Below are 56,311 nucleotides of genomic sequence, written 5' to 3'. Positions count from 1 at the left end.
GCCGGATGACCCGTTCGCGCCGCAGGCACTGGTGGAGGCCGTGCAGAAATTCTAAAGGTCGCGTAGCTTGGAAGATTCGACCAGAGCGATTTTACTGAATAGTACCAGACTATTTTCACTATCTATCAGTTATGCTATGCGCTAACCTATCTTTAATTGGATTGCGCCGTGAAACCAAGCCTGCTGAAAATCCCAGCCACAACTGATGATAAAGAATTTGAAAAACTATGTCTGGCGCTTTACCAAAGACGCTGGAAAGATCCTAATACGCGGATGAATGGGAAGTCTGGCGAATCTCAGCATGGCGTCGATATTTTTGGCGTGGACCGAACGACTGGTAATCGTTCCGGCGTGCAGTGTAAAGTCCGAAGCAAGAAGCCGATATCGATGCGCGAGATTTTGATCGAAATCCAGAAAGCAGAAACATTCTTACCGCAGTTACGCCATTTCATAATCGCCACGACCAGCGACCGCAAAGGAAGTCTTCAAACTGAGGTGAATATTTTGTCCGATGCCAGGGAAGAGAAAGGGCAATTCAGTGTACTTCTTTCATCTTGGGATGACATCTTGCTAATGATAGATGAATATCAAGATATTGGGAAACGATTCTATCCTGCTCAACTTGGAAAACCTGCGCCGAGCGCAAAGGCTGCACCCGCTATACCTCAGCAGTTTGGAAAGCGCTTGCGGCAAGTTTTGAGACTGATAAATGTGAATGTCGCGACATCGTTATCGACCACCAAAATCGCTGAGATGATGAATATAGATAAGGTATCTATAGTAGAGAATTTACTGAAAGGAACAGAGGAACCTGACAGACAGTTTCTTATTCAATTCAGCGAGTGCTTTGGCATCAATTCTAGTTGGCTACTTCATGGTGAGCATGAGCCCTATCTATCTTGCAAATTAATTAATTCGCCTGCGCATGTCATGGCCGAAATTGAGGAGGAGAAGCCTGAGCAGATCATCTTTGTCCGTTCCAATTCGGAATACGCGGAGTGCGCAATCGTGTTCAAATACGGTGACTGGCGCTACAAAATACTGAATGGGAGCTGGCATGTCAGTAAGCACATAGGCGGCTCTGGCACAGCTCAATTAGTTGCCTTATATAATCTTATCAAATTACTAAACAAAACCGAATTTAATTGTCGCGGATATAATGTGGATGAACAGCACTTTCAGAACTTGATTGATGGCCAGTGCTTTCCGGGAGCACTACTCAGTGGTCGCAGTCGTAATGGGGATTGGTACTATGCCCTACTTGACCTTCATCATAAAAACACTACGGCCATACACTATGCAGAATGGTATGGACAGTCATTCGTTGATGCCCAGCAAGTCATCCGTAAGTATCTTTCGTCATGACTGAGGTATATGTCGGTGGGTAGCATGCTCGCCCTATAATTCAGCGCACTTCGATTAGCCTCAACCGTTCGACCGCGTGCTGGTTGCCTGGATCGAGTTCAACCGAGCGGCGATAGTGCGTGACGGCAAGCGCAGTGTCGCCCGCTGCCTCGCTGGCCTCAGCCAGGCTGTCGTGGCCATTGGCGCTATCCGGGTACAGCCGCACCGCCAGCTGGAATACGGCGATGGCGTCGCTGGCCTGCTGCCGGCGCAGCAGGCGATAGCCCCAGGCGTTCAGATCGTTTTCATCCGGCGCGGGCAGCGCATGCTGCTGGCGGATCGCCGTCAGCCGCCGCTCCATATTGTCAAAGCCGGCCTTGCCCATGGTTTGCCGCAGCAAATACAAGGCATGCGCTCCACCCAGTTCCTGGCGCAAGGCCGGCAGATAGAAGCCAGCCACCGTGTCGATCAGTTGCTCGGGCTGGCCACCGGCCAGGTTGGTCAGGATGATAATCGCCAGATCGTCGTTCGGATAGACATAAAACGCCGAGCGCCCGCCGCCGATGCCGGCCACGGCGCGGTGGCCGTCACGGCGGATGGCAGGCCAGCCCAGCGCCCACGGCGCCGGCTTGCCATCATTCAAGGAACCCAGTTGCCACAGCCGCGCCACGCTGGCCGGTGCCAGCAAGCGACCTGACTGCAGCGCGATCAGCCACCTGGCCAGTTCGCCCACATTGCTGTTGATGCCGGCGCCGGCGCGCATGAAGACGGGGAAATCCTCGATCACATTGCGGTAGTCCTTGCCAGCGAGGAAATAGGACGTGGTCTTGTTGCGCACCACGTCTTTGGCGTCGCCAAAGCCGCTATGGGGCATGCCGGCCACATCGAACTGTCCGCGCCGGATGAACTCCACGAAGGCCAAGCCGCTCTGGCGCTCGATCAGCTGTGCCAGCAAGACATAATTGGTCTGGTTGTAGCGGTAGCGCTGGCCTGGCTGGAAATCCATGGGCAGCGCTTGCACGGCTTTCCAGGCTGCATCATTGTCATCGGGCCGCGGCCCCACCAGCTTGCCCGTGGCCTGATCCAGCACATCAGGCAAACCGGAAGTATGGTTGAGCAACTGCGCGATCGTCACGGCTTGCCAGGCGGTTGGCAAGCCGGGCAGGTAGCGTGATACAGACGCATCGAGATCAACCTTGCCCTGCTGCACCAGCTGCATCACGGCCACGCCCGTAAATGCCTTGGTGGCCGAGTTGATGGAAAACAGGCTGGCGTCGCTGACCGGCACGCCATATTGCAGCGAGGCCACGCCAAAATTACGCTTCAATACGACTTTCCCGTGGTGTATGACTGCAATTTGCAAGCCGGGAATTTGCCGCTCCTGCATTTCTTCTTGCAGAAAAGTGGTGACGCTTTGCTCCACGGTCACGCGCTGCTGCGCTGGCGCCACCGTAGTGGCCGCTACGGCACAGGGCGACAAGATGGCGAGCGCGGCGACCAGCGCTGACAGCGGTAAACGGTTGAGCATGGCGACCTTCGATGGACGATTGTTAAATTGCTACGGAGCATCACATATCCAGTTATCACGGTCAACAACTATCTATTTCAACTTGGAGCATGAAGCTGGCGCCACCGCGATGCCACCTCACCGAATAAAACATGGCATTACCGACCGGTAACATTAATTCTATTTTGAAATAGTTGCAATCCACCACAGAATTATCCTACAAAGCGACAGGACGTACCCCTATGGCAGCTGAACTTGTGGCAACGCAGAATGGCTACAACGGCGTACCCAGCATTGCCTTTGAAAATGCCGGGCCGGCGGATGTCAGCGAGTTCATTCTTCGATGGACTGCAAATCAAAGCAACCACTCAATAGAGGACACATCATGGCTTCGAACAGCAATAACGACACGAACAAACAATCGGGCAACCAATCGTCGGGCACGCGCGGCGGCACGCCGGAGCAGCACGCCGAGGCTGGACGTCAAAGCCACAAGAACGACGGCGCCAGCGGCTCCGGCTCTGGCTCGCAGCAATCGGGTTCGCGCGGCACGTCGGGCGGCACCCAAGGTGGCACGCACGAGCAGCATGTGGAAGCAGGCCGTCAAAGCCACAAGAATGACGCCGGCAACAGCGGTGGCTCGAGCGGTTCGCAACAATCGGGTGCATCGCGCGGCTCCAGTGAACAGTCGGGTTCGGGTTCGGGGATGCGCGGCGGCACGCCGGAGCAACACGCCGAAGCTGGCCGCCAAAGCCACAAGAACGATGATGCCAAACGCTGATCGTTAATCAGGCAAGGCATCCTCCTATCGGCCAGGCAAGGCAAGCGCCTGCCTGGCCTTGATACGTGGAACTTCCAACGATGAAAACCCTACCCGCTTTGCTGATGAGCATTTGCGCCATGCTTGCCGGCTGCGGCGCGGACAATACCGGCTCGAATGTGAGCGCGCCAGGCGCGCCGGCGAAGGCCTCCACCCGCACCCTCGAAGCAGGCGCCGCCCTGTTGCAGGACAAGCCACCCATCGAGGCACTGAACGCCTACCTCGACGGATTCCACTTTTACAACGGCAATCCGCACGGCCAGATGGAAGCCCACCACTATTGCGCCATCGTCAATGAGGATGTGATTCAATGCGTGATCTACGACGGCAATGTGAAGAATGCGAAATTGATGGGCGTCGAATATATCGTCAGCGGCCGTTTGTACCAGGGCTTGCCGGACGCCGAAAAATCGCTGTGGCACAGCCATGTGCATGAAGTAAAATCGGGCCAGCTGATTGCGCCGGGCATCCCGGCCGTGGCGGAAAAAGCGCTGATGCAAAAACTGGTGGGCACCTACGGCAAGACCTGGCATACCTGGCATACGGACCTGCACAAGGAATTGCCGCTGGGCGTGCCACAACTGATGATGGGTTTCACGCAGGATGGCCAGGCCGACGCCGCCATGGTGGCGGCACGCGATGCGCGCTTCAAGGTCGACTCGGCCGAAAAACGGCGCCAGCGGGCCGATATCGCCGCACCTGCCATCGATGCAGGCGCCGATGCCTGGCAGCACGGCAAAGTGATACAGCTGCAAGACCCGAGTGGCACGAAGCACCACTGACCCGTTGTCGTGAAGCCCATTCTGGGCGATAATTACGCCCATGAACGATACCACCACCTTACCCCCATTGCCCGATCGCCTGTCGATCGACCCCAGCAGCCCTTATCACGTCGCCGCCGTGTTTGAAAACGACGTGGGCATCAAGTTCAACGACAAGGAACGCCTCGATGTCGAAGAATATTGCATCAGCGAACGCTGGATCAAGGTTGCCTCGACCAAGTCGCTGGACCGCCGCGGCCGTCCGCTGCAGATCAAACTGAAAGGCAAGGTCGAAGCGTTCTACCGCTGATCCTTGATCATCCTGTTGCAAAAGGCCGATTTGATCGGCCTTTTTTGCGTCTGGCACCGTTATTCATTCCATGCCACAAGTAATACCGGCTGCGGCGGCCAGTGGCAGCCACAGCATGGCATCAGCCAGCACCTGGCCTGCCGGCATGGCACACTGACGCGCAGCATGCAATGCAGCGGTCTGCAGACCGGCGGTTTTTTCCTGTGCCACTTGCAGCAGGTGAAACTGCCACGGCAGCAAGCTGTGCATGCTGAGCCGGTAATCCAGGCGCGCGATGGCGACATGGCCGGGCCCCGGTTCGGGCTGGGGTGGCATGGCGTCATCGGGCGCGGCCTGCGCCGCGCGCCAGAATGTCTGCAGTGGAAACGACAGGGCCAGCAGGCGCGTGCACGGCGCCAGCCGTATCGGCGTCTCGCCGCCGCTCAGCCAGGCAAGCTCAGGCATGGAAGGTGGCGCCCGCTGTTCCAGCCCCTGCGCCCTGCCCGCTTCACTGCGCGCGCGTTCCAGCCGGGCCAGTTCGACGGGAAAGCGCAACAGTTCGTCAGCGCCCGCCGGCTGGCTGGCCGCCAGGAAATCGGCAAAGCCCCCGCCCAGGTCGTACAAGGTGGGCGAGCGCGAGGGGTGGCGCCAGACATAAGCACGGGCGAAAAAATCGAACAGTTCCGCGCCCATGGTTTTGCGCAGCACGGGAAAGTCGGCCTGCAGGCATTCGAGCAAACGCTGCACGTAGCCGTCGGCGTAGATATGCAGGCGCGCCTGGCGCCCGGCTGTCGGCTTGAGCACCTCTTCCTGGCTCAGGCCATGGTGCTGCTGCGCCAGCTCGATGCCGCGCTGCGCGCCGCCGGGCGCCGTCATGGCCGTCAGGAACCATGCCTGCAGCTGCGCCAGCGGTAGTTGCTCGGGCTTATGCATGGACATCTCCCAGGTGAAAGCTGAGCGGACTGGACACGGCGCCGCGCGCTGGAACCAATGGTGCTTCGTCCGAAAAATCGCCCCCTTCGGCCGCGCGCGCCTTGGCCAGTTCCGCCAGCAACTGCGGATACGACGGGATATTGGCATCCCACTCCAGCAGCGCCGACACGCCGCCCGTCAGCCGCTGCGCCAGCGCATACAGGCGCCAGACGGCCGCCGGCACCGGTGCATCGTGGGTGTCGATCAGTACTTCTCCGCAATCGGTGGGCCCGGCAAGGTGGATTTGCACGATATGCCTGTGCGGCAACTGGCCGATATAGTGCGCCGCATCGTAGCCATGGTTGTGCGCGCTGACGTACACGTTATTTACGTCCAGCAGCAGGCCGCAGCCGGTGTCTTCGGCCAGGCGGCCCAGGAATTCCCATTCCGGCATGCTGGAACTGGCGAACTCGACATAGGTGCTGGGGTTTTCCAGGATCAGGGGACGCCCGAGAAAATCCTGCACCTGGTGTACGCGCGCGGCCACATGGCGAAAACTGGCTTCGTCCAGCGGCAGCGGCAACAGGTCGTGGCTGTTGACGGAGGCCGCGCCGGTCCAGCACAAATGGTCCGAGATCCAGGCGGGCTTGATCTCTTCAGCCAGCTGGCGCAGCTTGGCCAGGTAGCGCATGTCGAGCGGATCGCTGCTGCCGATCGACAGCGACACGCCATGCATGACGATCGGCACCTGCGCCGCCACTCGCTCCAATACATGGCGGCCATAGCCGTGGTTGTCGATAAAGTTCTCGCTGATAATCTCGAACCAGTCCACCTGCGGTCCGTGTTCCAGGATGTGCTGGTAATGCTGCGGGCGCAAACCGACGCCCAGGCCCAGATGCGGCAGGCCCAGGCGGGGATCCGCCAGTATATTGGCGGCCGTCATCAGGTCGACGGTGGCAGGGCCATGCGCAGATCGGTCGGCGCCGGCTTGGCTGCGGGTGTCGCACCGCGCGCCGCCATTACCTTGGCATACGCTTCCCAGGCCTTGTCGTACACGCTTTCGCCAAGCGCAAAGCTGACGCTCTGGCCCAGCGGCTGCGACTTGTGATCGGGCCCTGGGCCGAAGTTATACAAGGTCATGGTGCCCGGCGTGGCGTTGGGGAACAGTTGCGAGGCCGAAATCGGCACGGCGCAGCCGCCGAAGGTGGCGCATTTGTTGTCGCTCGGCGCGCTGTAGACTTCGTCTGCCGGCACCGGTGGCGGCGGCTTGGGAGCGCCGCACAGATTGCCTGCCACCTTGGTCACCTTGGCCGAATGGCCGCAGGAGGAAGAAGAACCGCCGCCGGCAGCGGAGCCGCCGCACTGGCCGCCGCCCGTATCGAGCTGGGCAAAGCCGCAGCCGCCCTGGGCATGGCAGCCGTTGGAGCCACGGCAGGTATGGTAGACGGCCAGCGCCGCGCAGGTCGCTTCGGCCTCGCCTTCCAGGTGCATGCCCTGGCAGGCGTGGTACAGGATGTCCTTGTCGCGCACCGGCACGCCCGTTTCCAGGTTCGGCGCCTGGCCCAGCACGGCCCAGCACAGCGCCATGCGGTCGCCGGCGCCAACCATCGACGGATACGGAAACGCCGTGCCCTGGTGTTGCCAGTAGGTATCGAGCACTGAGGTGATGCCGTAGATGGCGCCGGTGGCGACCGTGCTCAGCATGGAGAGCGTATTGGACTGGTCTTTCAAACGGTTCAGCGCGCCCGCCACGTCGTCGGGGCCGGGAATATTCTGCGGCGCGGTGGCCGGATTGTAGTGCTCGTTGGTCAGCATGGCCGCATCCCAGACATGGCCGTCCGAGTGCCATTGCGCCCAGGTTTTTACCGGCAGCATGTCCTTCACCTGGCCGAAGCGCTCGTAGTGATCAAATTGGGCGCTGTCGTGGCGGGCCGCCGCGTCGCGCGAATCGGCGTCTCCGCCGTCGTTGCTGTAGGAAGGATAATCGACTTTCAGCGCTTCATCGTCCTCGCGGTAGTCGGGTTGCACGGCCATCAGCATGGCCCCCACGTTGCGGCGATAGCGCTTGATGGCGCCGTCGCTGCCCTCGCCCTGGTCGGTAATCGCGGCCATCATGTCGATCGCCTTGTTGAACGAGGTGATATTGCCGCCATCCTGCACATTCGGCCCGAAGCTGGTGTCGAAGCGGGGGAACTCGGCCTTCTCATGGCCCTCGACGGTCGTGTTGAACATGTCCTGCTGCACCGAATTGTTGACGAACAGCTTCTGCCACAAGGTTTCGCCATCGGTGTACTCGATGCTGATATAAGCCGCATAGCATTCGTACATATAGCCGATGGTGCCGAACAGCGGCAGGTCGTGTACATGCTTGCCCGGCGTCCAGTCGGCCAGCGGCACTTGCGGGAAATACTTGGTGTGATCGACCTTGTCGAAGGCGCGCAACTGCTCCCTGGCCTGCTCTTCCGGCTGCTCGATGGCGCGGAAAAGTTCGCACTGGTTATCGTTCAGCTCTTCCAGGTTGACCCGCACGTGGCTGTAGCCCGAAGTGTCTTTCAGGTCGACGATATGCGGTATGGTGGTCAGCTTTGGCCCGTAGCAGGTCCAGCCATGCTGCTGGTTCTGCAGTTCGGCACCGGTGAAGCACGGCGCCGCGCCGATCGCAGTGGCGATATTCGACGCCATCTGCAGGTGCAGCATTTCCTGGATAAACACGCTGAAAATGATATTGAAGGCCTTTTGCTCATTTGACTCGGGCTTGGCGGTGGTGCTCATGCCCGGCCATTGCCGGCCTTCGTAGTAGCGCACGCCCTTGGAATTGATCTGGTGCGTACCGTAAATCGAATACATGGTGGCCATGTACAGCGGGATGGTAAACAGCTCCACGCTGACGGCCGCCTGCGCAATCGCGCGCACGGCCGCCGTATCGGTGGCCAACTGGTCGAGCGGACGGTGCTTGATCGGCGACTGGGTACTGCCTGCTTCGGGCATTTTCATGCTGGTCTCTCCACGGGTAGGTTGCGTATCGTATCGATGCCAAGCCCGCGCCACTGTGGGCAGCGCCGGGAATGGCTGAAAGATGATAAGCCGCGGAAAGATATTTTTACGACAATATTAAATGTTGTGAAAAAGAACGGTTTTTCATCCTTTCAAACGCCCTCCTGTCCGGAAAAAACAGTGTTATTCCTTATATCTATGACAATTGGATAGATTTTGCAAATCGCGCCCGTATATAAGCTGCGCGCCGTGCGGCACTGGCAAGTAACTATCGATTCAATAGTCACTGCGCTGACGGCGTTCAGGCACAAGCTCATCATTCAACAGTATTGTTTTGCTCTTGCTGATGAGGCCACCTTTTTTGTCACTTGAGTTCTTTTTTAGCTGGCTCTGGCCGCTTCGCAAACCTTCCCAAGCGCACAACAAGCCGTATGCAATTGGCGGCCCCCAACGCTGGCATGACCCCAACGCTGGTACAGAAATCAACCACGTGGCATCAATGCCGCTGAATCTCGATCAGCTCGATCTCGAACAGCTTGGGCCACAGCTTGCCGGTGACGAACAGGCGCTTGCCGTGCTTGTCCCAAGCGATGCCGTTCAGGACCGCGTCCGGGTTGGCGGTGCCGCGCTGGTCTGGCGGCAGCAAGCCGGTCAGGTCGATCCAGCCGACCACCTTGCCGCTGGCAAGATCGATGCGGGCGATCACGTCGGCGCCCCACACGTTGGCATACAGCTGGCCGTCGACGATTTCCAGTTCGTTCAGGCGCTCGATCGGCTTGCCTTCGGCCTTGACGTCGAAACGGCGCACTTCCGCCAGCGTTTTCGGATTCAGCACGCGGATGGCGGCGCTGCCGTCGCTCATGTAGACGTACTTCGCGTCGCTGGCCAGGCCCCAGCCTTCGCCCTTGTAGTCGAACTTGCGCTTGAGCTTGAAGGTTTTCTGGTCGAACACATAGCCGGTCTGCGAGGTCCAGGTCAGCGCCATGATTTCATCGCCCACGTCGGTAATGCCTTCGCCGAAGACGTTCTGGTCCAGCATTTCGCGCTGCAGCACCCTGCCCGACTTCAGGTCGACCTTGCGCAAGGAAGACTGGCCGTTCTGGCCCGTGCTTTCATACAGGTGGCCATCCTTGAACAGCAGGCCCTGGGTGAACGCGCGCTGGTCGTGCGGATAGGTATTTTTTACCAGATAGCCATAGACGGGAATGGCGGCCTGGGCATGGCCCATTTCGCTCATCAGCCCGACCGTGCATGCCAGGCCCAGCAGCATGGAAGTGGTGGTGCGCCTGAGTTTGGTCGTGACGGTGGTGTGCATGTTCTGGTGGAGTGGTTGCGGTCGCCTATTGTAATCGCACGGCGGAGTCTGCATCGCCCATATGCGCACGCACCAGGTCCAGCCAGGCGCGCGCGGCAAACGACAGCCGCCCGGCGCGGCGCCAGGCCAGCATCAGATTCCACTCCACCGGCGGGTTGGCCAGCGGCACGATGGTAAAGTCGCTGGCGTCCAGCGTGTCGCAGAACATCTTCGGCAGCAGGCAGATGCCCACGCCCAGGCGCACCAGCGAGGCGATAAAGTCCCATTGGCCGCTGCGGCTGGTAATGCGCGGCACGAAACCGGCGCGCTGGCAGGCGTCAAGCACGATCTCGTTTAAGGCAAACGCATCGCCATAGAACACGAACGGACTGTCGGCCAGTTCGCCCAAGGCCACCGTCTGCCGGTTTTGCCAGGCAGACTCGCGCGGTGCAAGCAGGCACAGCGGCGAGCGCACCAGCGGCAGCGCCTCGAAATCTTGCCAGGTCGCAGCATTGCCGGGGTAGTCGAGCATGGTGCCCAGCTCGATGGTGCCCTTGCGCAAGTCGCGCTCGATGGCCTGGGTGCCGCTTTCCACCATTTTCAGCTCGATGCCCGGGTAGCGCTGGTGGTACTCGGCCAGCCAGGAAGCGATCGCCATATGCGTCTGCGGCGACACGCCCACTCGCAGCTCGCCGCGTTCGAGCTGCTGCAAATCACGCAACTCCACTTTCAGCTCCGCATGCAGGGCCAGCAATTCATGCGCGCGCGACAGCACCACCTTGCCCGCGTCGGTCAGGGTAAAACGCTTGCCCACCCTGTCGAGCAAGGCCAGGTCCAGCGACTGTTCCAGCTGGGCGATCATCTTGCTGACGGTCGGTTGCGTCACGTGCAGCCGGGCGGCGGCACGCGTAAAGCTGTTTTGTTCCACCACTTCGACGAAGTAGCGTAGCGAACGGATATCCATCATGCATTCCAATATCGAATGAACTTCATAAGTTTAAGTCATTTTATCTTTTAACCAGCGCCGCCTACAATGAAAACCTTCTCCGATGAAAGCCAGCCATGCACGCCAGTTGTTCCACCGCCACCCTGCCGATCGCCACCGCACCCGCCTGGCGCCGGCCCGTGCAAACGCTGTGGCAGGTAGCAGTCTTGATTGCCGCCTGGTGGGCTGCCGACCATGCGGCGGCGGTGCTGCACCTGCCCTTCTCGGGTGGCGTGGTGGGCCTGTTCGCGCTGGTGCTGCTGCTGGCGACCGGCCTGGTGAAGCCAGCCGCGATCGAACTGGGCGCCAACTGGCTGCTGTCCAATATGTTGCTGTTCTTTATTCCGCTGGTGGTGTCAGTGGTGCAATTTACCGACCTGATCAAGGCCAAGGGCCTGATTTTGCTGCTCGACATCGGCCTGGGTTTTGCCTGCGTGATGCTGGCCACTGCCTTTACAGTGGAATGGGTATGCCGTTATGAGCGCCAGTTGCGCCTGAAAAAACTGCGGCGCCAGCGCGCGGCCAGGAAACTGGCATGAGCACCTTGCTGCTGTCACTGCTGTTCCTGCTGCTGACCCTGGTGCTGTTCTATGCCAACCAGGCCCTGCACCGGCGCCATCCACACTTTTTGCTGACGCCGGCGATCTGTACCTCGGCCATTCTGATCATTATCGTGCAGGCCACCGCCACGCCCTTCACGACCTATTTTGGCGAAACGCGCTGGCTGCCGTGGCTGCTGGGGCCGGCGACCGTCGCGTTTGCGCTGCCGATCTTCCAGGAACGCCAGTTGATCCGCAAGCACTGGCTGGCCCTGTCGCTGGGCAGCTGTGCCGGCATCGTCGCGTCGCTGGCCGCCACCTTGCTGCTGGATCGCCTGCTGGGCGTGCATGGCGACATGGCGCGCAGCCTGCTGGCGCGCTCGGTGTCCACGCCGTTTGCGCTGGAAGCGTCGCGACAGATGGGCGGTTCGGCCCAGCTGACCGGCATTTTCGTGGTGATGACGGGCCTGTTTGGCCTGATGCTGGGCAAGCCGCTGCTGAAACTGCTGCCGCTGCGCATGCGCATTGCCCGTGGCGCCCCGTATGGCGCTGCCGCGCACGGCTTTGGCCTGTCGGTGGCGCGCAGGGTCGGTACGGAAGAAGGCGCGGTGGCCAGCCTCACCATGATTTTCTCGGGCGTGGTAACGGTGCTGCTGGCGCCCGCCATAGGCCACGTGCTGGGCTGAACGCACACGCAGGGAACGTTTATCGGGGATAATACGCCTTCAACATTTTCCCCGGCGCCGCCACGATGAAATACCCCGCAGTTTTGCCCTTCGCCGAGATCCTGCCGCAGCTGGCCCAGTTCGACGCCATTATCGATGTGCGCAGCCCGTCCGAATTTGCCGAGGATCATTTGCCGGGCGCCATCAACTTGCCGGTGCTGGAGGATGACGAGCGCATCCAGATCGGCACCTTGTACAAGCAGACCAGCGCCTTTGAAGCAAAAAAACTGGGCGCGGCGCTGGTGGCAAAAAATATTGCGCGCCATATCGAAGATGGCATGCTCGGCCATCCGCAATCGTGGCGCCCGCTGGTATATTGCTGGCGCGGCGGCAACCGCAGCGGCGCCATGGCACATATCCTGGCGCGTATCGGCTGGCCCGTGGTACAGCTCGACGGCGGCTACAAGGAATACCGGCGCCATGTGAATACCGAGCTGGCCACCCTGCCGGCCGCGTTTGACTTCATCAATGTGCTGTGCGGCCCCACCGGCAGCGGCAAGAGCCGGCTGCTGCAAGTGCTCGACAAGCAAGGCGCGCAGGTAATCGACCTGGAACAGCTGGCGGCCCATCGCGGCTCGGTGCTGGGCGGCTTGCCGCAAGAAAACCAACCCTCGCAAAAAGCGTTTGAAAGCGGCCTGTGGCAGCAGCTGCGCCATTTCGACGCCAGCCAGCCCGTGTTCATCGAGTCCGAAAGCAAGAAAGTGGGCCGCTTGCGCGTGCCCGACGCGCTGATGGAAAAAATGCGCGCCGCCGATTGCACCGCCGTGCAGCTGTCCACCGGCCACCGCGTGCAATTGCTGATGGAAGACTACGATCATTTTGTTGGCGACCCGGAAAAACTCAATGTCCAGCTGGCATTGTTGACGCAGTTGCACGGCCGCGAGAAAATTGCCCATTGGCAGCAACTGGCCACCTCAGGCCAAATGACCACGCTGGTCGAGGAACTGCTGCTCCAGCATTATGACCCGGCCTACCTGCAGTCGATCAAGCGCAACTTCCTGCGCTATGCCGAGGCGGCGCCTTTGCTGCTGCCCGATATCTCCGATGCTGCTTTTAAGCAAGCTGCTCTCAGCTTGTGTACTATCGTCGGCAACCACCAACATCAGCAGGAACTCACATGACAGATAGCATTGCACCACCGATCCGACTGACCGAATTTGCCCATGGCGGCGGCTGCGGCTGCAAGATCGCGCCGGGCGTGCTGGCCGATATCCTGAAAGGCAGCGGCGGCTTCCCAATCCCGAAAGAATTGCTGGTCGGCATAGAAACGGCCGATGACGCCGCCGTCTACCAGTTGAATGACGAGCAGGCGCTGATCGCCACCACCGATTTTTTCATGCCCATCGTTGACGATCCGTTCGACTTCGGCCGCATCGCCGCCACCAACGCCATTTCCGACGTCTACGCCATGGGCGGCACGCCGATCATGGCGCTGGCGCTGGTCGGCATGCCGATCAACAAGCTGCCGGTCGAGACCATCGGCCTGATTTTAAAAGGCGGTGAAACCGTGTGCGCCCAGGCCGGCATTCCGATCGCCGGCGGCCATACCATCGATTCAGTCGAGCCGATCTATGGCCTGGTGGTGCTGGGCCTGGTGCACCCGTCGCAAGTGAAGCGCAATGCAGGCGCGCGCGCCGGCGACAAGCTGGTGCTGGGCAAGCCGATCGGCGTGGGCGTGCTGTCGGCGGCGCTGAAGAAAAACCTGCTCGACGCCGACGGTTATGCCGCGCTGATCGCCAATACCACCAAATTGAATACGCCAGGCAAGAAACTGGCACTACTCGACGGCGTGCATGCGCTGACCGACGTTACCGGTTTTGGCCTCCTGGGCCACACGCTGGAACTGGCGCGTGGCGCCAAGTTGCAGGCACGTATCGCACTGGCTGACGTGCCACTGCTGCCGCAGGTGCAGCAACTGGCCGAGCTGGGCAATATCACGGGCGCCTCGGGGCGCAACTGGCAGGGCTATGGCGCGCAAGTGCAGCTGGACCCATCCTTGAACGCGGTCGACCAGGCCATCCTGACCGACCCGCAAACGGCCGGCCCGCTGCTGGTGGCGTGCGCGCCGGAAGCGGTCGAGCAGGTGCTGGCGATTTTCCGCGCCGAAGGCTTTGCGGAAGCGGCGGTCATCGGCGAGATGCAGGCAGGCAGCACTGGCGTTTCCGTATTTTAATCATCTTCCATAGAAAGCACTGACATGACATTCTCCAAATTCCCCGCCATCCTGGCCACCGTTGCCGCCACCCTGGCGATCCACAGCGGCATCGCCCAGGCGCAGCAAGTGTTGCGCGTGTCGGCGATTCCCGACGAAGCGCCGACCGAACTGCAGCGCAAGTTCAAGCCGCTGGGCAACTACCTGGAGAAAAAGCTGGGCATGAAAGTGGAATTTACGCCGGTGACCGATTACGCAGCCTCGGTCGAAGGCCTGATCAACCACAAGCTCGACATGGTCTGGTTTGGCGGCTTTACCTTCGTGCAAGCGAACGTGCGCAGCGGCGGCAAGATCGTGCCGCTGGTACAGCGCGAGGAAGACACCAAGTTCCGCTCCGTATTCGTTACCACCAGCAAGGACATCAACAGCCTGGCCGACCTGAAAGGCAAGAATTTCACGTTCGGTTCCGAATCGTCGACCTCGGGCCATCTGATGCCGCGCTACTACCTGCTGGCCGCCAAGATCAATCCTGACGTCGACATGAAGCGCATCGCGTTTTCCGGCGCGCATGACGCCACCGTGGCGGCCGTGGCCGGCGGCAAGGTCGATGCCGGCACGCTGAATATCTCGGTCTGGGAAAAACTGGTCGAAGCGAAAAAAGTCGACCCGGCCAAGGTGCGCGTGTTCTACACCACGCCCGGCTATTTCGACTACAACTGGAGCGTGCGCTCGGACATGAACCCGGTCGTGCGCCAGAAGCTGACCGACGCCTTCCTGGCGCTGGACCCGTCCACGCCTGAAGGCAAGGAAATCCTCGAGCTGCAGCGCGCCACCAGGTTTATCCCGACCAAGGCCGAGAACTACAAGGATATCGAAGCGGCTGCGCGGGATGCGAAGTTGTTGAAATAATCGCTGTCCCCGTCGAATCTTGTCGGATTACGCTACGCTAATCCGACCTACGCATGCTAGACCGTCGCGTAGGTCGGATTAGCCCGAAGGGCGTAATCCGACAAACCCCAACCCAAACCGACACATCGCATGACATTCCAACTTCACAAAGTCAGCGTCCACCACGCTGGCGCCGCCGGCAATGCGCTGGCGCTGCGCGAGCTGAGCCTGGACGTGGCCCAGGGTGAACAGATCGCCCTGATCGGCCCGTCGGGCGCGGGCAAGACCAGCTTGCTGCATACGCTGGCCTGCGCGCTGCGCCCGGCATCCGGGACCCTGAATGTCCTCGGCGCATCACCGTGGCAACTGGCGAGCGGCGCGCGACACGCCTTGCGCGCGCGCCTGTTCCTGGCGCCGCAAACTCCCCCGCTGCCGCCGCGCCAGCGCGTGGTCAATGCCGTGCTGGCCGGCAGGCTGCCGCAATGGACCTTGTGGACGGCGGTGCGTTCGCTGGTGGCACCGCTCGATCCGCGCGCGGCCTGGGAAGCGCTGGGCAAGTTCAATCTGCAAGACAAACTGTATGCAAGGGTCGACCGCCTGTCCGGCGGCGAACGCCAGCGCTGCGGCATGGCGCGCGCGCTGGTGTCGAACGCACAAGTGTTCCTGGTGGACGAGCCCTTGTCGGCGCTTGACCCTACCCTGGCGGTGCAAACAATTGCGGTATTGCAGGAAGAAGCCACGGCGCGCAACGCTACGCTGATCTGCAGTCTGCACCAGGTCGAGATCGCGCGCGCCTGCTTTCCTCGCATTATCGGCCTGCGCGATGGGCAAGTGGTTTTCGATGCGCCCGCCACGGAAGTGACCGACACGATGATCGCCGCCCTGTATCAAAACAAGACCGACCCTTCGCCGCAATTCGATCCTGTCGCGGAAAACCTCGAAGCGGCGAGGCCGCATTGCTGACGGCAAACAAGGCCTCGATGCCGCGCGACCCGGCCTGGCGCGGCCGCCTCATCACTGCGGCGGTGGTGCTGATCGTGCTGTGGCCGATGCTGGTGCAGGCCGAATTCAAGCCCTGGATCTTATGGGATGCGCAAAGCCTGGCCGCGACCTGGCAGTTCCTGTCGAGCTTTGTGCCGCCGGCCCACTCGGCCGAATTTTTACAGCTGGTGCTGGTGTCGAGCTGGGAAACCATCGCCATGGCCACCGCCGGCATGGCGCTGGCGATGCTGGGTGCGATACCGTTGACCCTGTTGGTGACCGAGCGCCTGTCGGTTTCGCGCATCGGCACGGGCAAGGTCTCGCCACCGGCGGCCGCCCTGCGCCACGGCGTGCGCACCCTGCTGGTATTGCTGCGCAGCGTGCCTGAACTGGTCTGGGCGCTGCTGCTGGTGCGCATCGTCGGCCTCGGTCCGACCGCCGGCGTGATCGCGATCGCCCTCACCTACTGCGGCATGCTCGGTAAAGTCTATGCGGAAATCCTCGAGTCATCGGATGCGTCTGCCTGCAACGCCCTGCTCAACAACGGCAGTGGCCGCCTGGCTGCGCTGCTGTACGGCGCCCTGCCCGAGTCGGCCGCCGAACTGGTGTCGTACACGATTTACCGCTGGGAATGCGCAATCCGCGGCTCGGTGGTGATGGGCTTTGTCGGCGCCGGCGGCCTGGGCCAGCGCATGGATGAATCGATGAAGATGATGGCCGGCAGCGAACTGGCCACCATGCTGATGGTGTTCGTGCTGCTGGTGGCCGGCGCCGATGCCGTGTCCGCCATGCTGCGGCGGAGGCTGTCATGAAGCACGATTTCACACTGCCACCCCTGCCGGTTGCGGAACCGGTACGCTGGTCGACCTGGGCCTTGCTGGCCGGCCTGGTGCTGCTGGTCATCGCCAGCTTTGCCAGCCTGCCGTTGAAATGGGGCGAATTCTTCAGCGGCGAAGCGATCCGCACGACCCTTGATTTCCTGCACGGCTTCGCGCCGCCGGAACTGGCGCCCGCGTTCCTGACCAAAGTCGGCATCGCCACCTTTGAAACCCTGGCCATGTCGGCCATCGGCACGGTCATCGCCGCCGTGCTCGGCGCGCTGCTGGCCCTGCCCGCCAGCGGCCGTTTTGGCGTGCTGGCGCGCAATATCACGCGCGGTTTCCTGAACGTCCTGCGCTCGATCCCCGAACTGGTGTGGGCTTCGATCCTGCTGATCGCCGCCGGCCTGGGGCCGTTTGCCGGCACCCTGGCCCTGGCGCTGCATACGGTGGGCGTGCTGGGCCGGCTGTTTGCCGATGCCTTCGAGAACTGCCCGCCGCTGCCGGCCGCCACCTTGCGCATCAACGGCGCGCGCCCGGCCGTGGCTTTTCTGTATGCGACCTTGCCGCAATGCAGTCCGCAGATGATGTCGTACACTCTGTACCGCTGGGAAAACAATATCCGCGCCGCCGCGATTCTTGGCGTGGTCGGCGCCGGTGGCCTGGGGCAGATGCTGAAATACCATCTGTCGCTATTCCAGATGCAACAGGCCGCCACCGTGATTATCGCCATGCTGCTGATGGTAGCCGCCGTCGACGCGCTCAGCTATCTGCTGCGCCGCGCGATGACCAAATAATTTATTGAGGAGCAAGCCATGCTGGGTTGGTGGACCGTGATTACAACTGAAACCCTGGCGCAGCGCACGCTGCCCGGTGGCGGCAACAAGGAAGCGACGCTGGCGGTCTGGGACGCCGGACTGGGCGGCATGGACTGGATACTGGCACTGTGCAAGCAAGGCAAGGCCGAGCAGCACAGCTTCAACGGCTATCCGAACCGTTTCACGGCGCTGGCTGGCGAGATCACGCCGATCCTGGCGCGCGGCATCAAGGAACACCTGGGCCATTTCAATGGTCCCGAGCCGTCGGCCTGGAAAGGCAGTGTTACCGTGCATGAGGACCGGATTGCAGCCTGCCAGCCGGAACAGATGCTGACAATTGAAGTCTGGGATCAGTCGTAAGCGATACGGCCAACATAATCGCAAGCTTTGCGCCAAAATCTCACTGTGGAAATGCTAGTATTGCTACAGGCAATCCATCTCGCGATTGCTCCATTGGAGAAAAACATGATCGTGAAAAAACTGACGGTTGGCGCCGCTGCAGCCCTGTGCATGCTGGGTGCGCACGCCGAAGGCGTCGATGAGTTTGTCGGCACCTGGCAACTGGCGCGCACGACGGTGCCGGACATGTTGGTATTCAAGCAGGAAGGCGCGCAACTGGTTGCCGTGCGCTACATGCGCAATGTGCTGACCAACAAGCTCACCGAGCGCCGCTTTGCGGCCACTTATGCCGAGGGCGCGATCACGGTGCCGGCAGCCGAACCGAAAATCGAGGCGACACTGGTGGCAGGCGTGCCGACGGTCACGGTGCTGGGCGAAACCTTTCAAAAAGTATCATCCGCCACGCAAGCGCCGCAAACTGGCAGCTGAAACACCTCCCCACCATCAACGCTGGATATAACGCTGGCAACTTAAGGAATCATCGCATGGGCTTGGCAATATCCGTCGGCGCACTGACCGAACTGCAGCAAGAAGAAGACACGGAAGGTGTGGAATTTATTTCCACCGCATTTGAAACAGCAAATGCACTGCTGAAACAGGCAGGATTGCCTCAGCATACGGAACCGGCTGACTTGCCGGAATTGCAGTCGCGCACCGTCATCGACTCGTTCCCGTACAGCTTTGTGCACTATCTGCGCCGCGCGTATGCGCATGCGGTGCTCGATGCCCAGTGGCGCGCCACCTCGCTGCCCGACGGCCAGGAACCGGCAGAAGACGCGGTCCTCGATGAGGCGCAGGACATGTTCGACAGCCATCTGATCTGCCATTCGGATTGCGAGGGATTTTATTTCCCGCTGGTATTCGATGAAGTCATTTTTGGCAATGACGAGCATGAATTGCTTGGCGGCATGCTGGGCTCGTCCTACAAGCTGCGCGAGGAACTGGTCACGGTCGCCCCCGCGCTGGGAATTTTCCTGCTTGGTGACGACCTCAGCGACGAGGAGGCCGAACGCATCAATCTGCGCATCAATGAAGACGACGGGCTGCAACGAGAGCTGGTGGCCTGGTTTGCGCTCTATGAAGCGTGCCGGCTCAGCATCGCGCACAAGACGGCGATCGTGTTCAATTGAGCATCGTCATTCGCGCTACCGGACCGGATGACTGGCGCGACCTGAAAGTGGCGCGGCTGGCCGCATTGCTGGACGTGCCAACCGCGTTTGGCGTCAGCCACGCCAGTGCGGCAGCGTTCACGGACGAGGATTGGCAACAACGCGCGGTCAGCACGCCGCAGCGCACTTTCGTGCTGGCCTACGACAACGACGAACCGGTCGGCCTTGCCGCCCATGTGCTCAATGGCAACGGCGAGGCCAGCCTGCAGGCGATGTGGGTAAAGCTGGAGTATCGCGGCATGGAGATTGCCGCCGGGCTGGTCGAGGCTGTCAAGCAGCTTTGCGTGGCCGGCGGACAGTCAAGGCTGGTGCTGGATGTGTCGCCCGACAATGCGCGGGCGGCGGCGTTCTACAAAAAGCAGGGGTTTGTGTTCCTGCCGGAGTGGGAAGCGCTGAACAGTCATCCGCATATTCAGGTGCAGAAGATGGAGTGGCTGGCGACGTCGTTTTAACCCAAGTGCAAATACTGGGGTTAAAAAGAAATCACTTCACCCTCTGCTTCTCCAGCTTCCTGGCCAGCGTGCGCCGGTGCATTCCCAGCCGCCTTGCCGTCTCCGAAATATTGAAATCCGTTTCCGCCAGCATTTCATGGATGCGTTCCCATTCCAGCGTCTTGATATTGGTGGCGCGGCTGGTCAGTTCGATCTCCGAGCTGCCTGCCACATGGCCGAAGGCCGCTTCGATATCGTCGGTGTTCGATGGCTTGGCCAAATACTGGCAGGCGCCAAGCTTGATCGCTTCCACCGCAGTGCCGATGCTGGCGTAGCCGGTCAGCACCACGATCAGCATTTCCGGGTCGTGCTGGTGCAGCATCTGCACGCAGGCCAGGCCCGAGGTATTGCCGTTCAGTTTCAGGTCGACCACGGCGTAGTCGGGGCAATGCTGTTCCAGCAGGGCGCTGGCCTCGTCGAAATTGGTGGCCTGGATCACCTGGTAGCCGCGCCGCTCGAACGAGCGGCACAGGGTGCGCGCAAAGGCGGCGTCGTCTTCGATGATCAGCAGCAGGCGGTCGGTTGGTGTCTCATTTGACATGGCTGTCGCTTTCTTGGTCCAGTTTGATGGCCGCCAGCGGCAAGGCCAGGTGCACGGCCGCCCCGCCCTGCGCGCGGTTGCGCGCGGTGACGGTGCCGCCCAGGGTACGTGCCACGTTGACCACCAGGAACAGGCCCAGGCCACTGCCCGGTTTGCCCTTGGTGGACTGATAAGGCTTGCCGATATGGTTCAGCATTGACGGCTCGAAACCGGGACCGGCATCCAGCACGATCAGATGCAGCGCATCGGCCTCGCGCGTGGCTTCGAAGCGCAGCCAGTCGGGCGACGCTTCCAGGGCATTGTCGAGCACATTGCAGATGGTCTGTTTCAGGGTCGAATCGAACACCACCGGTACATCATGCTCGATGCGGTTATCGTACTCGAAATGGTGGATCGGGCGGCTGCTGCGCCATTCAAGCGCCAGGTCGTCCAGAAACGTGTTGATGGTGGTTTTCACGGACGATTCGCCGCGCGCCTCGCCGGCAGACAACAGAATGCCGCTGACGATGCCCTTGCAGCGCTGCAGCTGCGCCTGCATTTCGGTAATTTCTTCCAGCATTTCGCTGTTCTTGCTCAGCTCGGGCATGCGGCGCCAGTCGCCCAGGATCACCGACAGGGTGGCCAGCGGCGTGCCCAGTTCATGCGCGGCGCCCGAGGCCAGCAGGCCCATGCGGATGATATGTTCCTCTTCGGCGGCGCGCTGGCGCAGATCGGCCACCTTGGCGTCGCCGGCGCGCTGGTTGCGGTTGATGCGGGTGATGAACAGGACCAGCAAGGCGGCGTTCAGCATGAAGCAGATCAGCAAACCCTGCACGTACAGGCTGGCAAAGCCGCGCTCGGGGTCGATCGGCAAGATCAACGGGCCGGGCAGCAACGCCAGGCCGGCCAGGCAGAGGCCGGTAATGGCCACCATGATCCAGGTCGACCAGACTTCCAGCAGCACGGCGCTGAGGATGACTTGCAGCAGATACAGGAAGGCGAACGGGTTGCTGATGCCGCCGCTCAGGTACAACTGGGCGGTCAGCACGGTGACGTCCACCAGCAGGGCCAGGAACAGCGCCGTGTTCGACACCGGCTGGCGTTCATGCCAGCGCAGCAGGCTGGCAAGATTAAAGGCGATCAGGCAGGACAGCACTTCGAGCATGTATGGCACCGGCAGTGCGATGCCCAGCCCCACGCCGACGCCAAAGATGGTGCTGATCTGGCCGATCACGGCCAGCCAGCGCAGCTGGATCAGCAGCTTCATGTTCTGGTGGCCGGCCGGATGTTCCATCTCGGCCGCCACCGCACCGCGCTCGAGCACTTCGCGGTTCGGCACTATTTCAATCTTGCCCGGCATGGTACTGAGGAGAGTTGGCGGCGACAGGACGGCGCCGGCGCTCTTCGCGCACGATCCACCAGCTGATACCGGCCACCATCAGGGCCAGCGCATACCAGGTCAGTGCGTACACCAGGTGGCTGTTGTGGAAGGAAATTACGGTCAGCCCGCCGACCGGTGCGTCCGGTGTGCTTTCCAGCCCCTTGGCCGCATCGACAAAGTATGGCGCAAGCCGGGTCAGCATGTGCGATTCGCCAATCGCCGCCACGTCGCGCGAATACCAGAGCTGCATGGCCGCATTGTTTTCACGCAGGAAGCCGCCACGCGGTTCGCTGATGCGCAGCAGGCCGTCGATGTGGACGATGCCAGGCGGCGTGCTGGCGGCGATGCCCTTGCGGTCCTTCACGAAGCCGCGGTTGACCAGTATGGTCGTACCGTCTGCCTGGCGCAATGGCGTGAGCAGCCAGAAGCCGCTGCCGAGTTCGGTACTCGCTTGCACCAGGGTATTGAAAAGGGGGAGATAGATACCGGAGAGGCGCACATGGCGGTACTCGTCCGTTTGCTGCGTGACACTGGCCCAGCGTTCGGGACCAGGTGCGTCCGTTGCCGGCGCATGTACGCGTTGTTCGACGCGCTCGATCAGGTCAAGCTTCCATTGCAGGCGCATGACTTGCCAGGTGCCCAAGGCACAGAAACCGGCAAAAACGATCCCCGCAAGCAAGGCCAGTGCGGTACGCACGACCGTGCTGCGTGGGCCTGGCGCGGCATCTTGCGACGCCGCGCCAGGAGCGCGCCCGGTGTTGCCTGGGCGCGGTTGACTCATCATGGAACCGATTGCGAGTGCATGGTTTCAGGCATCATGCTAGGCATCATGTTGTGGTTCATGTGGTACATGACCCACAGCGAACCGGCCATGGCGATGACGACGATCATGATGGTGAAAATCATCGCCATCATGTTCCAGCCGCCTTCGGACTTGGCGTTCATGTGCAGGAAGTACACCATGTGCACCACCACTTGCACCGCAGCAAAGCCCAGCAGGACCAGGCCCATGGTGCCGGTGTTGGTGATGGTTTTGTTCATCACCAGCCAGAACGGGATCGCCGTCAGGATCACGGACAGGATGAAGCCGATGGCGTAGCTTTTCAGGCTGCCATGGTCGGCTGCATCATGGTAGTGGCCGTCGTGGCCATGACCGTGGTCATTGTGTGTATCGTGGCCGCTCATGGCAGGACTCCCATCAGGTAGACAAAGGTAAAGACGCCGATCCAGATCACGTCCAGGAAGTGCCAGAACAGCGACAGGCACATCATGCGGCGACCGTTTTCAGGTGTCAGGCCATGCTTTTTCAGCTGGAACATCAAGGTCACGAGCCAGATCACGCCGAACAGTACGTGCAGGCCGTGGGTGCCGACCAGCGCGAAGAACGAGCTCAGGAAGGCGCTGCGCTGCGGGCCGGCGCCTTCATGGATCAGGTGCACGAACTCGTACATTTCCAGCGACAAAAAGGCGACGCCGAACACGCCGGTGATGCCCAGCCAAACCAGGGTCGAACCCAGGTTCTTGCGCTGCATCGCCAGCATGGCAAAGCCATACGTGATCGACGACAGCAGCAGCATGGCCGTGTTGACGGCCACCAGTGGCAGGTCGAACAGCGCGGCGCCGGTCGGGCCGTCCGCGTAGCTGCGGCCCACCACCGCATAGGTGGCGAACAGACAGGCGAAGATCAGGCAATCGCTCATCAGGTAGAGCCAGAAACCCAGCAGGCTGCCGTTTTCCGGATGGTGCTCGCGCACGAAGAAGCTCTTGCGCTCCGTGGCGCCAGGTGCGCCGGTGTTATGGACGATGGTTTCAGACATGGCTGCTCAGCAATTTAGTGTAAGCGTTTTCGGTACGGACAACTTCTTCCGCCGAAATATAGTAATCACGCTTGTAGTTAAAGGTGTGGACGATGATGGTGACCAGCATCGCCAGGAAGCCGATACCGGCGACCAGCCACATTTGCCAGATCAGGCCGAAACCGACCACGGCGGACAAGGCGGAGATCACGAAACCAGCCCAGGTGTTCTTCGGCATGTGGATCTTCGTGAAGCCAGACGTCGGACGCTCGTAGCCATGTTTCTTCATGTCGGTCCAGGCATCGAGTTCATGCACTTGCGGCGTGAACGCGAAGTTGTAGTCTGGCGGTGGCGACGAAGTCGACCATTCCAGCGTACGGCCGCCCCATGGGTCGCCGGTCACGTCGCGCAAGGCGGCGCGGTTGCGGAAGCTGACATAGAACTGCATGATCATCGAGCCGATGCCCAGTGCGATCGAGACAGCGCCGAACCAGGCGATGATGGTCCAGATCTGCAGCGATGGATCGGTGAAGTGATTCATGCGGCGGGTCACGCCCATCAGGCCCAGCACGTACAGCGGCATGAAGGCCAGGTAGAAACCGACCAACCAGAACCAGAACGAGCACTTGCCCCAGAATGTGTCGAGCTTGTAGCCGAACGCTTTCGGGAACCAGTAGTTGATCGCGGCGAACACGCCGAAGACCACGCCGCCGATGATGACGTTATGGAAGTGGGCGATCAGGAACAGGCTGTTGTGCAGCACGAAGTCCGCTGGTGGCACGGCCAGCAGCACGCCGGTCATGCCGCCGATGGTGAAGGTGACCATGAAGCCGATCGTCCACAGCATTGGCAACTCGAAACGGATACGGCCGCGGTACATCGTAAACAGCCAGTTGAAGATCTTTGCGCCGGTCGGAATCGAGATGATCATCGTCGTGATGCCGAAGAACGAGTTGACGCTGGCGCCCGAACCCATGGTAAAGAAGTGGTGCAGCCATACCAGGTACGACAGGATCATGATGACGCAGGTGGCGTAGACCATCGACGCATAGCCAAACAGGCGCTTCGAGCAGAACGTTGCGACAACTTCGGAGAACACGCCGAAGATCGGCAGCACCAGGATGTAGACCTCAGGGTGGCCCCAGATCCAGATCAGGTTGACGTACATCATGGCGTTGCCGCCCAGTTCAGTGGTAAAGAAGTTGAAACCGGCGGTACGGTCCAGTGCCAGCATGGCCAGCACGGCGGTCAGCACAGGGAAGGCAGCAACGATCAGCACGTTGGTGCACAGTGCAGTCCAGGTGAAAATCGGCATGCGCATCCAGGTCATGCCCGGTGCGCGCATCTTGACGATGGTGGCGATCAGGTTGACGCCGGACAGCAAGGTGCCGACCCCGGCAATCTGCAAGGACCAGATGTAATAGTCTACCCCCACGTCCGGACTGGCGACGATGCCCGACAGCGGCGGATACGCGAGCCAGCCGGTACGGGCAAACTCGCCGACGAACAGCGACGCCATGACCAGCACGGCGCCCATGGTCGTCATCCAGAAGCTGAAGTTGTTGAGGAACGGGAAAGCCACGTCGCGCGCACCGATTTGCAGTGGCACCACATAGTTCATCAGGCCCGTCACGAACGGCATCGCCACGAAGAAGATCATGATCACGCCGTGGGCGGTGAAGATCTGGTCGTAGTGGTGCGGTGGCAAGAAGCCGGCATTGTCGCCAAACGCGATTGCCTGCTGGGTACGCATCATCAGCGCATCGGCAAAGCCGCGCAGCAGCATGATGATACCGAGGATCATGTACATGATACCGATTTTTTTATGGTCGATACTGGTGATCCAGTCGCGCCACAGGGTACCCCAGACGCGGAAATACGTCAGCGCCGCGACCAGCGCGATGCCGCCCAGGCCAACCCCTGCAAAGGTCGCCAGCAGGATAGGTTCGTGAAATGGAATTGCATCCCAAGTCAGACGGCCGAATATAAGCTTCGTCAGATCAATATGGTCTAGCATTGTTACTCTCAGAGAAAAAAGGGAGGCGCCAGGCAAACGGCGCCAGTATCTGCAGCGCCTGGTGCATGCGCTGCGGGATTCATGCAGTTATTACTTGGCTATCACGCCCTTTTCAACTACTGCATCGCTAGCGACTACTGCCGTTGCGGCCGCTACCGGGCTGTCTGCCAGTGCCAGCTTGTATGGCTGGACCGGCGTCACGCACAGCGCGTCGGAGACGATGGTGCGATTCAGGATGGCCTTGTACAGATCGACCGGCACGTTGCTGTAGCGGCGCACCGGATCGCGCTCGCTTGGCTGGACCAGGGTCAGGTAGTCGTCGCGGTTCAGCGCGCCGCCGCCTGCACGGGTGGTTGCCACCCATTTGTCGAACTCTGCATCGTTCACGCCATGGAACTTGAAGCGCATGCCCGAGAAGCCCGCGCCGCTGTAGTTGGCCGAAAAACCGTCATAGACGCCCGGCTTGTTGATCACCGCGTTGAGCTTGGTCTCCATGCCCGGCATGGCGTAGATCTGACCTGCCAGCGCCGGAATGAAGAACGAGTTCATCACCGACTGTGCGGTAATCTTGAAACGGATAGGACGGTCGACCGGTGCAACCAGTTCATTGACGGTGGCGATACCTTGCTCCGGGTAGATGAACAGCCATTTCCAGTCCATCGCCACCACTTCGACGATCATCGGCTTGGTGCTTTCCGGAATCGGACGATTGGCGTCGATGCGGCTCAGCGGACGATACGGGTCGAGCGTATGGGTGCTGATCCAGGTCAGCAGGCCCAGCACGATGATGATCAGCAGGGGCGCGCCCCAGATAATCAGCTCAAGACGGGTCGAGTGGTCCCACTCAGGCTCATATTTGGCCTCGGTGTTGTTTTTTCTGTAGCGCCAGGCGAACAGCAGGGTCAGAGCGATTACCGGGACGATAATCAGCAACATCAGCAACGTGGAAATGACAATCAGATTGCCTTGCTGAGCTGCGATATCACCGGACGGGTTCAGTACCACCGTATTGCAGCCTGCCAATAAGGTGAGGGGCAACAGAGCCAGTCCGTGACGAAGTTTAAGTGAAAACATACAGGAAAATCCAGTACAGGGGATGAAGATATGGTACTTTATTCCTACTGGAGCACAAGGGCAATTGGACGTTTTGTCCCACCCTTGGCCCGGACGTTCATTCAGCACTAAAGGACTTGTCCTACAGCCACTGTCTGAATAGTCCTACTCCGGGCTTGAGACTCCTGGGGTAAGTTATACGTGTTGTCGAACTCGAAACTATATTAAAGAGGCTCACCATGTCCAGCACGCGCATTCATAGCGGCGATGTACCCGCTGATTTCAACCCCCACTCTCTGCGCGACGCAAAGGGAGCCGGCACCGTCGAATCCCATATCGACCCAGGTGAGATCGCCGTTGGCGTGATCATCGGCCGCGCTTCCGAATACTTTGACTTTTTTGTCTACGCCATCGCTTCGGTGCTGGTGTTCCCGCAGGTGTTCTTCCCGTTCGAGGAACGCCTGGAGGGCACATTGTACTCCTTCCTGATTTTTTCCTTTGCCTTCATCGCCCGTCCTTTCGGCACGGTGATCTTCATGGAAATCCAGCGCCGGCTCGGGCGCAGCGCCAAGCTGACCATCGCCCTGTTCCTGCTCGGCGTCTCCACCGCCGGCATCGCTTTCCTGCCAACCTATTCGCACCTGGGCTTTGCCGCCATCGTATGGCTGGCCGTGCTGCGCATCGGCCAGGGCGTCGCTCTTGGCGGTTCCTGGGACGGCCTGCCGTCGCTGCTGGCCCTGAACGCGCCTGAAAACAAGCGCGGCTGGTACGCCATGCTGGGCCAGCTGGGCGCGCCGGTCGGCTTCCTGATTGCCGGCGGCCTGTTCTGGTTCATGCTGGTCAACCTGCCGACCGAAGAATTCCTCGACTGGGGCTGGCGCTATCCTTTCTATGTTGCCTTTGCCATCAACGTGGTGGCGCTGTTTGCCCGCCTGCGCTTGGTATCGACCAATGAATACGCGAAACTGCTCGACGAGCGCGAACTGCAGCCTGTCAGCGTATTTGAAATGAGCCGCGGCCAGGGTCGCAACGTGATGATCGGCGCGCTGGCCGCGCTTGCCAGCTACGCCCTGTTCCACCTGGTGACGGTATTCCCGCTGTCGTGGGTCTCGGTCTACCAGACCCGCGCCGCCTCCGACTTCCTGCAGGTGCAGATGGTGGGCGCGGTGCTGGCCGGGATCGGCATCGTGCTGTCGGGCCTGCTGGCCGACCGCTTCGGCCGCCGCACCACGCTCGGCACGCTGGCCGTGCTGATCGCCATCTTCAGTGCATTCATCCCGAGCCTGATGGGCGGCGGCAATACCGGCCAGGACGCCTTCATCCTGATCGGCTTCAGCTTGCTGGGCTTGTCCTACGGCCAGGCAGCCGGCGCCGTGACGGCCAACTTCCCTGCCCGCTTCCGCTACACCGGCGCGGCCCTGACGTCGGACCTGTCCTGGCTGGTCGGCGCCGGCTTCGCACCGCTGGTGGCGCTGGGTCTGTCGGCCAACTTCGGCCTGGCCTACGTCAGCTTCTACCTGCTGTCGGGCGCCGTCGCCTCGCTGGCGGCGCTGAGCCTGAACCGGGCACTGGAGATCCGCAACTAAGCGCTATTAATATGTAACGAAAAAAAACGGGACCCGATCGGGTCCCGTTTTTTTTTGCAGGGCTGTCCTCACGGCATCATGTGCGTCGTATTGACGAACTGGGCCACGCCATTCGGATGCGCGCTTTTCCACGCTTCCAGTGCCGGACGATAAGCTGGCCGATATTGCAGCAGCAACAGCGCCGGCTCCAGCTGGCCGGCTTGCGCCAGCTTGCGCATGGCCAGCACGCCGCCGTCGCGCAGTTGCAGCGCCTGCTTTTTTTCCATTTCATCGAGCGTCGCCAGCGCCGCGCGCCAGGCCGCCAGTTCGATCTCGAAGGGCGAGGCACCCGCAGTATCGCCCTGTTGCGCGCGTTTTTCCAGGCCACTGGCTTGCGCCAGAGCCAGTGCGAACCAGAAGGCGTCGTCCTGCGGCGTCAGGTCGCCGGCAATGCCGCCTTTGCCCTTGGACTGGACCTGCACCCTCGGCTTGCCGTCGGCGTCGACGCTGCCGCGCGCCTTGACCTGCAAACCGAGCGCGACCAGCGGCACGCCGTGCATCGACTGGAACTGCGCCATGCGCTGCCAGGCCGGGGATTGATCCGGATTGGCGCCGATGCCGCCAGCCAGGGCCGCTTCCATTTCCGGCCATTTTTCCTGGTGCTGCAATGTATCGGACAAAAAGCGCCATGCTTGCTCATGCAGCGGGTCGACCTGGGCCGCCTGGCGAAAGTGCTGTGCCGCCGGCTCCCACTGCTGCAGCGAAAAATGGCAGTCTCCCGCATACACCCAGGCATCGGCATACTGCGGATCGGCGGCGATCGCGCGCTCGTATTGCACCAGGGCGCCGGCGTAGTCCTTTTTCGCAAACAGCTGCTCGCCCTGCTCCACCATGGCACCGGCATTATTCTGCGGGATATATTTTTCCCGCACGCTGCCGCCTGCGAGGCGCCGCATGACTTCCTGCGCCAGCGGATCGCGCGCATCGAGCGACAGCGCGTGCTGCGCCGCCTGCCGGGCCGCACCCAGCGCTGCCTCGCGTTCCTGGCCGCTCAATTGCGGCTGTGCCGACAATACCTGGTACAGCATGGCCAGCGCGCCCACCGGATACGACGCTTCGGGATCGAGCGCCGCCGCCTGCTGGAATTTTTCGCGCGCCGCCTTCAACTGGCCGCTGGAGATCAGGCCCAGGCCCTCCTGCGTCAACGCCTGGCCGCGCTCGCTACCGAGCACCACCGCTTGCGCCCCATGCTGCATCGCGCCGGCCAGCAGCGCGCAAATGACTAGTTTTCTTAACATGATTCCTCATCTTTTTGATCACATCGCACGCGTGCGCCATTGCACCGCCCGTACCGCCTGCTATGCTATCGCCTGCCGCACGATTGCGCCTCAGAAATATTGCTTTTCATTTAAAATTATTTACCCCTGATTATTCTTCCACGGACCCGATGAATACCAAGACCCCGATTGATACTTTCAGTTTCCGCCGCATCCTGGCGCGCAATGTCACCCTGCCGCTGGTGGTCGGGGTACTGACCGCGCTGGTGTTTGTCGGCCTGATCGCCTATTTGCTCAGTGCGCTACGCTCGGTCGAGCATTCCGAACGGGTGATCGGCAACGCCAATGAGGTGATGAAACTGTCGGTCGACCTGGAAACGGGCATGCGCGGCTACCTGCTGACGGGCGACGAGACCTTTTTGGCGCCGTACAAATCGGGCAAGGCCAAGATCGCGGTGGAAATGACCACCCTGCTGGAACTGGTGGCGGACAGCCCGATCCAGGAAGACCGCCTGCGCCGCATCCGCGCGCTGCAGAACCAGTGGACCGACTACGCCGAATCGATCATCAACCAGCGCCGCAACAACCAGGAATATCTGGCGCGCGTGCGCCAGGGCGAAGGCAAGCTGGAATTCGACGAGATCCGCCGTGAATTCCTGTCCTTCCTGGCCATGGAACAGCGCTTGCGCCAGGAGCGCGGCGACTCGGCCGAAGCGCGCACCATAATGGCGGTGGTGGTATTCCTGCTGCTGAGCCTGGGCTTGTCGGGCTTGCTGGCATTTTTGGGCCGGCGCGAACTGATGCGCTTGTCCGACATCTATAACGCGGCGCTGGAACAGCGCGGCAAGGACAACGACGTGCTGCAGGAGCAAGCCTGGCTGCGCACCGGCCAGACCGAACTGGCCGACTACACCAGCGGCCAGCTGGCCGTGCCCCAGCTGGGCCGGCAAGTGCTGGACTTCCTGGCCAACCGGCTCGACGTGGCCGTGGCAACCATCTACGTGACGGAAGACGATGGCAGCCTGCGCCGCGCGGCCGTGTACGGCTTCAGCGACCAGCATATCCAGGACAAGCAGGTCTTCAAGCAGGGCGAAGGCCTGGTCGGCGAGACAGCGCGCGAAAAGCGGCTCAAGCATTTGAAACAGGTGCCCCAGAATTATCTGATGGTGAACTCCAGCCTGGGCCACGGTTCGCCGCTGGAACTGGTGCTGACGCCGGTGAACAACGAAGGCGCCGTCAATGGCGTGATCGAACTGGGCTTTACGCGGCCGGTGGTCCAGCGCGAACTGGAACTGCTGCGCCTGATCGCCGCCAACGTCGGCACTTCGCTGGAAGCGGCGCTGTACCGCCAGCGGCTGCAGAATGTGCTGGAAGAAACCCAGCAATTGAATGAAGAACTGGAAGTGCAGCAGGAAGAGCTGCGCACGGCCAATGAAGAGCTGGGCGAGCAGTCGCGCGTGCTGGAGCAATCGCAGTCGCACCTGGAAGAACAAAAAGCTGCGCTGGAACAGTCGAACGAGCAGCTGGCGGTGCAGGCGCTGGCGCTGGACCAGAAGAACGTGGCCATCGGCCAGGCCCACGACCAGCTCGAAGCGCGCGCCGAAGAGCTGCAGCGCGCCAGCCGCTACAAGTCGGAATTTCTGGCCAATATGTCGCACGAGCTGCGCACGCCATTGAACAGCTCGCTGATCCTGTCCAAGCTGCTGGCCGACAATAGCGGTGGCAACCTGACGCCGGAGCAGGTCACGTTTGCGCAGACGATTTATTCGGCCGGCAATGATTTGCTGACCCTGATCAACGACATCCTCGATATTTCCAAGGTCGAGGCGGGCAAGCTGGACCTGACGCCGGAAGCCATTCCCTTCAATGAACTGCTGAGCAGCCTGAAAATGCTGTTCGGCGCCCAGGCACAGCAAAAGAAACTCGCTTTCACCGTCTCGATGGCGGCAGGCACGCCGCCCTCGTTCGTCAGCGACCGCCAGCGCCTGGAACAGATCCTGAAAAACCTGCTGTCGAACGCCATCAAGTTTACCGACACCGGCAGCGTCTCGGTGCAGGTGGCGATGGACGCGGCCGGCCATGTGCGCTTCCAGGTACAGGACAGCGGTATCGGCATTGCCGACGACCAGCAGCAGAAAGTCTTCGACGCCTTCCACCAGGCCGACGGCACCACCAGCCGCCGTTATGGCGGCACCGGCCTGGGCCTGTCGATCTCGCGCGACCTGGCCACTTTGCTGGGGGGCACCATCGAGTTGTCCAGCACGCCAGGCCAGGGCAGCACGTTTACCCTGGTGCTGCCGGTCGACTGGCAGGAACGCGCCGCGCCCGAGGATGACGCACCGGCGCCGGCCAAGGCCGCGCCGCCCGCGCATATCCGTACCAATTCCGTCGCCATCGCGCCCCTGCCCGCGCCGAAACCGGTGCCGGTCGCCACCTTCAAGGATGACCGCGAAAGCGTGCCGGCCGCCAGCAAGGGTCAGCGCTCGGTGCTGGTGATCGAGGATGAACCGGCATTTGCCGGCATCCTGTTCGACCTGGCGCATGAAATGCATTACCAGTGCCTGGTGGCGCACGGCGCCGAGGAAGGTTTGCGCCTGGCTGCCGAGTTCCTGCCCGACGCCATCCTGCTCGATATCGGCCTGCCGGACCGCCCGGGCCTCTTGGTACTGCAAAAGCTCAAGGAAAACCCGCTGACCCGCCATATTCCCGTGCATATCGTCTCGGGCAATGATCAGGTGCAGGCGGCGATGCAGCTGGGTGCCGTCGGCTATGCCACCAAGCCGCGCACGCGCGAGCAGTTGAAAGACGTGTTCCTCAAGCTGGAATCGAAATTTACCCAAAAAATGAAACGCATCCTGCTGGTCGAGGATGACGAACGCCAGCGCGAAAGCGTGGTGCACCTGATCAGCGACGACGACGTGGAAATCACCGCCGTGGCGTTGGGCGAAGAAGCACTGGCCCTGCTGAAGACACAGATTTTCGACTGCATGATCATCGACCTGAAGCTGCCCGATATCCAGGGCAACGAGTTGCTCGAACGTATGGAGCATGAAGAGCTGTGCTCGTTCCCGCCGGTGATCGTATATACCGGCCGCAACCTGAGCCGCGAGGAAGAAGCGGACCTGATGAAGTATTCGCGTTCGATCATCATCAAGGGCGCGCGTTCGCCCGAGCGCCTGCTTGACGAAGTGACCCTGTTCCTGCACAAGGTCGAGTCGGAACTGTCGAGCGAACGCCAGGGCATGCTGCAGCAGGTGCGCAGCCGCGAACGCGTGTTTGAAGGGCGCAAGATCCTGCTGGTCGACGACGATGTGCGCAATATCTTTGCGCTGACCAATGCGCTGGAGCAAAAAGGCGTGGTGGTGGAAATCGGCCGCAACGGCTTCGAAGCGATCAGCAAGCTTAACAGCGTGGACGATATCGACCTGGTGCTGATGGATGTGATGATGCCGGGCATGGACGGCCTGGAAGCGACGCGCCAGATCCGCGCCGATGGCCGCTACAACAAGCTGCCGATCATCGCCATTACCGCCAAGGCCATGAAGAACGACCAGGAAGAATGCCTGCAGGCCGGTGCGTCCGACTACCTGGCCAAGCCGATCGACCTGGACCGCCTGTATTCGCTGCTGCGCGTCTGGATGCCGAAGATGGAACGCATCTGATGCTGATCGACTACACGGAGGCGCAGCTGCAGGCGCTGATGGACGCCATCTATCAGCGCTACAGTTATGATTTCCGTGATTACTCCGCGCCGTCGCAGCGGCGCCGCCTGAACCACGCCCTGGGCCGCCTGCACTGCGCGACACTCGACGAGCTGCAGCGCAAGGTGCTGAAAGACGCGGGCGCCTTCGGCCAGCTGCTGCAGATGCTGACCGTGCCGGTCACCGAAATGTTCCGCGATCCGGCATTTTTCCTGGCCCTGCGCGAACAGGTGGTGCCGGTGCTGAAAACCTATCCTTCGCCGAAGATCTGGGTGGCTGGCTGCTGCACCGGCGAGGAAGCGCTGTCGCTGGCCATCATCCTGCACGAGGAAGGCCTGCTCGAGCGCAGCCTGATCTATGCCACCGACATCAACCCGGTGGTGCTCGACAAGGCCCGTCTGGGCGTGTATCCGCTGCTTAACATGGACGACTATGGCGCCAACTACCTGGCCGCTGGCGGCCTGGGCAGCCTGGACGAGTACTACACGGTGGAACACGCCACGGCGCGCTTCGACCAGCGCCTGCTGGACCGCATCAATTTTGCCGACCACAGCCTGGCCACCGACAGCGTGTTTGCGGAAACCCAATTGATCTGCTGCCGCAATGTGCTGATCTACTTTAACAAAGCCCTGCAGGACCGCGCCCTGGGGCTGTTCCATGAATCGCTGTGCCACCGGGGTTTCCTGGGGCTGGGCAGCAAGGAAAGCACGAATTTCAGCGCCTTTGCCAGCGAATTCGAACCACAGCCGACACCGGAAAAACTGTACCGCAAGCGCCCTTCCTTCGGCGCCCAGCGACAAGAGACGCGGCACAAGCTGCGCCAGGATGCGCAGCGAGACGCAGCAACACCAGGAAACCGCCATGATGAATGAAACCCGCACCAAATTATTGATCGTCGACGACCTGCCGGAAAACCTGCGCGCGCTGAACGCGCTGATACGCGAAAACGACCGCAGCGTTTACCAGGCATCGTCCGGCGAAGAAGCGCTGGCCTTGCTGCTCGAACACGATTTCGCGCTGGCCATCCTCGACGTGCAGATGCCGGAAATGGACGGCTTCGAACTGGCCCAGCTGATGCGCGGCACCGACAAGACGCGCCATATCCCGATCGTGTTCGTCACGGCCGCCGGCAAGGAAATGAATTTCTCGTTCCAGGGCTATGAAAGCGGCGCCGTGGACTTTTTGCACAAGCCGCTCGACATCAACGCGGTGCAAAGCAAGGTCAATGTCTTCGTTGCCCTGCACCAGCAGCGCGCCGAAACCCGGCGCCAGGTGCAGGCGCTGGAACAGAGCCGCCAGCAACAGGAGGCGCTGCTGCAGGAATTGCGCGCCACCCAAGCCGAGCTGCAGCGCTCCTTGCGCATGCGCGACGAATTCATGTCGATGGTGGCGCACGAACTGCGCACGCCGCTCAACACCCTGTTCCTGGAAACCCAGATGCGCACCCTGAACCTGGAACGCGGCAACCTGGCCGCGTTTGCGCCGGAAAAACTGCCGAAGATGGTAGCGCGCGACGCGCGCCAGATCCGCAGCATGGTGCGCCTGATCGACGACATGCTCGACGTGTCGCGCATCAGCAGCGGCAAGCTGTCGATACGGCGCGAGCCGGTCGACCTGGCCGCGCTGGTGCGGCGCGTGGCCGAAGACCTGGCGCCAGGCACTTCCCCGGACACGGATCAAATCCGGGTGCAGGTACAGGACGACGTACAAATTGAAGGCTATTGGGACGCCTTCCGTGTCGAACAGATCGTCGTCAACCTGATCAGCAACGCGCTGCGCTATGGCGAAGGCAAGCCGGTCGACATCAGCCTGGCGAAAACGCGCAACAGCGCCGTGATCGAAGTGCGCGACCATGGCATCGGCATCGGCCCCAAAGACCAGGAGCGCATTTTCGATGCGTTCGAACGCGTGGTGCACCAGGACCGCACGGGCGGCCTGGGCCTGGGCCTGTTCATCACCAAGCAGCTGGTCGACGCCCACGGTGGCGCCATCACCTTGCAAAGCCAGCCCGGTCATGGCGCGCTGTTCAGCGTGACCCTGCCGCTGGCGGGGTCCTGAGCATGGAGGCCATCGTTTCCGCAGATTTCCTGTTGCGGCTGGACCGCAGCTTGCGCCAACTGGAAGACACCGGCGAGATACTATCCGTTTCGGCGCAACTGCTGGGCCAGCAATTGCAAGCCCAGCAAGTGGCTTGTTTCGATATCGGCCAGCAACTGCGGTATGCCACCTTGCAGCATGCCTGGAGCGACGGCCTGGCGCCGGGCGCTGCCGGTGAATATTTCCTCGGTGAATACGCCGCCGGCCTGGCCGCCGAGCTCGAAGCAGACCGTCCGGTGGCGGTCGACGATGTGACGTGCGACCCGCGCACGGCCACGCCGGGTGCGCTGGCCACCTTTGCACGGCTGGGCATACGCGCCTTCTTGAATATTCCCATCGTCAAGGAAGGCCGGCTGGCCGCCCTGTTCGTGGTGCACAGCCGTGCCGCGCGCAACTGGCAGGCGGACGACATCGCGCTGGCGGTGCAGGCGTCCGAGCGCATCTGGGCCAGCTTGCTGCGCGCCCAGGCCGAGGCCCAGCTGCGGGTCCTGAATGCGGACATGGAACGCCAAGTGGCCGAGCGCACGCGCGAATTCGGCCTGACCTGGCGCATCAGCCCTGATTTGCTGGGCGTGCTGAACCTGGAAGGACGCTTCGAGCATGTCAATCCCGCCTGGGAAACTACCCTGGGCTGGACCGAGCACGAGATACGCACCATGCCGTTCATGGGCTTGATCCACGAGGACGACCGCGCGCCCACGCTGGCAGTATGGCAGGCGCTGTTGCAGGGCCAGCCGGCGCTGCGCTTTGAAAACCGCTACCGCGACAAGGCCGGCGGCTGGCACTGGCTGCAATGGGTGGCCGTGCCGGAGAATGGCAAGATCTATTGCAGCGCGCGCGACGTCAGCGAAGAAAAAACGGCGGCGCAAGCCTTGCGCGCGGCCCAGGAATCACTGGGCCACAGCGTCTCGGCGCTGCTGCAATCACAAAAACTCGAAGCGCTGGGCAAGCTGACAGGTGGCGTGGCGCATGATTTCAACAATGTGCTGCAAATTATTTCCGGCAATCTGCAACTGCTGCAGATCACCGTCGGCGCCGACCCGCTGGCGGCCAAGCGCATCGCCAGTTCCAGCGCCGCCGTCGAACGTGGCGCCAAGCTGTCGGCCCAGCTGCTGGCGTTTGCCCGCCGCCAGCCCCTGAAACCGCTGGTGACCGACTTGAAAGCCCTGCTGCGCTCGACCGAAGACCTGCTGCGGCGCGCCGTCGGCGAAACGGTCGACACGCAAGTACAGATCGCCGACGACGCCTGGCAGGTGCTGGTCGACCCGAACCAGCTGGAAAACGTGATACTGAACCTGGCCATCAATGCGCGCGACGCGATGGATGGCCGCGGCAGGCTGACGGTGTCGCTGCGCAATTGCACCATCGATTGCGCGCAGGACGGCAGTGAAGACCTGGCGCCCGGCCAGTACGTGCAGCTGGCCATCAGCGACACGGGCAGCGGCATCGCGCCCGAGCTGATTGACAAGATCTTCGAGCCCTTCTTTACCACCAAGAAAGAAGGCGAAGGCTCTGGCCTGGGCCTGTCCATGGCTTACGGTTTCCTGAAGCAAAGCGGCGGCCACCTGCGCGTCGAAAGCGTCCCGGGCGAAGGCACCACCTTCCGCATTTACCTGCCGCGCTCGCTCGATGGCGTCACGGAGCTGCCCTTGCAACTGACGGGGCCGGTGCTTGGCGGCAAGGAAACCATTTTGGTGGTGGAAGACGACCCACACGTGCAAACCACCGTGGTCGACATGCTGCGCGGCCTGGGCTACAGCGTGCTGAAGGCCTCCGATGGCCAGGGTGCGCTCAATATCGTTGCCAGCGGGGTGCCGATCGACCTGTTGTTTACCGACGTGGTGATGCCGGGCCCGGTGGCCAGCACGGAAATGGCGCGCCAGGCGCGGCAACTGCTGCCCGGCCTGGCCGTGCTGTTTACCTCAGGCTATACGCAGGACGCCATCATGCATGGCGGCCGGCTCGATACGGGCGTGGAACTGCTCAGCAAACCCTACCGACGCGAGGACCTGGCGCGGCGCATCCGCCATCTGCTGGCCAATCGCCAGCACGTGAGCGGCCTGCAGCAGGAGCTGGAGCAGCAGGCGCCACCGGCCGCCGCGCCCTCAGGCGGACGCAGCATTTTGCTGGTGGAGGACAATGACGACGCGCGCGCCATGACCAGCGAATTGCTGGACATGCTGGGCCACGAGGTGACGGCGGTAGGATCGGCCGAAGAGGCGCTGCCGCTGCTGGCCATGCAGGGCCTGGAAATCTTGCTCACCGACATCAGTTTGCCGCGCATGTCGGGCACCGAACTGGCGGCGCTGGCGGCGCGCGACCATCCGGCGCTGCAAGTAGTGTTTTCCACCGGCCACGCGCCAGCCAATTCCGGCGTGCAAGACCCAGAAGCCCGCTTCCTGCTCAAGCCGTTTTCGGTCGAGCAATTGCAGCAGGCGCTGCAGCCAGACTAGGCGCGTTTCAACGCAGCGGCCAGTTCTTCCAGGCCGAACGGCTTTTGCAAAAACCGCGCCTGGCGGCCATGCGCCAGGCTGGCCGCCCAGCCGTGGCCGGACGCGAAAATCACTTCCAGCCGTGGCCATTCCTCACGCGCGCGGCGCGCAAGTTCCAGGCCCGACATGCCCGGCAGGCTGATGTCGGTGAGCAAAATCTCCAGGCCTGGCAGGCACAACAGCGGCAAGGCTTCCTCGGCGCTGGCCGCGCCATGCACCGTGTGGCCCAGCATGTTGAGCATCTCCATGCTCATCTGGCGCGCATCGTCATTGTCTTCCACCAGCAGCACGCGGCGCCCGGATGGATCGGGCGCGCCGGCCGTGCTGCGGCCGGCCAGCAGGTGGCGGATGCGCCGCGCCAGGTCCTCGCGCCGGTAGGGCTTGCTCAGCAACTCGACGCTGGGCGCCAGCCGGCCGCCCTGCATGATGGCGTTATAGGTGTAGCCCGAGGTAAACAGCACGGCCAGGCCGGGCAGCAGCAGCTTGGCCTGGCGCGCCAGTTCGGTGCTGTCGATGCTCCCCGGCATCACCACATCGGTAAACAGCAGGTCGACCCTGGCGCCGGCCTGCAACTGGCGCAGCGCGCTGTCGCCGTCGTCGGCGTGCAGCACTTCATAGCCCAGGCCGCGCAGCATGTCAACCACCGTATTGCGCACGGCGCCATCGTCTTCCACCACCAGTATTGTTTCAGCGCCGCCCAGCACCGGGCCGGCGCGCCATTGCGGCAGGTCGGCCAGCGTCTCGAACGAGCGTGGCAGGTAGATCTTGAAAGTGGTGCCGGCGCCGGGCGCGCTTTGCACCCGGATATGGCCACCGCTCTGGCGAATGAAGCCATACGCCATGGACAGCCCAAGGCCCGTGCCCTCGCCTTCTTTCTTGGTGGTAAAGAAGGGCTCGAAAATCTGCTCGATCACCGCCGCATCCATGCCGTGGCCGGTATCGGTAATCGTCAGCAGCACATGCTGGCCAGGCTGTGCGTCGGCGTGGCCGGCCGTCGCGGCCTGGTCCAGGGTGACGTTACTCAAGGAAAATGTCAGCCGGCCGCCCTGCTCCATCGCATCGCGCGCATTGATGGCCATGTTCAGCAGCACGTTTTCCATCTGGTTCGGGTCGACCAGCACATGCCACAGGCCCACGCTGATAAAAGTTTCCTCGAAAATCAGCTCACCGAGCGCGCGCCGTATCAGTTCCTGCATGCTGGCGAGCAAATGGCCAAGATTGGTGGCCAGCGGTCGCAAGGGTTGGCGGCGGGCAAAAGCCAGCAGCTGCAAGGACAGCTTCGCGCCCCGCTCGACGGCTGATGCGGCCGAATCGAGGCGGCTGGCCGCCTGCGGGTTGCCGGCCACGGTCAGTTTCAGCAGTTGCAGATTGCCCGAGATAATTTGCAGCACATTATTGAAGTCGTGCGCCACGCCACCGGTGAGCTGGCCGATCGATTCGAGCTTTTGCGCTTGCAACAAGGCCTGTTCGCTGCGCAGCAAGGCCTGGCGCGCCTCTTTCTCGTCGGTCACGTCGCGTCCCACGACATGGATCAGCTGTTCGGCCAGCACCACCGTCCAGGCGATGCAGCGGTATTCGCCGTCGCCACGCCGGTAGCGGTTTTCCATGCGCAAGGTGGCGCCGCTGACGGCCAGCTGCGCCAGGCCCTGTATGGTGGCCGCGTGGTCGTCCGGGTGCACCAGGCTGATGAAATCCATGCCCAGGGTGTCGTTTTGCGCACGCGCGAGGATGGCGGTCCAGGCCGGATTGACGGCAATGATTACGCCAAGCAAGTCGGCCACCAGCATGATATCGGTCGAGAGGCGCCACATGCGGTCGCGCTCGGCCGTGCGCTGTATCATGCGATTCTCCAGCGCAGCATTCTGGCCAGCCATTTTTTCCAGCCGGCTCCGCTCGATCACGTGGGCGATGCAGCGCGCCGCCACGCTCATGCTGTCGATATCGGCCTGGGTCGGGTGGCGCGCTACCTGGAAGAACTGGCCCAATACGCCCAGCACATGGCCACGCGCACCAAACACGGGCGCGACCCAGCAGGCACGGTAGCCATGCAGCATCGCTTCCTTGCGCCCGGCGCTCCAGCCCGGTTCGCGCGCGATATCGCCGCAATACACGGGCGCGCCCGTAAACGCCGCCGTGCCGAACGGCGAAGGATGCGGCCCGCCGCCGTCATGGCGCAAGGCCAGGCACAGGTCGTCTGGCAAGCTGGGCGCGCACAGGCCGCAAAAGCGGTCGACCTCGTCGATCAGCGCCACGCAGCCATGCAGCTTGTCGCCATCACCGTCGTCGTCGCCTTGCAGCGCCAGCAACAGCTGCGCCAGCGCGTCGTCCAGTGCCGCGCCCGCCGCGATGGCGCCCAGCGCGCGGTGTTCCGCGTCCAGCAAGTGAAGTATGTCGTGTGCGTGCACCGTATCCGTAAGGCTGAGATGGAAGCTGAAATATACCACGGCGCAAAGTTTCTTAGAATGCAAGACAGAACACTGTTTTTAAAAAATGCGACCTGCAAGCAGGTTTTTGCACGATGGCCGCCATGCTAGAGTGTTGCTTTCATTTTATCTGCCGAAAAGCCGCCCGATGCCCTTGCCCTCCTCCCTGATCGCCACCGCCCTGCTTGCAGCAGCACAAGGCGCCGTTGCCGCCCCAATGACGCTCGACGACTACCTGGCCCTGAACGGCCAGCAAGCCACGGCCCAGATAGCCTACGGCCCGGCCCCCTCGCAATACGCGCAGCTGTTCAGGCCAAGCGGCGCCGGGCCGTTTCCGGTAGTGGTGCTGGTGCATGGCGGCTGCTGGACAGTCCAGTTCGGCGGCATCAAACAAATGCGCAACGTCGCCAGCGCCCTCAGCAGCCAGGGCATCGCCGTGTGGAACGTCGAATACCGCCGGGTCGACGAGGAAGGCGGCGGCTACCCCGGCACCTACCACGACATGCATGCCGCGCTCGACAGCCTGCAAAGCCATGCCAGCCAGTATCAGCTCGACACCAGCCGCATCGTCGCCATGGGCCACTCGGCCGGCGGCCAGCTGGTGCAATGGATCGCAGGCCGCAGCCAGCTGCCGAAAACCAGTCCGCTGTACCGCGACAGCTTTCTGCCGATCGACAACATCATCAGCCTGGGCGGCCTGGCCGACCTGCGCCATGAAGAAAAACTGATAAAAAGCAGCTGCGACCGCGACATCGCGCAACTGGCTGGCAGCGCCAGCACAGACCGCCCCGACATCTACAGCGACACCAACGCCGCCGACCTGATCCCCAACGGCACACGCACCGTCCTGATTACAGGCGAACTCGACACGATTTCCCCACCGCGCGTGGCGCATGATTATGCAGCGAAGGCCGTGAAGGCCGGCGACCATGCGGAGGTGCTGATACTGCCAGGCGCCAGCCACTATGACGAGATCGCGGCGACGTCACCGGCGTGGAAAATGATTTTGCCGGTAATACGGCAGATGCTGGGCCTGCAAAGCGACAGCCGATGAAAACACTGAAATTCAATATCTTCGGCGTCCTGATCGCCATCAAAGGCGCACCCGGCGCATGGCATGCCTTCTACCTGGGCGCCGAAGGCAAACGCCGGCCCGCCGACTTTATCGTGCCCGCCGATGTGGCCGAAGCCGACCTGTGCGAATACCTGGCCGACCTGTTCCACGAAGAAGCCACACCGCGCAACACCACCGCAACTGAGATAAGAACGGAGATAAGCCATGCCTGAACTGCCCACCGCCGGCATCGGCCATAACGATGCGATCCGCAAGAAGATCAACGCCGCCGTCGCCAAACTCAACCTGGCCAGCGCCGCCAACAATACGAAGTGGGACGAGCTGATCCATTACTTCCGCGAACGCGAAGACTGGTGGCCGTCGTACCGCTACAAGGCCGTGACAGGCTTTACCTCCGGCTGGGACGTGGAGTGGCTTTACCACCTGCCCTTCCCGTTCGCCTTGGTCGAATGGTTCGATATCGGCTTGAAGGAACTGGAACCATCAAAAGGCATGCTGCTGGCACGTACCTATATCGACCATACGGAAGAAATATCGAGTGTGGTCAGGAAAATCGGTCTGGAATTCGAAGTGCGTGGGGATGTGCTGAGGATTTGGGGGTATTTGCCGAAGTCTTATGACGATTTTCCGCCGGCGTAGCGACACAGACGAAAGAGAGAAATGGCAGCTTGGCAATTTGATTTGTTCCTTATGCCGCAAGGCGCAGCGATGCCCTCGGATACCGAAGATGGACTGGACATACCGGGCCTGCCGCTCAGGAATGCGCGCTCTATCCAGGAAAATTTGCTCGGCTGCTTCGGTCCGCCCTGGCTGATGTTGGAAGACTGGATTGTGCTTGGCGATGAAAAAGGTACGCGTATCGATTTGATCTTTGACGAGACGGACACGGTAGACGTCAAGGCAAGACTGGACGTCAGTGCGGACAATGACAAAATGCTCGATACCCTATGCGCGGTGGCCCAGCATCTTGGTTACTGTTACTTTGACGTCGAGGGAAAGCAGTTTATCGAGCCTCAAAAGCAAATACTGTTGCAGGCCATAAGTTCGTCCAGGGCAGCGCGCTTTGTAAAAGATCCGAAGGATTTCATTGCCAAGCTGGCGGCTGCCGCATGCAAGGCATAAATACCGGCAAGCGTTAGTCGGCCCACGGATGGGGTCTGCCATTTAGACACGATATCGGCATTGGTGGGCTTGCGTACATGCACACGTTGACACGTTGTACAGAGGCCGCCTGAGAAGTGATAGATTATTTAATGTTGAGCCCGTACCGGAATGGCAGACCTGACCCTGCACCGTGCGATGACCCCGCACCGTGGCACATAATTATGCGGCCAAGGCAGTGAAGGCATGGAGACCATGTGGAGGTATTGATACTTAAAGGCGCCGGTCACTATGACGAACTCGCGGCGACATCGCCGGCCTGGAATATGATTTTGCCGGTGATACGGCAGATGTTATTGATTGACGCAGAAAAAGGTAGCAATTCTAGCGGCGCAGTTTTTAAGGATATATATGCAGCCAGTAGTTAAAATTTATTCAGAGCTAGAAGCCTTCCATGACAAATTACTAGATGGGCTAGAATTTTGTCGACTAGCATATCTATTTTTTGACGGGATTATCAGCCAACCAGATGGATCGCACAAGCTAAGGGAACGCAGGGGAGCGATCAAACCATTGATAGAAGAGTTACTACCTATATGCAGATACATCCAGACATTTTATGGCGTGGGAAATTACATATCTATCAGATGGATTGACGGGAATCAGTCATTTGATGCAAAAATGGAAGCCAAGGGAAATATGGTTGAACAAGGTGATTGGCCATCGAATGGAACATTGGAGGTCACACGGGCCGTGCATAAAAATGAACATTTAATGCGGGAATTACTTAACTCCAAGGGAGGAGGCTTTGGTTTGGATGGGATCAAGGCAGGAAAGGGGAAGAGAGGTATGAGGGAAGTAGAATCAGAGGCAACCGTCTACACCAATCAGTCCTACATACCCGATATGGCAGCAATCATATTAAATGCAATTACCGCAAAAATTTTAAAATTGCAAAATGGAGACTATCCTGAAAACACTACTCTAATTGTTGATTGCGCATTAAATACCATATATCTTAAAGATGAGTGGGATAGATTAATAGAATTAATAAGAGAAAAAGTTCCTGCGAATAGGTTTTCTAGAATATTTTTGACCGCTGACTCTGGCTATAAATCTGTCACCTTGTAAGTTGTTCATCCAATACTGCGGAGAAATTTCTTCAGAAACATTCAAACACCAAGAAATCTTCTGTTCAAGATCTTAGTATCATATAAACCGTGCCTACCTGCACGCATGGGCGCTTCGGGCCAAGCGGGCCTGAAAAATGCCGAGGGCAAGGCGCGGCGACGCAGACAGTACGCATGTACGGCAAGGAAGCCGCAACGCAGCCATCGGCGTTTTCTCAGGCTCGCGTCTCCGGCCCGCTCTTTCTAGGTTTTAATGCATGCGAACCACACACGCCGCCCTGAAAAATGCCGAGGGCAAGGCGTGGCGGCGAAGACAGTACGCAAGTACGGCAAGGAGCCGCAACGCAGCCATCGGCATTTTCTCAGGTTCGCGTCCCCGGCCCGCCGTTCTTAAACAAACTCATTAGCTCACTGAACGCGTGCAAGATAAGCTGCCAGTTGCGCAAAAGTGGCCCCAAACCCATGCTTCATCGACTCATGCCCTTCCTTGAACGTCGCATGTTCAAGTTCAGAAGCCTCATGCGGCACCGACCTCAACGTCATCCTTGTCTTCCCATCAACCTCATCAAGAGTCATCGTGTTATGCGCTTTGAGTGGCCAAGTAGCACTGACCGGATGCGGCACCACATTCCCCTCCCTATCCGCAAACGACAAAACCGAAACAATCTTCTCCGGCGCCTCGATCAAATGATAGGTAAATTTGCCCCACATCTCATACCCATTATCGGCCCGCATGCCGTAATGAAAAATGCCACCGGGCTTGAGTTCCAGCGCCAGCACGCTGAGTTCAAACCCCACCGGCCCCCACCACTGGGCCAGCCGCTCCGGTTCGACCCACGACTGGAAAACCAGTTCGCGCGGCGCGTCAAACGTGTGGGTGATAACAAAATCGCTGCTGCCCTGCTCTGCTGTCGCCATGACCATACTCCCCGATAAAGTGAACCAACCCTGAATGTAGCAGCGTCCGCAAAAATCATAAAGCCCTACACACTCGCCATTTCCTAGTGGTAAAATAATAGTTAGACACCTAACCATTAGACGACTTATCTTATGATTTCTATTGAAGAGCGCTTCTCTGCCGCGCTCCACAAAACCGCACGCGGCTGGCGCCATGCGATCGACCGGCGGCTGAAAGACCTGGACCTGGGGCAAGCCAGCTGGATGTGCATCGCCATGATCGCCAAGTCGCCGCAACCGCCGTCGCAAAGCGAGCTGGCCCATCAATTGGGGGTGGAAAACCCCACTATGGTATCGATGCTGGACCGGCTGGTGAAATCGGGCTTCGTGCAGCGCCAGCCGTCGGAACTCGACCGGAGGGTGAAACTGGTGGTACTCACCGAGGCGGGCATGCAAGTGTATGAAACGGTGCGCAAAGAAGCGGACAGTTTCCGCAAGGAGCTGCTGCAGGGTATCGATGCGGGGCAGCTGCTGGCCGCTACAGAACTACTTGAAGCACTGCAGGCGGCGACGGAGAAATCCGCGTGAGTGCCTTGACCGCAGCAACACCTCTTCCCGCCTCGGAAGATCCCACGCTCAACCGGCGCATGATCACGATCTCGATCATGCTCGCCACCATCATCCAGGCGCTCGACGGCACCATCGCCAACGTGGCGCTACCGCACATGCAGGGCAGTTTGTCGGCCTCGCAGGACCAGATCACCTGGGTGCTGACCTCGTTTATTGTGGCGGCCGCGATTGCCACGCCATTGACCGGCTGGCTGTGCGACCGCTTCGGCCAGAAGAAAACCTTTCTGGTCTCGGTAGCCGGTTTCACGATTGCTTCGGTGCTGTGCGGCTTGTCGGGCACCTTGTCCGAGATCGTTGCCGCCCGATTGCTGCAAGGCGTGTTCGGCGCGGCGCTGGTGCCGCTGTCGCAAGCGGTGCTGCTGGACATCAATCCACGCGAAAAGCACGGCTCGGCCATGGCCATCTGGGGCATGGGCGTGATGATCGGACCGATCCTGGGACCGACCCTGGGCGGCTGGCTGACAGACAGCTATAGCTGGCGCTGGGTCTTCTTTATCAATATCCCGATCGGCGCGATGGCGTTTTATGGCATCTGGCGCTATATCCGCAAGGACCCGCCGAACCGCCGCATGAGCTTTGACATGTTCGGCTTTGCCACCCTGAGCCTGTCGATCGGCGCGCTGCAGATGCTGCTGGACCGGGGCGAACAGAATGACTGGTTTTCGTCGACCGAAACGTGGATCGAAGCGATCGTGCTGGCGATGAGCCTGTGCTACTTCATTGCGCACACGGCCTTGCGGCCGGCCGGCAAGTCTTTCCTCGACTACCGCCTGTTGAAAAACTCGAACTACGTCAGCGGCCTGCTGTTCATCTTTATCGTCGGCCTGGTGCTGTTCGCTACCCGTGCGCTGACGCCGTCGATGCTGCAGGGGCTGATGAACTACCCGGCCGCGATTGCCGGCCTGGTCACGGCGCCCAGCGGCCTGGGTACCATGATGGCGATGCTGATCGTGGGCAAGCTGACCGGCAAGGTCGATACGCGCGTGCTGCTGGGCGTGGGGTTTTCAATCACGGCGTTTTCGCTGTGGCAGATGGCCAATTTCACGCTCGACCTGGTGCCGAAAACCGTGGTGTGGAACGGCATTATCCAGGGTATCGGCCTGGGCCTGGTATTCGTGCCCTTGAGCGCAGCCACCTTTGCCACCCTGTCGCCGCAGATGCGGGCCGAAGGCACGGCGATCTACAGCCTGGTGCGCAATATCGGCAGCAGTATCGGTATTGCGCTGGTGCAGACCTTGCTGGTGCGTAACACGCAGATTGCCCATGCGTCGCTGACCGAGCATATCAATATCGCCAACCCGGCCCTGCATGACCCGGCGATTGCCAGTGTGTTTGATTTGTCCACCGGCTCCGGCATGGCGGCCCTGAATGGCGAGATCAACCGGCAGGCGTCGATGATCGCCTACCTTGACGACTTCTGGATGATGATGTGGCTGACCATCCTGGTGCTGCCACTGCTGCTGCTGATCAAGCCACCGAAGAAAAATGCGCCTGTCGTGGTCGACCACGCGGCGATGGAGTAACCCCATGTCCAAACTACCTCTCATGAAACTCTCGTGCACCATCATTGCTTTGGCGCTGGCCGGCTGCGCCAGCATTGCGCCCGACACGCATGTGTTGCCGCAGCAAGACCTGGCCAGGATACAATTGGCCTCCGACATCCATCTCGCCAGCGAGGGCTGGCCGGCCGCCCAGTGGTGGCGCCAGTTCCAGGACAGTCAACTCGACGGCCTGATCGAACAGGCGCTGTCCGCCAGCCCCAGCCTGGACGTGGCCAATACGCGCATCGGCTCGGCTTTGTCCGCTTTCGACTACCAGCATGCGGACCGCGACCCGCGCGTGGACGTGAGCGCCAGCGTCAACCGCCAGCGCTATTCGGCCAACGGCCTGACGCCGGCGCCGATCGGCGGCAACTACTACAATGAAGCGGCCGTTACCGTGCAAGCCCATTACGACCTCGACTGGTGGGGCAAGCACAAGGCGCAGATCGCCTCGGCCCTGGGCGAAGTCAATGCGCGCCGCGCCGAATATGCAATGGCCGAACAAATGCTGGCCGCCGAGATCGCCCGTCATTACTTCAGCATGCAAAACAGCTGGGCCCGCATGGACAATCTGCATGCACTGGTGGCCTTGCAGCAGTCCCTGGTAACGGACAAGGAAAAGCGCATCGCCAACGGCCTGGGCGTCAACGACGACCATCTGTCCGCGCAAACGCGATTAAGCCTGATCGAGCAGCAGATTGCGCTGCTGCAAACCCAGATCGTCACCGAACGCGAAGCATTGCGCGCCCTGCTGGGTGCGGACGGCACAGCGCTGGCCGGTCTGCAGCTACGCGCGGCGCAGGCGTTGCCACATGCACTGCCAGGCAAGCTGGGAATGGAATTGCTGGCGCGCCGGCCCGACCTGCAGGCGGCGCGCTGGAGGGTGGAAGCGTCGTTGAACCGCATCGAGGCGTCGCAGGCGGCGTTTTATCCCGATATCGACCTGGGCGCTTCCTTTGGACTCGACGCGATCCGGCTGGGCAAGCTGTTGCAGGCCGGCAGCCGCACCCTGTTCGTCGGGCCTGCCCTGTCGCTGCCCCTGTTCGACAGCGGCCGCCTGCAGGCGCAGTTGAACGGCGCGCGCAGCGAACGCAACGAGCTGATCGCCGACTATAACCAGAACGTATTCAATGTGGTGCGCGACGTGGCGCAAGCGGGCGCGCGGGTGCAGGGGGTGGAAAACCAGCTGCGCCTGCAGGGCGAGAGCCTGCGCGCCAGCGAAGCGCAGTTGCGTAACGCCAATGCCAGGTTGAAACAGGGCCTGGCCGACCGCGCCACCGTGCTCAATGCGGAGATGACCGTGCGCGGCCAGGTAGACCTGGGCATGCAGCTGCAAAACCAGCGCCAGAACGCTGAAATCAACCTGAACGTGGCACTGGGCGGCGGCTACCGCGGCGCCAGCGACTTTGCTTCAGCTGACACGACGACCAAATAATCCATACGAGAACCGACCATGAGCAACGACAACACTGCTGTTTCCACCGAAAACCCTGGCAAGCGCAAAACCGTGCTGATCGCCATTACCGCCGCCTTCGTGCTCGCCGGCCTGGGCTGGGCCGTGTATTACAACCTGGTATTGTCCAAAGAGGAAGTCACCGACAACGCCTATGTGGGCGGCAACTTGGTCACCTTGTCGGCCCAGGTGACGGGCAATGTCGATGAAATCCGCGCCGACGAAACGCAGATGGTGAAAGCCGGCGCGCCCTTGATTACCCTCAACGCCATCGATGCGGACCTGGCATTGCGCCAGGCCGAAGCACGGCTGGGCACGGTGGTGCGCCAGGAGCGCGAGCGTTATTCCAGCGTGGCGCAATACGACGCCGTGATCGAACAGCGCCGTCTGGCCTTGAGCACCGCCCAGGGCAATCTGTCGCGCCGCGCGCCGCTGGCTGCCGACCACACCATTTCGGGTGAAGACCTGGCCCACGCGAAACAGGCGGTCGACGATGCGAAAGCGGCCTTGATGGTAGCGCAACGCCAGGCCGAGTCCGCCAAGGCGGGCGTAGCGGGCGTCAACCTGGCCAGCCATCCGGCCGTGTTGTCGGCCAAGGGTGACGTGGTGCAAGCGTGGCTGGCCGTGCGCCGCAACGCCGTGATCGCGCCGGTCTCCGGCTATGTAGCCAAGCGCAGCGTGCAGCTGGGCAGCCATGTGACGCCCGGCACGCCGTTGATGTCGATCGTGCCGCTGGACCAGTTGTGGGTCGACGCCAATTTCAAGGAATCGGAATTGCGCAATATCCGCATCGGCCAGGCAGCCACCATTGAGACCGATCTGTACGGCAGCAAGGTGGTGTACCACGGCAAGGTGCTGGGCATGTCGGCCGGCACCGGCAGCGCATTCTCGCTGTTGCCGGCGCAAAACGCCACCGGCAACTGGATCAAGGTGGTGCAGCGCGTGCCGGTGCGCATTACGCTGGACCCGAAAGAACTGGCCGCCCATCCGCTGCGCATTGGCCTGTCCACCACGGTAACGGTCGACACCAGCCATGCGGAAGGCGCAACGTTGGACCAGCCGATGGTAGCGTCAGCGTTATATACCACCAAAGCCTTGAGCCAGCCGGTGGGGGATGCGGAGAAGATTGCTGATACGATTATTGCCCAAAACCTTGCGCATTGAGCGGTGTTGAACCGCAGATACCGTAGGTCGGATTAGGTCCGGAGGACCGTAATCCGACAACATTGTTGGCACGGCCGGTGGTGGTGTCGGATTACGCGCAAGCGCTAATCCGACCTACCTGGTTTTCCCGGCAGCGACCTGGTCAAGAATATGCTTCGGCACCGCCGCATAATGCTTGAACTCCATCGTGTAGGTCGCCCTGCCCTGCGTCAGTGAACGCAGGGTGGTCGAATAGCCGAACATTTCGGCCAGCGGCACCAGCGCGCGCACGATACGGCCTGAGCCGCCGGGGATATCGTCGACGCCTTGCACCATGCCGCGGCGGACCGTCAGGTCGCCCATCACATTGCCCATGAAGTCTTCCGGCGTTTCCGCCTCGACCTGCATCATCGGTTCCAGCAATACCGGGGCAGCCTTGCGCATGCCTTCCTTGAAGGCGATCGAGCCGGCCATGCGAAACGCGTTTTCGTTGGAATCGACGTCGTGGTAGGAGCCGAAGGTCAAAGTGGCTTTCACGTCGACCACCGGGTAGCCGGCCAGCACGCCTGATTTCAAGGTTTCGAGTATGCCCTTGTCGACGGCGGGTATGAATTCGCGCGGCACCACGCCGCCCTTGATGGCGTCGACGAACTGATAGCCGGTACCGGGTTCAAGCGGTTCGAGTTTCAGCACCACATGGCCATACTGGCCGCGCCCGCCCGACTGCTTGACGAACTTGCCTTCGATATCTTCGACAGCGCGCGTGATGGTTTCGCGGTAGGCCACTTGTGGCTTGCCCACGTTGGCGTCGACGCCGAATTCACGCCGCATGCGATCGACCAGAATTTCCAGGTGCAGCTCGCCCATGCCCGACATGATGGTCTGCCCCGATTCTTCATCGGTATGCACGCGGAACGACGGGTCTTCCTGCGCCAGACGGTTCAGGGCAATGCCCATCTTTTCCTGGTCGGGCTTGGTCTTCGGTTCCACCGCCTGCGAAATCACCGGTTCCGGGAAGATCATTTTTTCCAGCACAATGATATGCTCGGGCGCGCACAGGGTGTCGCCGGTGGTCACCGCTTTGAGGCCGACGGCGGCGGCAATGTCGCCCGCATACACTTCCTTGATTTCCTTGCGTTCATTCGCATGCATCTGCAGGATGCGGCCCAGCCGCTCGCGCGCGCTCTTGGTGGGGTTCCAGACCATGTCGCCCGAGTTGACCACGCCCGAATACACGCGGAAAAACGTCAGCTGCCCCACGAACGGGTCGGTCATGATCTTGAAGGCCAGCGCCGAAAAATGTTCATCGTCGGCCGGATGGCGCTCGACTTCGTTGTCGTGCTCGTCATGGCCCATGATGGGCGGCACTTCGACCGGCGACGGCAGGTAGTCGATCACCGCGTCCAGCATCGCCTGCACGCCCTTGTTCTTGAAAGCGCTGCCGCACAGCATCGGCACGATCTCGTTGCGGATGGTGCGTGCGCGCAAGGCTTGCCTGAGCTCGTCTTCGGAAAACTCCCCGCCATCGAGATAACGCTCGGTCAGTTCCGGCGTCGCTTCGGCCGCCTGTTCCACCAGCTTGTCGTGCCATTCCTGCGCCTGGCCTTGCAGTTCGGACGGAATCTCGCCATAGCTGAACTGCACGCCGAAGCTGGCGTCGTCCCAGGTGATGGCGCGCATTTTCACGAGATCGATCACGCCGGTGAAATGTTCCTCCGCCCCGATCGGCAGCTGGATCGGCACGGCCACGCCTTTCAGACGGTCGCCGATCTGCTGGCGCACGCGTAAAAAGTCGGCACCCACGCGGTCCATCTTGTTGATAAAGGCAATCCGGGGAACATGGTATTTGTTGGCCTGGCGCCAGACCGTTTCCGATTGCGGCTGCACCCCGCCGACTGCATCGTAGACCATCACGGCGCCGTCGAGCACGCGCATCGAGCGTTCCACTTCAATCGTGAAGTCGACGTGGCCAGGCGTGTCGATGATATTGATGCGGTGTTCGGGATAGTTGCCGGCCATGCCTTTCCAGAAGGCGGTGGTGGCGGCCGAGGTAATGGTGATGCCGCGTTCCTGCTCCTGCTCCATCCAGTCCATGGTGGCGGCGCCATTGTGCACTTCGCCGATCTTGTGATTGACGCCCGTATAGAACAGGATACGCTCGGTGGTGGTGGTCTTGCCGGCGTCGATATGGGCGCTGATGCCGATATTGCGGTAGCGTTCGATGGGAGTTCTGCGGGTCATCACAATCTCCTTGCCAGGGCCGGGAAAATCAACGATGCGGGTGTATCAGTGTAGCAGACCGCGAGCGCGGGGCCATGTTTACCATGCGTACAACACACTGAGGGCCGCGCACGCCAGCAGACCGGAAACGGCGGGCCTTTCCGCTATACTTTCTGGTGAATAAGATTAACAAAGTTCAATCTAGATCAAAACACGCTGCATTTACAGACATGTCCCTATAGCCCTATGAAAATCGACCCAAGAAAAATAATCATTGCCACTCTGCTGGCCTCGCCAGCCTTTGCCATTGCCGGCGAACTGGAACAACAAATGCAGCGCTGCGCCGTACTCGGTGACGCCAGCGCCCGCCTGGGCTGCTTCGATGTGCTGGCCAAGGCCGTGGAAGCGGCGACGATCGCCACCGGCGGCAATGCGCACGCCACCGGCGCCACCCTGGCCGCAGCCGAGGCCGTCTCGCCCAGCACGGCGGCCAATCCGGCCGGTGTGGCCACGCCGGCCGCGGTCAATGCGGCCGTGCCTGCAGTCGCCCAAAGCGGCGCCACGCCGCCGGAAGCGCCGATCTCGCGCGTGACGCAAGCGTGGGAGCTGGACGAGCCATCGAAGCGCGGCTTGTTCAACCTGCGCCCGCACCGCGACAATTATCTGCTGCTGGCTAATTACAGCAGCGCCTCGAACGACCAGCCGTTCAAGGAGTTCACGCCGGGTGGTGTCAAGTCGCAGCACGTGGAACTGACCTACCAGCTGAGTTTCAAGATGAAAATGCTGGAAGATATCGCCGGCTCGCCATTCGATCTGTGGCTCGGCTATACGCAGCAAAGTTTCTGGCAAGCGTATAACCGCAAGGCGTCGAGCCCGTTCCGCGAAACCAACTACCAGCCTGAGGCCATGCTGATCTTGCCGATCAACAAGTCGATTGCCGGCCTGGATTTCAAATATGCCAACTTCGGCCTGGTACACCAGTCGAACGGCCAGACCTCGACCCTGTCGCGCAGCTGGAACCGCCTGTATGCGGAACTGGGCATGGAGCATGACAACCTGGCCGTCACGGCGCGCGTCTGGAAACGCCTGGACAATGGCAAGTCGGACAATGACAATATCGACATCACGGACTACCTGGGCCACGGCGACGTGCGCGTGAGCTACCGCAATGACGGCCACGAGTTCTCGGCCACCATGCGCCGCAACTTCAGCACGAAGCACGGGTCCGTCCAGGCTGGCTGGGCGTTTCCCCTTAAAGCCAACCTGAAGGGCTATCTGCAGGTGTTTTCCGGTTACGGCCAGAGCCTGATCGACTACAACTATTCGCAAAAGTCGATCGGCGGCGGTTTCCTGGTCGATTACTGATCCCTGACCAGAATATAAAAATGGCGCCGAGGGCGCCATTTTTTATGCACGTGAAGATCAGCGCCGGCTACCACCGCCGAGCACGCGCGCCGGCAGCATCACAATCGCCCGCAGCAATTCGAACACGCCTTCGACGCCGATGCCGATCAGGCGGAACGGCAGCAGGAGCAGCCAGGCCAGCGGATACAGCAGCAGGGCCAGCAAGGCCAGCGGCCAGCACACGATCAACAGCAGCAGCCACAGCACGAATCCCAGCATCATCGTCTCCCGAAATAAATGTGCGGAGCAAGCCGCGCTTGCCCCGCTACTGAGCCATCACTATAAAAACATGCTGGCGTTGCGGCAACGGCAATGCGATGAACTGCAGGCAGGCGTGACGGGCGGACGAAAAACGGGAATGAAGCGTAGCGGCTTACTGGCCGACGCAAATCACTTTGGTGATGTATTCATGGGCATTGGGCTTCTTGCCGGTGGCCCATTTGATGGCCTGGTTGGCTTCGGCAATCGTCATCACCGTGGCCTTGTCTTTTGATTTGATAAACGATACGCCCTCGAAAACGCCTTCCTTGCTGCGCATGACCTTGGCAAACACGGGCGGGCGGGTCTCGCCGTCGCTGATTTTGTTTTGCTGCACGAGGTAGCGCTGATCGATCTGTTCCATAGTAATAAAGCTGTCCGGTGGGTAAAACACGGAATATACCCTGAATGGCGCAACGCCGCAGGAGCAAATGCTGCGGCGTTGTCACGACAACAAGGAAGCGTCAGGCGTAGACGACCGTCTGCGGCGCCGGCTGCAGGTTGACGTCGTACAGCACTTGCACGTTCATCGATGCTTCCAGCGAAGGAATCGAGCCGCCGGCGCGGTACTGGAAGCTCACCTGCAGCACGTCGCCGGCCTTGACAGCCATGGCCTGGGGCAACGGCAAGCACATGTAGTGGTTGAGCCAGTCGATGGTGCTCGAACGCTCGGGCACCACCGCCAGGATATTCTTGGTCACGAACCGCAGAGCGTTAAGGGTACCGCTGCGCTCGACAACAAACTTGCCGTCAAATCCAAACAGGCTGTCGGTGGGCTGGGTGAAGTCGATGATGCTGTAGACGGCCGGCGGCGCCAGTTCCAGCACGCCGGGGTGGATCGCCGTGGTTTCCTGGAACTGCACGATGGGCGCATAGAAACCTTCGAAATCGTATTCCTGCTGCATCGGCTGCACCGCCATGATCACCGCTTCGGGCACGAACAGCGGCAGCGGGCCGCCAAAGCGGGCCAGGTAGCGGCGCTTGAACGATTCGATCACTTCCACCTGCTTTTCACGCAGCATGCCGACATGGATCATCTCGCAGATGACGACGTCCACCGGTTCGGGTGGCAGGTATTCGAAAGCATCGGCATGCACGACTTCGACTTTTTCGCCATTGGCATTGAGCGCCAGCATCTTGCGCGCTTCCTTGACCATGTCGGGATTGAACTCCACGCACCAGACCTTGTCGGCCTTGGCGGCCGCGAAGCACGACAGCACACCGGTGCCGCCACCGAGTTCCAGCACCTTCATGCCCGGCCTGACCGCATAATCGATGGCCGATTTGAAGCCATGCATGCGGTTCTGGTCCATCAGCATATTGTGATGGTAATGCACGGGGATGAATTGCCCCAGGTAACAACTCTCGATCTCGCGTTCATTCAGCATGGGTGTCCTCGTGGGGGCTGGTTCCGTGTTCGGTTCGATTTTGTCGTTCCAGAAAGCAGTGACATCGCATGGGCTGCGTGCGGGCCGGCGGCAAAACAGCCGGCGCCTGGCGAAAAAGGAACTGCCCATTGCGTGACTCCTGATTAATGCGACACGAGCATTATCGTCAATCAGGATCAAACGCCATCTGCGGAGATGAGGGGGAATTGCGTGCCAGTTCGGAAATGGTTGCCCGCCGCTTCAGTTTCGGCGGCTGCGCTCTTGGCCACGTTCCTGCTGGAACTTGTCGATGATCGCGGCCACGCCGGGCTTGTCGGCCGCCAGCGCAAATTGCGCGGCGGTCCAGCCGTGGCTGCTTTTCAGGGTGGCATCGGCGCCCGAGGCCAGCAGCAGCTTGACAGCCGCTTCCTGGCCTTCGCGGGCGGCAAACATCAGCGGCGTGATATTCGTTGGCGCATAAGCATCGACTTTTGCGCCGCGTTGCAAGAAAACCTGCATGATCGGCAAGTCACCGGCCGAGGCCGCATAGTGCAGCGCCGTCCAGCCACTCTGGTTGACCTTGGCGCCCTTGGCCAGCAAGGCGTCGACCGCTTCGCGCTTGTGCTTGTAGGCCGCCATCATCAGCGCCGTATTGCCATTGGCCGAACGCGCTTCGAGGTCGATGCCCGGGGCGTCAAGCAAGACCTTGAAGACCTTGTCGGCGTCGTCGCGCAAAGCTATCACCAGTGCAATATCGCCGCGCTGCTGATCGGGAAGGTTGGGATTCATGCCTTCACGCAGCAGATCGCGCACGCCGAGCGCGTTGTCGACCGACACGGCACGGAAAAAACTGACCGGATCGGGCGCCGCCATTACTGCGGTGGAAACGCACAGCAAGGCGGAAGCAACCATCTGACGCATGAGAGTTTGCATGAAGTCCTTACGCTATCTGATTGAAAAGCTTGAAGAAGTTGGCAGTCGTCTGCTCCGCAACCTGGGCCAGCGGTATGCCTTTCAGGGACGACAGATATTCCGCCACATGGGCTACATAGCCTGGTTCATTCATGCGGCCACGGAACGGCACCGGCGCCAGGTAAGGCGAATCGGTCTCGATCAGAATACGCTCCAGCGGCACTTCCAGCGCCACCGCCTGCAGGTCTTTCGCGCTCTTGAAAGTGACAATGCCCGAGAACGAAATATAAAAGCCCATGTCGATGGCCGCTTTCGCCACCTCCAAGGATTCTGTAAAGCAATGCATGACGCCGGCCACGCCGCCATCCGCCACGCCGGCGCCCTCTTCGCGCATGATGCGAATCGTGTCCTCGCTGGCCGCTCTTGTGTGAATAATCAAGGGTTTACGCGTGATTCTTGAAGCTTTGATGTGAGTGCGAAAGCGCTCGCGCTGCCATTCCAGGTCACCGGTCAGGCGGAAATAATCAAGCCCGGTCTCGCCGATGGCAATGATTTTCGGATGATCGGACAGGCGCACCAAGTCGTCCACGGAAGGCTCGGGCGTTTCTTCATAATCAGGATGCACGCCGACCGAAGCGAAAATATGCGGATACTGCTCCGCCAAGGCCAGCACCTGCGGAAAATCGGGCAAGTCAACCGACACGCACAAGGCATGCGTCACCTTGTTCTCGGCCATTTTGGCCAGAATCTCGGGCATGCGAGCAGCCAGCTCGGGGAAATTGATATGGCAGTGGGAATCGATATACATAGGCGGGATTGTAACCGACACGGGAAAATCTTACAGCCAACCCAGTTGAAAGGCCGGGGTCAGACCCTAAGGGTGTTTAGTCGGCAGACATGGGTAACACTTTGTCGGGAGACATAGGTTACACATTGGGCTTCCATTTTACGGCGAATCGCGCATGTCGATTC

General features: G+C 61.0%; 54 protein-coding genes (1 of these 54 cut by a window edge). 32 read left to right on the top strand and 22 right to left on the bottom strand.

Features of this window, described 5'->3' with window-relative positions:
- A protein-coding gene (locus AC0Z42_RS19880) for a S41 family peptidase (protein WP_485469906.1) crosses the window boundary here: on the top strand, positions 1–55 show its final stretch. 1,280 nt of this gene lie to the left of the window's left edge; the window shows 55 of its 1,335 coding nt (coding positions 1,281–1,335); its start codon lies beyond the left edge, outside the window; the stop codon is at positions 53–55.
- A 113-nt stretch (positions 56–168) separates the two neighbouring features.
- Positions 169–1,365, top strand: a complete 1,197-nt coding sequence (locus AC0Z42_RS19875; protein WP_485469905.1) for a hypothetical protein — start codon at positions 169–171, stop codon at positions 1,363–1,365.
- 40 nt (positions 1,366–1,405) lie between these two features.
- On the opposite strand, the gene AC0Z42_RS19870 is transcribed toward AC0Z42_RS19875, so the two are convergent.
- Complete coding sequence (locus tag AC0Z42_RS19870) at positions 1,406–2,872, bottom strand: serine hydrolase domain-containing protein (protein WP_485469904.1); 1,467 nt, start codon at positions 2,870–2,872, stop codon at positions 1,406–1,408.
- Between the two features lie 364 nt (positions 2,873–3,236).
- On the opposite strand from AC0Z42_RS19870, the gene AC0Z42_RS19865 reads away from it, so the two are divergent.
- From AC0Z42_RS19865 to AC0Z42_RS19855, 3 genes are all read left to right on the top strand, one after another.
- A complete protein-coding gene (locus tag AC0Z42_RS19865; protein ID WP_485469903.1) occupies positions 3,237–3,632 on the top strand; it encodes a hypothetical protein in 396 nt (131 codons plus the stop codon).
- Positions 3,633–3,712: 80 nt separating this feature from the next.
- Complete coding sequence (locus AC0Z42_RS19860) at positions 3,713–4,453, top strand: OBAP family protein (protein WP_485469902.1); 741 nt, start codon at positions 3,713–3,715, stop codon at positions 4,451–4,453.
- Between the two features lie 40 nt (positions 4,454–4,493).
- Positions 4,494–4,742 carry a DUF3297 family protein gene (locus AC0Z42_RS19855; RefSeq protein ID WP_065308447.1) on the top strand — a complete coding sequence of 83 codons (249 nt, stop codon included), beginning with the start codon at positions 4,494–4,496 and terminating at the stop codon, positions 4,740–4,742.
- A 63-nt stretch (positions 4,743–4,805) separates the two neighbouring features.
- Here the strand turns inward: AC0Z42_RS19855 and AC0Z42_RS19850 are convergent, their stop codons facing one another.
- From AC0Z42_RS19850 to AC0Z42_RS19830, 5 genes are all read right to left on the bottom strand, one after another.
- The gene (locus AC0Z42_RS19850; protein ID WP_485469901.1) at positions 4,806–5,654 is read right to left on the bottom strand and encodes an HvfC/BufC family peptide modification chaperone; all 849 of its coding nucleotides are present in this window, start codon (positions 5,652–5,654) and stop codon (positions 4,806–4,808) included.
- Positions 5,647–6,558 (bottom strand): MNIO family bufferin maturase, encoded by a 912-nt coding sequence (bufB, locus tag AC0Z42_RS19845; protein ID WP_485470051.1) that lies wholly within the window; start codon positions 6,556–6,558, stop codon positions 5,647–5,649. Before bufB ends, AC0Z42_RS19850 begins: the two co-directional genes overlap by 8 nt.
- A gap of 17 nt (positions 6,559–6,575) precedes the next feature.
- The gene (locus AC0Z42_RS19840) at positions 6,576–8,627 is read right to left on the bottom strand and encodes a ferritin-like domain-containing protein (protein ID WP_485469900.1); all 2,052 of its coding nucleotides are present in this window, start codon (positions 8,625–8,627) and stop codon (positions 6,576–6,578) included.
- A gap of 496 nt (positions 8,628–9,123) precedes the next feature.
- Positions 9,124–9,942, bottom strand: a complete 819-nt coding sequence (locus tag AC0Z42_RS19835) for a glutaminyl-peptide cyclotransferase (RefSeq protein WP_485469899.1) — start codon at positions 9,940–9,942, stop codon at positions 9,124–9,126.
- 25 nt (positions 9,943–9,967) lie between these two features.
- Positions 9,968–10,885, bottom strand: a complete 918-nt coding sequence (locus AC0Z42_RS19830; RefSeq protein WP_485470050.1) for a LysR substrate-binding domain-containing protein — start codon at positions 10,883–10,885, stop codon at positions 9,968–9,970.
- A 98-nt stretch (positions 10,886–10,983) separates the two neighbouring features.
- On the opposite strand from AC0Z42_RS19830, the gene AC0Z42_RS19825 reads away from it, so the two are divergent.
- The 12 genes from AC0Z42_RS19825 to AC0Z42_RS19770 all read left to right on the top strand — a co-directional run bounded on the left by AC0Z42_RS19825 (position 10,984) and on the right by AC0Z42_RS19770 (position 19,847).
- A complete protein-coding gene (locus AC0Z42_RS19825) occupies positions 10,984–11,445 on the top strand; it encodes a CidA/LrgA family protein (protein ID WP_485469898.1) in 462 nt (153 codons plus the stop codon).
- Positions 11,442–12,131: an LrgB family protein gene (locus AC0Z42_RS19820; protein WP_485469897.1), complete on the top strand. Its 690-nt coding sequence runs from the start codon at positions 11,442–11,444 to the stop codon at positions 12,129–12,131. The genes AC0Z42_RS19825 and AC0Z42_RS19820 overlap by 4 nt, the downstream gene beginning before the upstream one ends.
- A gap of 65 nt (positions 12,132–12,196) precedes the next feature.
- Entirely contained in the window at positions 12,197–13,291 is a 1,095-nt protein-coding gene (gene mnmH / locus AC0Z42_RS19815; RefSeq protein ID WP_485469896.1) for a tRNA 2-selenouridine(34) synthase MnmH, read from the top strand.
- Positions 13,288–14,343, top strand: coding sequence for a selenide, water dikinase SelD (gene selD, locus AC0Z42_RS19810; RefSeq protein WP_485469895.1), 1,056 nt, complete (start codon positions 13,288–13,290; stop codon positions 14,341–14,343). Before mnmH ends, selD begins: the two co-directional genes overlap by 4 nt.
- Positions 14,344–14,367: 24 nt before the next feature.
- Positions 14,368–15,231: a putative selenate ABC transporter substrate-binding protein gene (locus tag AC0Z42_RS19805; protein WP_485469894.1), complete on the top strand. Its 864-nt coding sequence runs from the start codon at positions 14,368–14,370 to the stop codon at positions 15,229–15,231.
- A 129-nt stretch (positions 15,232–15,360) separates the two neighbouring features.
- Positions 15,361–16,173, top strand: coding sequence for a phosphonate ABC transporter ATP-binding protein (locus AC0Z42_RS19800; RefSeq protein ID WP_485469893.1), 813 nt, complete (start codon positions 15,361–15,363; stop codon positions 16,171–16,173).
- A 17-nt stretch (positions 16,174–16,190) separates the two neighbouring features.
- Positions 16,191–17,003, top strand: a complete 813-nt coding sequence (locus AC0Z42_RS19795) for a PhnE/PtxC family ABC transporter permease (protein ID WP_485470049.1) — start codon at positions 16,191–16,193, stop codon at positions 17,001–17,003.
- A complete protein-coding gene (gene phnE, locus AC0Z42_RS19790) occupies positions 17,000–17,806 on the top strand; it encodes a phosphonate ABC transporter, permease protein PhnE (protein WP_485469892.1) in 807 nt (268 codons plus the stop codon). The genes AC0Z42_RS19795 and phnE overlap by 4 nt, the downstream gene beginning before the upstream one ends.
- An 18-nt stretch (positions 17,807–17,824) precedes the next feature.
- Positions 17,825–18,187: a hypothetical protein gene (locus AC0Z42_RS19785; RefSeq protein WP_485469891.1), complete on the top strand. Its 363-nt coding sequence runs from the start codon at positions 17,825–17,827 to the stop codon at positions 18,185–18,187.
- Positions 18,188–18,292: 105 nt separating this feature from the next.
- On the top strand, positions 18,293–18,655 hold the full coding sequence (locus tag AC0Z42_RS19780) for a hypothetical protein (protein WP_485469890.1): 363 nt from the start codon (positions 18,293–18,295) through the stop codon (positions 18,653–18,655).
- A gap of 56 nt (positions 18,656–18,711) precedes the next feature.
- The gene (locus AC0Z42_RS19775) at positions 18,712–19,356 is read left to right on the top strand and encodes a hypothetical protein (RefSeq protein WP_485469889.1); all 645 of its coding nucleotides are present in this window, start codon (positions 18,712–18,714) and stop codon (positions 19,354–19,356) included.
- Entirely contained in the window at positions 19,353–19,847 is a 495-nt protein-coding gene (locus tag AC0Z42_RS19770) for a GNAT family N-acetyltransferase (RefSeq protein ID WP_485469888.1), read from the top strand. The genes AC0Z42_RS19775 and AC0Z42_RS19770 overlap by 4 nt, the downstream gene beginning before the upstream one ends.
- A 31-nt stretch (positions 19,848–19,878) precedes the next feature.
- On the opposite strand, the gene AC0Z42_RS19765 is transcribed toward AC0Z42_RS19770, so the two are convergent.
- From AC0Z42_RS19765 to cyoA, 7 genes are all read right to left on the bottom strand, one after another.
- Entirely contained in the window at positions 19,879–20,427 is a 549-nt protein-coding gene (locus tag AC0Z42_RS19765; RefSeq protein ID WP_485469887.1) for a response regulator transcription factor, read from the bottom strand.
- A complete protein-coding gene (locus AC0Z42_RS19760; RefSeq protein WP_485469886.1) occupies positions 20,417–21,766 on the bottom strand; it encodes an ATP-binding protein in 1,350 nt (449 codons plus the stop codon). Before AC0Z42_RS19760 ends, AC0Z42_RS19765 begins: the two co-directional genes overlap by 11 nt.
- A complete protein-coding gene (locus AC0Z42_RS19755; RefSeq protein ID WP_485469885.1) occupies positions 21,750–22,571 on the bottom strand; it encodes an SURF1 family protein in 822 nt (273 codons plus the stop codon). Before AC0Z42_RS19755 ends, AC0Z42_RS19760 begins: the two co-directional genes overlap by 17 nt.
- The gene (cyoD, locus tag AC0Z42_RS19750) at positions 22,568–22,972 is read right to left on the bottom strand and encodes a cytochrome o ubiquinol oxidase subunit IV (RefSeq protein ID WP_485469884.1); all 405 of its coding nucleotides are present in this window, start codon (positions 22,970–22,972) and stop codon (positions 22,568–22,570) included. Before cyoD ends, AC0Z42_RS19755 begins: the two co-directional genes overlap by 4 nt.
- A complete protein-coding gene (cyoC, locus tag AC0Z42_RS19745) occupies positions 22,969–23,604 on the bottom strand; it encodes a cytochrome o ubiquinol oxidase subunit III (RefSeq protein WP_485469883.1) in 636 nt (211 codons plus the stop codon). The genes cyoD and cyoC overlap by 4 nt, the downstream gene beginning before the upstream one ends.
- Positions 23,597–25,600, bottom strand: a complete 2,004-nt coding sequence (gene cyoB, locus AC0Z42_RS19740) for a cytochrome o ubiquinol oxidase subunit I (RefSeq protein WP_485469882.1) — start codon at positions 25,598–25,600, stop codon at positions 23,597–23,599. The genes cyoC and cyoB overlap by 8 nt, the downstream gene beginning before the upstream one ends.
- A gap of 90 nt (positions 25,601–25,690) precedes the next feature.
- Positions 25,691–26,674: a ubiquinol oxidase subunit II gene (cyoA, locus tag AC0Z42_RS19735; RefSeq protein WP_485469881.1), complete on the bottom strand. Its 984-nt coding sequence runs from the start codon at positions 26,672–26,674 to the stop codon at positions 25,691–25,693.
- A gap of 218 nt (positions 26,675–26,892) precedes the next feature.
- Here cyoA and AC0Z42_RS19730 point away from each other — a divergent pair, with 218 nt between their 5' ends.
- Complete coding sequence (locus AC0Z42_RS19730) at positions 26,893–28,239, top strand: MFS transporter (protein WP_485469880.1); 1,347 nt, start codon at positions 26,893–26,895, stop codon at positions 28,237–28,239.
- Between the two features lie 68 nt (positions 28,240–28,307).
- Here AC0Z42_RS19730 and AC0Z42_RS19725 read toward each other — a convergent pair whose 3' ends face one another.
- Positions 28,308–29,516, bottom strand: a complete 1,209-nt coding sequence (locus tag AC0Z42_RS19725) for a tetratricopeptide repeat protein (RefSeq protein ID WP_485469879.1) — start codon at positions 29,514–29,516, stop codon at positions 28,308–28,310.
- Between the two features lie 149 nt (positions 29,517–29,665).
- On the opposite strand from AC0Z42_RS19725, the gene AC0Z42_RS19720 reads away from it, so the two are divergent.
- Genes AC0Z42_RS19720 through AC0Z42_RS19705 form a run of 4 tightly spaced genes read left to right on the top strand, consistent with a single transcriptional unit; the run spans position 29,666 to position 37,746 of the window.
- Positions 29,666–33,157: a response regulator gene (locus AC0Z42_RS19720; RefSeq protein WP_485469878.1), complete on the top strand. Its 3,492-nt coding sequence runs from the start codon at positions 29,666–29,668 to the stop codon at positions 33,155–33,157.
- Positions 33,157–34,068 carry a CheR family methyltransferase gene (locus AC0Z42_RS19715; protein WP_485469877.1) on the top strand — a complete coding sequence of 304 codons (912 nt, stop codon included), beginning with the start codon at positions 33,157–33,159 and terminating at the stop codon, positions 34,066–34,068. The genes AC0Z42_RS19720 and AC0Z42_RS19715 overlap by 1 nt, the downstream gene beginning before the upstream one ends.
- Positions 34,058–35,254 carry a hybrid sensor histidine kinase/response regulator gene (locus tag AC0Z42_RS19710; protein ID WP_485469876.1) on the top strand — a complete coding sequence of 399 codons (1,197 nt, stop codon included), beginning with the start codon at positions 34,058–34,060 and terminating at the stop codon, positions 35,252–35,254. The genes AC0Z42_RS19715 and AC0Z42_RS19710 overlap by 11 nt, the downstream gene beginning before the upstream one ends.
- A 2-nt stretch (positions 35,255–35,256) precedes the next feature.
- Positions 35,257–37,746, top strand: coding sequence for a hybrid sensor histidine kinase/response regulator (locus AC0Z42_RS19705; protein WP_485469875.1), 2,490 nt, complete (start codon positions 35,257–35,259; stop codon positions 37,744–37,746).
- On the opposite strand, the gene AC0Z42_RS19700 is transcribed toward AC0Z42_RS19705, so the two are convergent.
- The gene (locus tag AC0Z42_RS19700) at positions 37,743–40,190 is read right to left on the bottom strand and encodes a response regulator (protein ID WP_485469874.1); all 2,448 of its coding nucleotides are present in this window, start codon (positions 40,188–40,190) and stop codon (positions 37,743–37,745) included. The genes AC0Z42_RS19705 and AC0Z42_RS19700 overlap by 4 nt on opposite strands.
- A 166-nt stretch (positions 40,191–40,356) precedes the next feature.
- Between AC0Z42_RS19700 and AC0Z42_RS19695 the strand changes: the two genes are divergently transcribed.
- From AC0Z42_RS19695 to AC0Z42_RS19675, 5 genes are all read left to right on the top strand, one after another.
- Positions 40,357–41,262 carry an alpha/beta hydrolase gene (locus AC0Z42_RS19695; RefSeq protein WP_485469873.1) on the top strand — a complete coding sequence of 302 codons (906 nt, stop codon included), beginning with the start codon at positions 40,357–40,359 and terminating at the stop codon, positions 41,260–41,262.
- Positions 41,259–41,495: a DUF7661 family protein gene (locus tag AC0Z42_RS19690; RefSeq protein ID WP_485469872.1), complete on the top strand. Its 237-nt coding sequence runs from the start codon at positions 41,259–41,261 to the stop codon at positions 41,493–41,495. Before AC0Z42_RS19695 ends, AC0Z42_RS19690 begins: the two co-directional genes overlap by 4 nt.
- Positions 41,488–41,922, top strand: a complete 435-nt coding sequence (locus tag AC0Z42_RS19685) for a DUF6678 family protein (RefSeq protein WP_485469871.1) — start codon at positions 41,488–41,490, stop codon at positions 41,920–41,922. Before AC0Z42_RS19690 ends, AC0Z42_RS19685 begins: the two co-directional genes overlap by 8 nt.
- Before the next feature lie 21 nt (positions 41,923–41,943).
- Positions 41,944–42,405: a hypothetical protein gene (locus AC0Z42_RS19680; RefSeq protein ID WP_485469870.1), complete on the top strand. Its 462-nt coding sequence runs from the start codon at positions 41,944–41,946 to the stop codon at positions 42,403–42,405.
- Positions 42,406–42,795: 390 nt separating this feature from the next.
- A complete protein-coding gene (locus AC0Z42_RS19675) occupies positions 42,796–43,515 on the top strand; it encodes a hypothetical protein (protein WP_485469869.1) in 720 nt (239 codons plus the stop codon).
- 407 nt (positions 43,516–43,922) lie between these two features.
- Here AC0Z42_RS19675 and AC0Z42_RS19670 read toward each other — a convergent pair whose 3' ends face one another.
- Positions 43,923–44,432, bottom strand: coding sequence for an SRPBCC family protein (locus tag AC0Z42_RS19670; protein ID WP_485469868.1), 510 nt, complete (start codon positions 44,430–44,432; stop codon positions 43,923–43,925).
- Positions 44,433–44,564: 132 nt separating this feature from the next.
- Here AC0Z42_RS19670 and AC0Z42_RS19665 point away from each other — a divergent pair, with 132 nt between their 5' ends.
- Genes AC0Z42_RS19665 through AC0Z42_RS19650 form a run of 4 tightly spaced genes read left to right on the top strand, consistent with a single transcriptional unit; the run spans position 44,565 to position 49,199 of the window.
- Entirely contained in the window at positions 44,565–44,999 is a 435-nt protein-coding gene (locus AC0Z42_RS19665) for a MarR family winged helix-turn-helix transcriptional regulator (protein WP_485469867.1), read from the top strand.
- A gap of 59 nt (positions 45,000–45,058) precedes the next feature.
- Positions 45,059–46,564, top strand: a complete 1,506-nt coding sequence (locus AC0Z42_RS19660) for a DHA2 family efflux MFS transporter permease subunit (protein ID WP_485470048.1) — start codon at positions 45,059–45,061, stop codon at positions 46,562–46,564.
- Between the two features lie 4 nt (positions 46,565–46,568).
- Positions 46,569–48,017, top strand: coding sequence for an efflux transporter outer membrane subunit (locus AC0Z42_RS19655; RefSeq protein WP_485469866.1), 1,449 nt, complete (start codon positions 46,569–46,571; stop codon positions 48,015–48,017).
- Between the two features lie 18 nt (positions 48,018–48,035).
- The gene (locus tag AC0Z42_RS19650; RefSeq protein WP_485469865.1) at positions 48,036–49,199 is read left to right on the top strand and encodes an EmrA/EmrK family multidrug efflux transporter periplasmic adaptor subunit; all 1,164 of its coding nucleotides are present in this window, start codon (positions 48,036–48,038) and stop codon (positions 49,197–49,199) included.
- Between the two features lie 114 nt (positions 49,200–49,313).
- Here AC0Z42_RS19650 and fusA read toward each other — a convergent pair whose 3' ends face one another.
- Positions 49,314–51,419, bottom strand: a complete 2,106-nt coding sequence (fusA, locus tag AC0Z42_RS19645) for an elongation factor G (protein ID WP_485469864.1) — start codon at positions 51,417–51,419, stop codon at positions 49,314–49,316.
- A 225-nt stretch (positions 51,420–51,644) separates the two neighbouring features.
- Here fusA and AC0Z42_RS19640 point away from each other — a divergent pair, with 225 nt between their 5' ends.
- Entirely contained in the window at positions 51,645–52,763 is a 1,119-nt protein-coding gene (locus AC0Z42_RS19640) for a phospholipase A (protein WP_485469863.1), read from the top strand.
- A 57-nt stretch (positions 52,764–52,820) separates the two neighbouring features.
- On the opposite strand, the gene AC0Z42_RS19635 is transcribed toward AC0Z42_RS19640, so the two are convergent.
- The 5 genes from AC0Z42_RS19635 to AC0Z42_RS19615 form a co-directional block, all read right to left on the bottom strand.
- Positions 52,821–53,021, bottom strand: a complete 201-nt coding sequence (locus tag AC0Z42_RS19635; protein ID WP_485470047.1) for a hypothetical protein — start codon at positions 53,019–53,021, stop codon at positions 52,821–52,823.
- A gap of 154 nt (positions 53,022–53,175) precedes the next feature.
- Positions 53,176–53,424 carry a hypothetical protein gene (locus AC0Z42_RS19630; RefSeq protein ID WP_485469862.1) on the bottom strand — a complete coding sequence of 83 codons (249 nt, stop codon included), beginning with the start codon at positions 53,422–53,424 and terminating at the stop codon, positions 53,176–53,178.
- Positions 53,425–53,524: 100 nt separating this feature from the next.
- Positions 53,525–54,448, bottom strand: a complete 924-nt coding sequence (locus AC0Z42_RS19625; RefSeq protein WP_485469861.1) for a class I SAM-dependent methyltransferase — start codon at positions 54,446–54,448, stop codon at positions 53,525–53,527.
- 240 nt (positions 54,449–54,688) lie between these two features.
- Positions 54,689–55,348: an ankyrin repeat domain-containing protein gene (locus tag AC0Z42_RS19620; protein ID WP_485469860.1), complete on the bottom strand. Its 660-nt coding sequence runs from the start codon at positions 55,346–55,348 to the stop codon at positions 54,689–54,691.
- A 19-nt stretch (positions 55,349–55,367) separates the two neighbouring features.
- Positions 55,368–56,147, bottom strand: coding sequence for a TatD family hydrolase (locus AC0Z42_RS19615; protein ID WP_485469859.1), 780 nt, complete (start codon positions 56,145–56,147; stop codon positions 55,368–55,370).
- Positions 56,148–56,311 lie beyond the last annotated feature (164 nt).

Source organism: Janthinobacterium sp. 1L-D-8-B-C4 (assembly GCF_057291295.1).
Note: the sequence above shows the minus strand (reverse complement) of the source record. Positions and strands in the feature narration are given on the sequence as shown.

What these genes read in the sequence shown, in the direction of transcription:
- AC0Z42_RS19870 (WP_485469904.1), bottom strand. Translation starts at nt 2,872, where the DNA reads ATGCTCAACCGTTTACCGCTGTCAGCGCTGGTCGCCGCGCTCGCCATC.
- AC0Z42_RS19865 (WP_485469903.1), top strand. Translation starts at nt 3,237, where the DNA reads ATGGCTTCGAACAGCAATAACGACACGAACAAACAATCGGGCAACCAA.
- AC0Z42_RS19860 (WP_485469902.1), top strand. Translation starts at nt 3,713, where the DNA reads ATGAAAACCCTACCCGCTTTGCTGATGAGCATTTGCGCCATGCTTGCC.
- AC0Z42_RS19855 (WP_065308447.1), top strand. Translation starts at nt 4,494, where the DNA reads ATGAACGATACCACCACCTTACCCCCATTGCCCGATCGCCTGTCGATC.
- AC0Z42_RS19850 (WP_485469901.1), bottom strand. Translation starts at nt 5,654, where the DNA reads ATGCATAAGCCCGAGCAACTACCGCTGGCGCAGCTGCAGGCATGGTTC.
- AC0Z42_RS19840 (WP_485469900.1), bottom strand. Translation starts at nt 8,627, where the DNA reads ATGAAAATGCCCGAAGCAGGCAGTACCCAGTCGCCGATCAAGCACCGT.
- AC0Z42_RS19835 (WP_485469899.1), bottom strand. Translation starts at nt 9,942, where the DNA reads ATGCACACCACCGTCACGACCAAACTCAGGCGCACCACCACTTCCATG.
- AC0Z42_RS19830 (WP_485470050.1), bottom strand. Translation starts at nt 10,885, where the DNA reads ATGGATATCCGTTCGCTACGCTACTTCGTCGAAGTGGTGGAACAAAAC.
- AC0Z42_RS19825 (WP_485469898.1), top strand. Translation starts at nt 10,984, where the DNA reads ATGCACGCCAGTTGTTCCACCGCCACCCTGCCGATCGCCACCGCACCC.
- AC0Z42_RS19820 (WP_485469897.1), top strand. Translation starts at nt 11,442, where the DNA reads ATGAGCACCTTGCTGCTGTCACTGCTGTTCCTGCTGCTGACCCTGGTG.
- mnmH (WP_485469896.1), top strand. Translation starts at nt 12,197, where the DNA reads ATGAAATACCCCGCAGTTTTGCCCTTCGCCGAGATCCTGCCGCAGCTG.
- selD (WP_485469895.1), top strand. Translation starts at nt 13,288, where the DNA reads ATGACAGATAGCATTGCACCACCGATCCGACTGACCGAATTTGCCCAT.
- AC0Z42_RS19805 (WP_485469894.1), top strand. Translation starts at nt 14,368, where the DNA reads ATGACATTCTCCAAATTCCCCGCCATCCTGGCCACCGTTGCCGCCACC.
- AC0Z42_RS19800 (WP_485469893.1), top strand. Translation starts at nt 15,361, where the DNA reads ATGACATTCCAACTTCACAAAGTCAGCGTCCACCACGCTGGCGCCGCC.
- AC0Z42_RS19795 (WP_485470049.1), top strand. Translation starts at nt 16,191, where the DNA reads ATGCCGCGCGACCCGGCCTGGCGCGGCCGCCTCATCACTGCGGCGGTG.
- phnE (WP_485469892.1), top strand. Translation starts at nt 17,000, where the DNA reads ATGAAGCACGATTTCACACTGCCACCCCTGCCGGTTGCGGAACCGGTA.
- AC0Z42_RS19785 (WP_485469891.1), top strand. Translation starts at nt 17,825, where the DNA reads ATGCTGGGTTGGTGGACCGTGATTACAACTGAAACCCTGGCGCAGCGC.
- AC0Z42_RS19780 (WP_485469890.1), top strand. Translation starts at nt 18,293, where the DNA reads ATGATCGTGAAAAAACTGACGGTTGGCGCCGCTGCAGCCCTGTGCATG.
- AC0Z42_RS19775 (WP_485469889.1), top strand. Translation starts at nt 18,712, where the DNA reads ATGGGCTTGGCAATATCCGTCGGCGCACTGACCGAACTGCAGCAAGAA.
- AC0Z42_RS19765 (WP_485469887.1), bottom strand. Translation starts at nt 20,427, where the DNA reads ATGTCAAATGAGACACCAACCGACCGCCTGCTGCTGATCATCGAAGAC.
- AC0Z42_RS19760 (WP_485469886.1), bottom strand. Translation starts at nt 21,766, where the DNA reads ATGCCGGGCAAGATTGAAATAGTGCCGAACCGCGAAGTGCTCGAGCGC.
- AC0Z42_RS19755 (WP_485469885.1), bottom strand. Translation starts at nt 22,571, where the DNA reads ATGATGAGTCAACCGCGCCCAGGCAACACCGGGCGCGCTCCTGGCGCG.
- cyoD (WP_485469884.1), bottom strand. Translation starts at nt 22,972, where the DNA reads ATGAGCGGCCACGATACACACAATGACCACGGTCATGGCCACGACGGC.
- cyoC (WP_485469883.1), bottom strand. Translation starts at nt 23,604, where the DNA reads ATGTCTGAAACCATCGTCCATAACACCGGCGCACCTGGCGCCACGGAG.
- cyoB (WP_485469882.1), bottom strand. Translation starts at nt 25,600, where the DNA reads ATGCTAGACCATATTGATCTGACGAAGCTTATATTCGGCCGTCTGACT.
- cyoA (WP_485469881.1), bottom strand. Translation starts at nt 26,674, where the DNA reads ATGTTTTCACTTAAACTTCGTCACGGACTGGCTCTGTTGCCCCTCACC.
- AC0Z42_RS19730 (WP_485469880.1), top strand. Translation starts at nt 26,893, where the DNA reads ATGTCCAGCACGCGCATTCATAGCGGCGATGTACCCGCTGATTTCAAC.
- AC0Z42_RS19725 (WP_485469879.1), bottom strand. Translation starts at nt 29,516, where the DNA reads ATGTTAAGAAAACTAGTCATTTGCGCGCTGCTGGCCGGCGCGATGCAG.
- AC0Z42_RS19720 (WP_485469878.1), top strand. Translation starts at nt 29,666, where the DNA reads ATGAATACCAAGACCCCGATTGATACTTTCAGTTTCCGCCGCATCCTG.
- AC0Z42_RS19715 (WP_485469877.1), top strand. Translation starts at nt 33,157, where the DNA reads ATGCTGATCGACTACACGGAGGCGCAGCTGCAGGCGCTGATGGACGCC.
- AC0Z42_RS19710 (WP_485469876.1), top strand. Translation starts at nt 34,058, where the DNA reads ATGATGAATGAAACCCGCACCAAATTATTGATCGTCGACGACCTGCCG.
- AC0Z42_RS19705 (WP_485469875.1), top strand. Translation starts at nt 35,257, where the DNA reads ATGGAGGCCATCGTTTCCGCAGATTTCCTGTTGCGGCTGGACCGCAGC.
- AC0Z42_RS19695 (WP_485469873.1), top strand. Translation starts at nt 40,357, where the DNA reads ATGCCCTTGCCCTCCTCCCTGATCGCCACCGCCCTGCTTGCAGCAGCA.
- AC0Z42_RS19690 (WP_485469872.1), top strand. Translation starts at nt 41,259, where the DNA reads ATGAAAACACTGAAATTCAATATCTTCGGCGTCCTGATCGCCATCAAA.
- AC0Z42_RS19685 (WP_485469871.1), top strand. Translation starts at nt 41,488, where the DNA reads ATGCCTGAACTGCCCACCGCCGGCATCGGCCATAACGATGCGATCCGC.
- AC0Z42_RS19680 (WP_485469870.1), top strand. Translation starts at nt 41,944, where the DNA reads ATGGCAGCTTGGCAATTTGATTTGTTCCTTATGCCGCAAGGCGCAGCG.
- AC0Z42_RS19675 (WP_485469869.1), top strand. Translation starts at nt 42,796, where the DNA reads ATGCAGCCAGTAGTTAAAATTTATTCAGAGCTAGAAGCCTTCCATGAC.
- AC0Z42_RS19670 (WP_485469868.1), bottom strand. Translation starts at nt 44,432, where the DNA reads ATGGCGACAGCAGAGCAGGGCAGCAGCGATTTTGTTATCACCCACACG.
- AC0Z42_RS19665 (WP_485469867.1), top strand. Translation starts at nt 44,565, where the DNA reads ATGATTTCTATTGAAGAGCGCTTCTCTGCCGCGCTCCACAAAACCGCA.
- AC0Z42_RS19660 (WP_485470048.1), top strand. Translation starts at nt 45,059, where the DNA reads ATGATCACGATCTCGATCATGCTCGCCACCATCATCCAGGCGCTCGAC.
- AC0Z42_RS19655 (WP_485469866.1), top strand. Translation starts at nt 46,569, where the DNA reads ATGTCCAAACTACCTCTCATGAAACTCTCGTGCACCATCATTGCTTTG.
- AC0Z42_RS19650 (WP_485469865.1), top strand. Translation starts at nt 48,036, where the DNA reads ATGAGCAACGACAACACTGCTGTTTCCACCGAAAACCCTGGCAAGCGC.
- fusA (WP_485469864.1), bottom strand. Translation starts at nt 51,419, where the DNA reads ATGACCCGCAGAACTCCCATCGAACGCTACCGCAATATCGGCATCAGC.
- AC0Z42_RS19640 (WP_485469863.1), top strand. Translation starts at nt 51,645, where the DNA reads ATGAAAATCGACCCAAGAAAAATAATCATTGCCACTCTGCTGGCCTCG.
- AC0Z42_RS19635 (WP_485470047.1), bottom strand. Translation starts at nt 53,021, where the DNA reads ATGCTGGGATTCGTGCTGTGGCTGCTGCTGTTGATCGTGTGCTGGCCG.
- AC0Z42_RS19630 (WP_485469862.1), bottom strand. Translation starts at nt 53,424, where the DNA reads ATGGAACAGATCGATCAGCGCTACCTCGTGCAGCAAAACAAAATCAGC.
- AC0Z42_RS19625 (WP_485469861.1), bottom strand. Translation starts at nt 54,448, where the DNA reads ATGCTGAATGAACGCGAGATCGAGAGTTGTTACCTGGGGCAATTCATC.
- AC0Z42_RS19620 (WP_485469860.1), bottom strand. Translation starts at nt 55,348, where the DNA reads ATGCGTCAGATGGTTGCTTCCGCCTTGCTGTGCGTTTCCACCGCAGTA.
- AC0Z42_RS19615 (WP_485469859.1), bottom strand. Translation starts at nt 56,147, where the DNA reads ATGTATATCGATTCCCACTGCCATATCAATTTCCCCGAGCTGGCTGCT.